At 59.7% G+C, this 57,671-nt stretch carries 50 protein-coding genes and 2 tRNA genes (1 of these 52 running past the window's edge); 14 read left to right on the top strand and 38 right to left on the bottom strand.

What is annotated here, in order from left to right:
- The 19 genes from hemZ to trkA form a co-directional block, all read right to left on the bottom strand.
- Positions 1-1,237: the 5' portion of a coproporphyrinogen dehydrogenase HemZ gene (gene hemZ / locus Q0K17_RS00260; protein WP_294538391.1), read on the bottom strand. Its footprint begins 257 nt before the window's first position; the window shows 1,237 of its 1,494 coding nt (coding positions 1-1,237); it begins with the start codon at positions 1,235-1,237; the stop codon falls past the left edge of the window.
- Positions 1,238-1,254: 17 nt separating this feature from the next.
- Positions 1,255-1,860 (bottom strand): MBL fold metallo-hydrolase, encoded by a 606-nt coding sequence (locus Q0K17_RS00255; protein ID WP_294538388.1) that lies wholly within the window; start codon positions 1,858-1,860, stop codon positions 1,255-1,257.
- A gap of 8 nt (positions 1,861-1,868) precedes the next feature.
- Positions 1,869-2,324, bottom strand: a complete 456-nt coding sequence (gene dtd, locus Q0K17_RS00250; RefSeq protein ID WP_294538385.1) for a D-aminoacyl-tRNA deacylase — start codon at positions 2,322-2,324, stop codon at positions 1,869-1,871.
- A gap of 27 nt (positions 2,325-2,351) precedes the next feature.
- Positions 2,352-4,079: a DUF6311 domain-containing protein gene (locus tag Q0K17_RS00245; RefSeq protein WP_294538382.1), complete on the bottom strand. Its 1,728-nt coding sequence runs from the start codon at positions 4,077-4,079 to the stop codon at positions 2,352-2,354.
- Positions 4,080-4,084: 5 nt separating this feature from the next.
- A complete protein-coding gene (locus Q0K17_RS00240; protein ID WP_294538379.1) occupies positions 4,085-6,253 on the bottom strand; it encodes a bifunctional (p)ppGpp synthetase/guanosine-3',5'-bis(diphosphate) 3'-pyrophosphohydrolase in 2,169 nt (722 codons plus the stop codon).
- Positions 6,254-6,307: 54 nt separating this feature from the next.
- The gene (gene recJ / locus Q0K17_RS00235) at positions 6,308-8,353 is read right to left on the bottom strand and encodes a single-stranded-DNA-specific exonuclease RecJ (RefSeq protein WP_294538376.1); all 2,046 of its coding nucleotides are present in this window, start codon (positions 8,351-8,353) and stop codon (positions 6,308-6,310) included.
- A gap of 27 nt (positions 8,354-8,380) precedes the next feature.
- Entirely contained in the window at positions 8,381-9,568 is a 1,188-nt protein-coding gene (locus Q0K17_RS00230; RefSeq protein ID WP_294538373.1) for a hypothetical protein, read from the bottom strand.
- Positions 9,569-9,606: 38 nt separating this feature from the next.
- Positions 9,607-11,205 carry an FAD-dependent oxidoreductase gene (locus Q0K17_RS00225; protein ID WP_294538370.1) on the bottom strand — a complete coding sequence of 533 codons (1,599 nt, stop codon included), beginning with the start codon at positions 11,203-11,205 and terminating at the stop codon, positions 9,607-9,609.
- A gap of 24 nt (positions 11,206-11,229) precedes the next feature.
- Positions 11,230-12,543 carry a CdaR family protein gene (locus tag Q0K17_RS00220; RefSeq protein ID WP_294538366.1) on the bottom strand — a complete coding sequence of 438 codons (1,314 nt, stop codon included), beginning with the start codon at positions 12,541-12,543 and terminating at the stop codon, positions 11,230-11,232.
- Positions 12,518-13,423 (bottom strand): diadenylate cyclase CdaA, encoded by a 906-nt coding sequence (gene cdaA, locus Q0K17_RS00215; RefSeq protein ID WP_294538364.1) that lies wholly within the window; start codon positions 13,421-13,423, stop codon positions 12,518-12,520. Before cdaA ends, Q0K17_RS00220 begins: the two co-directional genes overlap by 26 nt.
- A gap of 109 nt (positions 13,424-13,532) precedes the next feature.
- The gene (ispF, locus tag Q0K17_RS00210; protein WP_294538361.1) at positions 13,533-14,660 is read right to left on the bottom strand and encodes a 2-C-methyl-D-erythritol 2,4-cyclodiphosphate synthase; all 1,128 of its coding nucleotides are present in this window, start codon (positions 14,658-14,660) and stop codon (positions 13,533-13,535) included.
- A gap of 195 nt (positions 14,661-14,855) precedes the next feature.
- Positions 14,856-15,614 (bottom strand): sporulation transcription factor Spo0A, encoded by a 759-nt coding sequence (gene spo0A, locus Q0K17_RS00205; protein ID WP_294538358.1) that lies wholly within the window; start codon positions 15,612-15,614, stop codon positions 14,856-14,858.
- Between the two features lie 247 nt (positions 15,615-15,861).
- Complete coding sequence (gene spoIVB, locus Q0K17_RS00200) at positions 15,862-17,100, bottom strand: SpoIVB peptidase (protein ID WP_294538355.1); 1,239 nt, start codon at positions 17,098-17,100, stop codon at positions 15,862-15,864.
- 112 nt (positions 17,101-17,212) lie between these two features.
- Positions 17,213-18,073 (bottom strand): EamA family transporter, encoded by an 861-nt coding sequence (locus tag Q0K17_RS00195; RefSeq protein ID WP_294538352.1) that lies wholly within the window; start codon positions 18,071-18,073, stop codon positions 17,213-17,215.
- A 55-nt stretch (positions 18,074-18,128) separates the two neighbouring features.
- A complete protein-coding gene (locus Q0K17_RS00190) occupies positions 18,129-19,436 on the bottom strand; it encodes an alpha-amylase family glycosyl hydrolase (RefSeq protein ID WP_294538349.1) in 1,308 nt (435 codons plus the stop codon).
- A gap of 35 nt (positions 19,437-19,471) precedes the next feature.
- Complete coding sequence (locus Q0K17_RS00185; RefSeq protein ID WP_294538346.1) at positions 19,472-20,008, bottom strand: hypothetical protein; 537 nt, start codon at positions 20,006-20,008, stop codon at positions 19,472-19,474.
- A gap of 91 nt (positions 20,009-20,099) precedes the next feature.
- On the bottom strand, positions 20,100-20,894 hold the full coding sequence (locus tag Q0K17_RS00180; RefSeq protein ID WP_294538343.1) for a polysaccharide deacetylase family protein: 795 nt from the start codon (positions 20,892-20,894) through the stop codon (positions 20,100-20,102).
- 108 nt (positions 20,895-21,002) lie between these two features.
- Positions 21,003-22,475, bottom strand: coding sequence for a TrkH family potassium uptake protein (locus Q0K17_RS00175; RefSeq protein WP_294538340.1), 1,473 nt, complete (start codon positions 22,473-22,475; stop codon positions 21,003-21,005).
- Positions 22,476-22,486: 11 nt separating this feature from the next.
- Complete coding sequence (trkA, locus tag Q0K17_RS00170) at positions 22,487-23,848, bottom strand: Trk system potassium transporter TrkA (protein WP_294538337.1); 1,362 nt, start codon at positions 23,846-23,848, stop codon at positions 22,487-22,489.
- Positions 23,849-24,132: 284 nt separating this feature from the next.
- Here trkA and Q0K17_RS00165 point away from each other — a divergent pair.
- Positions 24,133-24,216 (top strand) — tRNA-Leu (locus Q0K17_RS00165).
- Positions 24,217-24,337: 121 nt separating this feature from the next.
- A complete protein-coding gene (locus Q0K17_RS00160) occupies positions 24,338-25,702 on the top strand; it encodes an MATE family efflux transporter (RefSeq protein WP_294538334.1) in 1,365 nt (454 codons plus the stop codon).
- A 47-nt stretch (positions 25,703-25,749) separates the two neighbouring features.
- Here the strand turns inward: Q0K17_RS00160 and Q0K17_RS00155 are convergent.
- The 9 genes from Q0K17_RS00155 to Q0K17_RS00115 all read right to left on the bottom strand — a co-directional run bounded on the left by Q0K17_RS00155 (position 25,750) and on the right by Q0K17_RS00115 (position 33,426).
- A tRNA-Leu gene (locus tag Q0K17_RS00155) sits at positions 25,750-25,833 on the bottom strand.
- Positions 25,834-25,870: 37 nt separating this feature from the next.
- On the bottom strand, positions 25,871-26,434 hold the full coding sequence (locus tag Q0K17_RS00150) for a Fe-S-containing hydro-lyase (RefSeq protein WP_294538331.1): 564 nt from the start codon (positions 26,432-26,434) through the stop codon (positions 25,871-25,873).
- A 6-nt stretch (positions 26,435-26,440) separates the two neighbouring features.
- A complete protein-coding gene (locus Q0K17_RS00145) occupies positions 26,441-26,641 on the bottom strand; it encodes a hypothetical protein (protein ID WP_294538329.1) in 201 nt (66 codons plus the stop codon).
- Positions 26,642-26,672: 31 nt separating this feature from the next.
- A complete protein-coding gene (locus Q0K17_RS00140) occupies positions 26,673-27,515 on the bottom strand; it encodes a fumarate hydratase (protein ID WP_294538426.1) in 843 nt (280 codons plus the stop codon).
- Positions 27,516-27,517: 2 nt separating this feature from the next.
- Positions 27,518-28,693 carry an NADP-dependent malic enzyme gene (locus Q0K17_RS00135; protein ID WP_294538326.1) on the bottom strand — a complete coding sequence of 392 codons (1,176 nt, stop codon included), beginning with the start codon at positions 28,691-28,693 and terminating at the stop codon, positions 27,518-27,520.
- A gap of 55 nt (positions 28,694-28,748) precedes the next feature.
- Positions 28,749-29,900, bottom strand: a complete 1,152-nt coding sequence (locus Q0K17_RS00130; protein WP_366776562.1) for a cation diffusion facilitator family transporter — start codon at positions 29,898-29,900, stop codon at positions 28,749-28,751.
- A 205-nt stretch (positions 29,901-30,105) separates the two neighbouring features.
- A complete protein-coding gene (locus tag Q0K17_RS00125; RefSeq protein ID WP_294538320.1) occupies positions 30,106-31,398 on the bottom strand; it encodes an adenylosuccinate synthase in 1,293 nt (430 codons plus the stop codon).
- A 173-nt stretch (positions 31,399-31,571) separates the two neighbouring features.
- Positions 31,572-33,215, bottom strand: a complete 1,644-nt coding sequence (locus tag Q0K17_RS00120; RefSeq protein ID WP_294538317.1) for a hypothetical protein — start codon at positions 33,213-33,215, stop codon at positions 31,572-31,574.
- On the bottom strand, positions 33,202-33,426 hold the full coding sequence (locus Q0K17_RS00115) for a DUF896 domain-containing protein (RefSeq protein WP_294538314.1): 225 nt from the start codon (positions 33,424-33,426) through the stop codon (positions 33,202-33,204). Before Q0K17_RS00115 ends, Q0K17_RS00120 begins: the two co-directional genes overlap by 14 nt.
- A gap of 147 nt (positions 33,427-33,573) precedes the next feature.
- Here Q0K17_RS00115 and Q0K17_RS00110 point away from each other — a divergent pair, with 147 nt between their 5' ends.
- From Q0K17_RS00110 to Q0K17_RS00090, 5 genes are all read left to right on the top strand, one after another.
- On the top strand, positions 33,574-34,737 hold the full coding sequence (locus Q0K17_RS00110) for a trigger factor (protein ID WP_294538311.1): 1,164 nt from the start codon (positions 33,574-33,576) through the stop codon (positions 34,735-34,737).
- 168 nt (positions 34,738-34,905) lie between these two features.
- Positions 34,906-35,187: an autorepressor SdpR family transcription factor gene (locus Q0K17_RS00105; protein WP_294538309.1), complete on the top strand. Its 282-nt coding sequence runs from the start codon at positions 34,906-34,908 to the stop codon at positions 35,185-35,187.
- Entirely contained in the window at positions 35,177-35,842 is a 666-nt protein-coding gene (locus tag Q0K17_RS00100) for an SdpI family protein (protein ID WP_294538307.1), read from the top strand. Before Q0K17_RS00105 ends, Q0K17_RS00100 begins: the two co-directional genes overlap by 11 nt.
- A gap of 10 nt (positions 35,843-35,852) precedes the next feature.
- On the top strand, positions 35,853-36,605 hold the full coding sequence (locus Q0K17_RS00095; protein WP_294538305.1) for an ABC transporter ATP-binding protein: 753 nt from the start codon (positions 35,853-35,855) through the stop codon (positions 36,603-36,605).
- Entirely contained in the window at positions 36,559-38,157 is a 1,599-nt protein-coding gene (locus tag Q0K17_RS00090; RefSeq protein WP_294538302.1) for a hypothetical protein, read from the top strand. The genes Q0K17_RS00095 and Q0K17_RS00090 overlap by 47 nt, the downstream gene beginning before the upstream one ends.
- A 78-nt stretch (positions 38,158-38,235) precedes the next feature.
- Here Q0K17_RS00090 and clpB read toward each other — a convergent pair whose 3' ends face one another.
- Positions 38,236-40,845: an ATP-dependent chaperone ClpB gene (gene clpB, locus Q0K17_RS00085; protein ID WP_294538300.1), complete on the bottom strand. Its 2,610-nt coding sequence runs from the start codon at positions 40,843-40,845 to the stop codon at positions 38,236-38,238.
- A 351-nt stretch (positions 40,846-41,196) separates the two neighbouring features.
- Here clpB and Q0K17_RS00080 point away from each other — a divergent pair, with 351 nt between their 5' ends.
- The 5 genes from Q0K17_RS00080 to Q0K17_RS00060 all read left to right on the top strand — a co-directional run bounded on the left by Q0K17_RS00080 (position 41,197) and on the right by Q0K17_RS00060 (position 47,052).
- Entirely contained in the window at positions 41,197-42,486 is a 1,290-nt protein-coding gene (locus tag Q0K17_RS00080) for an O-acetylhomoserine aminocarboxypropyltransferase/cysteine synthase family protein (protein WP_294538298.1), read from the top strand.
- 22 nt (positions 42,487-42,508) lie between these two features.
- On the top strand, positions 42,509-43,456 hold the full coding sequence (metA, locus tag Q0K17_RS00075) for a homoserine O-succinyltransferase (protein ID WP_294538296.1): 948 nt from the start codon (positions 42,509-42,511) through the stop codon (positions 43,454-43,456).
- Positions 43,453-44,250: a glycosyltransferase gene (locus Q0K17_RS00070; RefSeq protein WP_294538294.1), complete on the top strand. Its 798-nt coding sequence runs from the start codon at positions 43,453-43,455 to the stop codon at positions 44,248-44,250. Before metA ends, Q0K17_RS00070 begins: the two co-directional genes overlap by 4 nt.
- Positions 44,251-44,424: 174 nt before the next feature.
- On the top strand, positions 44,425-44,697 hold the full coding sequence (gene rpsO / locus Q0K17_RS00065) for a 30S ribosomal protein S15 (protein WP_113998887.1): 273 nt from the start codon (positions 44,425-44,427) through the stop codon (positions 44,695-44,697).
- Positions 44,698-44,904: 207 nt separating this feature from the next.
- On the top strand, positions 44,905-47,052 hold the full coding sequence (locus Q0K17_RS00060) for a polyribonucleotide nucleotidyltransferase (protein ID WP_294538291.1): 2,148 nt from the start codon (positions 44,905-44,907) through the stop codon (positions 47,050-47,052).
- A gap of 101 nt (positions 47,053-47,153) precedes the next feature.
- Here Q0K17_RS00060 and Q0K17_RS00055 read toward each other — a convergent pair whose 3' ends face one another.
- From Q0K17_RS00055 to Q0K17_RS00020, 8 genes are all read right to left on the bottom strand, one after another.
- Positions 47,154-47,993, bottom strand: a complete 840-nt coding sequence (locus tag Q0K17_RS00055; RefSeq protein WP_294538289.1) for an SH3 domain-containing C40 family peptidase — start codon at positions 47,991-47,993, stop codon at positions 47,154-47,156.
- A gap of 23 nt (positions 47,994-48,016) precedes the next feature.
- Positions 48,017-48,961, bottom strand: coding sequence for an ATP-binding cassette domain-containing protein (locus Q0K17_RS00050; RefSeq protein ID WP_294538287.1), 945 nt, complete (start codon positions 48,959-48,961; stop codon positions 48,017-48,019).
- A complete protein-coding gene (locus tag Q0K17_RS00045; protein WP_294538284.1) occupies positions 48,954-50,027 on the bottom strand; it encodes an ABC transporter ATP-binding protein in 1,074 nt (357 codons plus the stop codon). Before Q0K17_RS00045 ends, Q0K17_RS00050 begins: the two co-directional genes overlap by 8 nt.
- 13 nt (positions 50,028-50,040) lie before the next feature.
- Positions 50,041-51,069 carry an ABC transporter permease gene (locus Q0K17_RS00040; RefSeq protein ID WP_294538282.1) on the bottom strand — a complete coding sequence of 343 codons (1,029 nt, stop codon included), beginning with the start codon at positions 51,067-51,069 and terminating at the stop codon, positions 50,041-50,043.
- Positions 51,069-52,019: an ABC transporter permease gene (locus Q0K17_RS00035; protein WP_294538279.1), complete on the bottom strand. Its 951-nt coding sequence runs from the start codon at positions 52,017-52,019 to the stop codon at positions 51,069-51,071. Before Q0K17_RS00035 ends, Q0K17_RS00040 begins: the two co-directional genes overlap by 1 nt.
- Positions 52,020-52,193: 174 nt before the next feature.
- Positions 52,194-54,146, bottom strand: a complete 1,953-nt coding sequence (locus Q0K17_RS00030) for a peptide ABC transporter substrate-binding protein (RefSeq protein WP_294538275.1) — start codon at positions 54,144-54,146, stop codon at positions 52,194-52,196.
- Positions 54,147-54,520: 374 nt separating this feature from the next.
- On the bottom strand, positions 54,521-55,162 hold the full coding sequence (locus Q0K17_RS00025; protein WP_294538272.1) for a TlpA disulfide reductase family protein: 642 nt from the start codon (positions 55,160-55,162) through the stop codon (positions 54,521-54,523).
- Positions 55,163-55,175: 13 nt separating this feature from the next.
- Positions 55,176-55,838 (bottom strand): cytochrome c biogenesis protein CcdA, encoded by a 663-nt coding sequence (locus tag Q0K17_RS00020; protein ID WP_294538269.1) that lies wholly within the window; start codon positions 55,836-55,838, stop codon positions 55,176-55,178.
- Positions 55,839-55,924: 86 nt separating this feature from the next.
- Here Q0K17_RS00020 and Q0K17_RS00015 point away from each other — a divergent pair, with 86 nt between their 5' ends.
- Positions 55,925-56,587 carry a Crp/Fnr family transcriptional regulator gene (locus Q0K17_RS00015; protein WP_294538266.1) on the top strand — a complete coding sequence of 221 codons (663 nt, stop codon included), beginning with the start codon at positions 55,925-55,927 and terminating at the stop codon, positions 56,585-56,587.
- A 51-nt stretch (positions 56,588-56,638) separates the two neighbouring features.
- On the opposite strand, the gene trxA is transcribed toward Q0K17_RS00015, so the two are convergent.
- Positions 56,639-56,944, bottom strand: a complete 306-nt coding sequence (trxA, locus tag Q0K17_RS00010; protein ID WP_294538263.1) for a thioredoxin — start codon at positions 56,942-56,944, stop codon at positions 56,639-56,641.
- Positions 56,945-57,258: 314 nt separating this feature from the next.
- On the opposite strand from trxA, the gene Q0K17_RS00005 reads away from it, so the two are divergent.
- On the top strand, positions 57,259-57,671 hold a 413-nt coding region (locus tag Q0K17_RS00005), incomplete at its 3' end, for an IMP dehydrogenase (RefSeq protein ID WP_294538261.1).

Here is a 57,671-nt window from a genome sequence, read left to right as displayed (position 1 = left end):
TGCTCCATCCGATGTTTTCCAGATTCTGCAGGGTACCTTTCTGACGATAGAGATAGTACGGGCGGTAGCCGGCCTGATACAGCAGGTCGCAGCTCTGCAGCATGGCCGCCACATCAGCATATGCGGCAGCCCGGTGTTCCACCACCAGGTTGGATGCCCGTTTCAGGGTCAGGGTGTGTACGGTGATGTTCTCCGGGTCCAGAGAGATGGCCGTTTCCAGGCTGCGGCGGAAGCCTTCCACCGTGTCTCCGGGCAGGCCGGCAATCAGGTCCATATTGATGTTGTCGTGCCCCACGGCCCGGGCGGTGCGGTAACAGTCCAGGATATCCTGGGCGGTGTGCTGCCGGCCGATGTTGCGCAGCACCTCATCCGAGAAGGTCTGCGGGTTGATGGAGATGCGGGTGGCCCCGTATTCCTTCAGGATGCGCAGCTTCTCCTCATCGGTACAGTCGGGGCGTCCGGCCTCCACCGTGTACTCCTCCAATTGGGACAAAGGGAAGCTTTCGGCCATCTGTGCCATGAGCTTGCGCAGCTGGGGCGCCGTCAAGCTGGTGGGCGTGCCGCCGCCGATGTACAGAGTACGAACCCGCAGGCCGCATTCATCCACCACCCGACGGGTGGCGGTGAGTTCCCGGCAAAGACAATCCACATAGGGTTCCACCAGGGCCCGGGTGGACTTGTCCCCCACCGTGCGGGAGACAAAGCTGCAGTAGCTGCACCGGGTGGGGCAGAACGGAATGCCCGCATACACACTGCAGTCCATAGGCGCGGAGCCTTCCAGCACCGGGCGCTGCAGGTCTGCAATGGACAGAGCCATCTCATAACGCTTGGGGGTGCAGTCGTATTCCTCCAGAAAGCGCTGTCTGATCTGTTCCTCAGTGGCGCCGGCATCCCGCATATCATGGATGATGCGCACCGGGCGAACCCCGGTCATCATCCCCCAGGGCGGACGGATACCGGTGTGCTCGCAGGCAAGGGTGTACAGCAACCGGCACAGGGCATATTCCCGCTGTTTGGGAGGCATGTCCCGGTCCACCGTGGCGATCTTCCAGTACAGATCCCCGTTCTGGCGCAGATAAACGATCTGGGCCACTGCATGGTCCACAGCAGCAATCAGATCCAGACTGGGGTCATCCAGGGCGCAGTCGGCACCGGCCAGTACCCCATCCGGGAAAAACATACGGGCCACATGTTCGGCCTCGTAACCGGCCGACGGGCCGCGCAAAACAATTTGCATGGGGAGGACCTCCTGCATCAATACCATTCGCCCAGCAGATAGGGATTGCTGCGGCGTTCCTGGCCCAGAGTGGAGAAGCTTTCATGCCCGGGCAGGACCTTTGTCTCGTCCGGCAGGGGCAGATTGGCCACCAGCGAAAGGCTGCGGCGCATCTGTTCCGGGCTGCCGCCGGGAAGATCTACACGGCCGCAGGAAGAGGCAAACAGAGTGTCGCCGCTGAACAGGCATCCGCCGCAGGCCAGACAGACACTGCCCGGGCTGTGGCCCGGGGTATGCCACAGCTGGAAGGTCAGTTCATCCACTGTGACGGTGCCGCTTTCAGGCCAGGGTTCGTCGATGATATCCGGGGTCAGCGGGAACATCTGGCTGCCCTGGGCATCGGCCGGGTCCATCATCACTCTGGCACCGGTCTGTTCCTTCAGGGCGGCCACGGTCCCCACATGGTCATAGTGGCCGTGAGTCAGGAAGATATGGGTCAGGGTGGCACCGGCTTCCTTCAGCGGATCCAGATACCGCGCTGCATCGGCGGCCGGGTCGATGGCAATACCATGACCGGATTCGGTGATGATCAGAAAGGTGTTGGTGCACAGCGGCCAAGGGCCGGAAATATGCAGAAGTTTCATGGAGTACCTCACTTTTTCCATTCGTCGGTATCGATCATGATGGTCACAGGGCCATCATTGGTCAGGGATACCTGCATGTCGGCGCCGAACTCGCCATGCTGCAGTTCCTTCAAAGGCTGTTTGCCCAGTTCGGCAAGAAAAGCTTTGTACAGATTTTCGGCGGCTTCACCCTTGGCGGCCCGGATAAAACTGGGGCGGTTGCCGCGGGAGGTATCGCCGTACAGGGTGAAATTGGACACCACCAGGGCGGACAGACCCAGCTCCACCGCACTGCGGTTGAGCTTGCCCTGGTCGTCGGTAAAAATACGCAGGTTGGCGCATTTGGCGGCCAGTTTGGGAACGATGGCTGCGTCCTCACCATCGCAGACACCCAGCAGAATGACCAGACCGGGACCGATGGTGCGGGGCTCGCCGCCGTTGACGACCACCGATGCCCCGGATACACGTTGAATCACGGCGCGCATGAAGATGTTCTCCTTTTCAATTGACAATCACGGCTCCAGACAGAGCATGAAGTAGCAGGAATCCGCCACAAAGAAGGTCGGCTTGGAATCGTTGGCAAAAATCTGCTGCCACTGGTTCCACACCGACTCATCGGTGGTGACGTAGACCGCAGTGGGGTCGTACCGGCCGCTGAGCAGCAGGGCCGCGGTATCGGCACGGCTCTGAGCAGCCGCCTCATGAGCGCCGGACACCGCGATATCCAGGTTGGTGGGCAAACCTTCCTTGCCGGCCAGGATGGCCAGCAGCCGCAGACGGTCTTCCCGCACTTCCCCAGCCGCCAGCAGCGCACTGCGGCCGGTACCGATGCCCGCCGTCATGGGATGGCAGGCAACGTTTTCCGTGGGCTGTGCCGAAGCATCTGTAAAGTAGTTGTGCTTTTCAGCGGCCACAGCAGACAGATCCCACACCTGCACGGCCAGCAATACCGCCAGCAGCAAAGCAGGGAAAACCGTCGATCCGGACAGGCGGCGGCAGGCTGCCCGCAGGGTATATACGCCCCACACCACCAGGCAGGCGGCGGGCAGATAAAACATCCGGCCGCTGGCCCGGAAAATGCCGCACAGATCCAGCAGCCATCCGGGCAGAGGAATGGTGAAACCGTTATTTCCCCAGCTGATCCGGTTGCTTACCGCAAACAGGGTCAGAAGTCCGCAGCCCACCGCCGCTGGCCAGTTGCGCTTCCACCAGGTTTTGACCTCCTGGGGAAGGCGGAAGGCAGCGGCGACGGACAGAACCAGGGCCAAGGCCAACAGAGCCAGCACACCCAGCCCCAGATAATTGAACCCGTCATACTGATTGGTCTGCTGGGGCAATACCGGCAGCAGCCGGGACCAGGTATACTGTCCCCGGGAGTAGGGGTTGATGAGGGCGTTCAGGTTCATGGAAAACTCCCCGTAGCCGTTCCGGCTCAAGGAGCTTTCGGTTCCGATGGCCCCGCAGAGCACACCGCCCGCCAGGGCGGCCGCCAGAGCAGCCGCAAAGTCCGTCACGGCGCCGACCCGGCCACCGCCCAGCCGCACCCGGTCCACGCACCAGAGAAGTGCACAGACCATGACCGGCGGCAGGAAATAGGGGTGGATCCCCACGGCGGCAAAGGCCAGCACCACAAGCCACCACCGCCGTTTGGGAGCATGGCCGGTGCGGCGCAGGGCATCCCTGCTTTCCAGATACACATACAGTGCAAACAGGAACAGCCACTGGGACGCCAACGCCGTATGGCGGAAGGAACGCTCCCACAGAGTAGGCAGGCAGGCAAACAGGCCGCCTCCCAGCAGCCCGGTGACCGCCGCCTCTCCCCTGCCGGTCAGGCCGCGGGCGCACAGAAGACCGCCCGCCGCCCCCTGCAGCGCAAAACACCCCAGCACATACAGCCCGAACCACTGGAAAGTGGCAGGCAGGAACCCCCGCAGCAGTTTGAGACAGATACTGACCCAGGGAAGGCTGTCGGTGTAGGAGATGGCAGTACCGTCCGGCATGGCCACGGTGTCAGCCATCCCCAGCGGAAAGGTCCAATGGGAATTGCGGAACAGCAGCCATCCCGCATAATGCTGCTGGACATCCAGTTCATCGTATCCGCGCAGGATCCAGTTGTCCCAGCTCACATGCAGGGGGGCGGTACCATACACCCACAGGAACACCGCCACGCCGGCCGCCGCCCCCAGCAAAGCAGGGAGCAGCCGACGAAAAGCAGAAGATTTTTCAAGTTGATTTGTCATGGCTTTCAGATACGGGTCACCGACATCACATCCCGGACCTTCTGCAGGCGCAGGACCACATTGTTCAGATGTTCGGTATTATTGATGCCGATGGTCAGGGACATGCGGGCACGCCCCTGGTCCGCGGCGCGGGCATCCATGGAATAGATGGGCACACGCATATCGCCCAGCGCCAGCGCCACATCCGAAACCAGATTGGCACGGTCCATGCAGACCAGTTCCAGGGTAGCTTTGTAATCTTCCCGGACATTGTCTGCCCAATAGGCGCGCACCCAGCGGCCGGCATTTTCGGGGGATTTCATGCTCTCACGCACATTGCCGCAGTCTTTTTTATGGATGGACACGCCGAAGCCACGGGTAACAAAACCGATGATTTCGTCACCGGGCAGGGGCGAACAGCACTTGGCAAACTTGATGGGGCAGTTGTCGATGCCTTCCACCACCACCCCGGCAGTGGAGTGGACCTTTTTGACATCCACCGTAATGGGTTTGGGCTCGGAGGCTTTCAGACGGTTGTACTCGTCTTTCAGCTTGGGCAGCACACGGGCCATCTGCAGCCCGCCGTACCCGATGGTGGCGTACATCTCCTCCACCGTATTGCAGTGGTTGCGCTTGGCCAGCGATGCCATAAAGTCGTCGTACTGTTCCGCCGGGACGGTCATCAGGTTGCGGCGCATCTCCCGTTCCAGGGCTTCCTTGCCTTCGGCAATATTCTCTTCCCGGCGTTCTTTCTTGAACCAGTTCCGGATCTTGTTCTTGGCCTCGCTGGTCTTGACAATATTGAGCCAGTCGCGGGAAGGTCCGCGATTTTCCGGTCCGGTGATGATCTCGATGATCTCACCGGTGGCAACCTTATGGTCAATGGGCACAATGCGGTTGTTGACCTTGGCCCCGATCATCCGGTTTCCTACCGCCGAATGAATGGCGTAGGCAAAGTCGATGACGGTGGCTCCGGCAGGCAGATTGATCACATCTCCGCGAGGGGTAAAAGCAAAGACTTCTTCCGGCAGCAGGTCGGACTTGATATCACTGAGCAGATCGGTGGCATCTACGCTGGAGCGCTGGCTTTCCAGCAGACGGCGGACCCAGGCCAGACGTTCTTCCAGCTTTTCGTTGCTGGTGGAAATGCCCGCTTTGTACTTCCAGTGAGCGGCAATGCCGTACTCCGCCATGCGGTCCATGTCCCAGGTACGGATCTGCACCTCAAAGGGAATGGCTTCGTGACCGATCACGGTGGTGTGCAGACTCTGGTATCCGTTGGGCTTGGGCGTGGAGATGTAATCCTTGAACCGGTTGGGCAGCGGATGATACATATCATGGATCAGGCCCAGCGCCGTGTAGCATTCCGCCACCGTGTTGATGATGATACGCACCGCGTATACATCATAAATTTCCTCAAAGTCCTTATTCTGCATATACATCTTGCGGTAAATGCCGTAGATGCTCTTGACCCGGTGGCGGATGGTGGCGTTCTCGATTCCGTTATCCTCCAGGTGTTCCCGGATGGTCTGGCAGACATCCTCCAGAAAGGCGTCGCCGTGCTTGTTCAAAAGAGACCGGATGGTTTCATAACCAATAGGGTCCAGATAATGCAGGCTGCGGTCTTCCAGCTCTTCCTTGATGTTGGAAATTCCCAGACGGTGTGCAATGGGAGCGTACACCTCCATGGTTTCCAGCGCTTTGTCCCGGCGCTTCTGCTCCGGCCAGGCATCCCCGGTGCGCATATTGTGCAGGCGGTCACACAGCTTGATGATCATGACCCGCACGTCCTGACTCATGGCCAGCAGCATCTTGCGCAGGTTCTCTGCCTGACGGTCCTCCACATTGGAGAACTTGATCTGCGTCAGTTTGGTAACACCGTCCACCAGAAGCGCCACTTCATTGCCGAACTTGGAGCGGATCTCATCAATCCCCACGGCCGTATCCTCGGCCACATCGTGCATCAGGGCGGCGGCGATGCTCTCACTGTCCATCCCCAGTTCCACCAGGATCCGGGCCACCGAGAGCGGATGGCAGATATAGGGTTCGCCGCTGCGGCGCCGCTGTCCGCTGTGGGCCGAATTTGCCAGTTCATAGGCACGGTCAATCATCGCAAAGTCATATGGCCGTCCGCTTTCGGTCATATCCTGTTTGAGCTGCTCATAGGTAATGGGCATTTTGACTTCGTTTTCCATTTCGGTTCCTCCCCCTGGTTTTGGTTTATCGCTTGCGTGCTGCCGTCGGCAGGGTCACGTTCCCTCCGACCCTGCCGCCATAGCCCGCAGCTTTTGCAGGATAGGCGCATCATCCAGATTCTTTTTACCGGTGACAGCCGCCGGCATCCAGCGCCCGTTTTGCAGTTCCACCAGTCCGAGTTCATACAAGGCGGTCAGACTGGCCAGCGTTTTGCCGGTGTTCTGCGGCCCGGATGCCGCAAATACGGGCTGCAGGTCATCCGCCGGTACGCCTCCCGCCCGAATGCGACGGTACAGCGTGGCTGTATCATTGCGGTCCGGCAAAAACGCTGCGGCACGATCAGGCGGCAGCGAAGTGCCGCCGCAGACCGCATCAAAGGCCGCAGCCTGACGGGCCGGTTCGTTACCCAGCCCTGCCGGACGCATGGCCTTGCAGTGTGCCGACACCATCGGACCGTTTCTGCCCTGAAAGACACTGACTTCAATGGCGGCATCCACCACCGCCCCCGGCTGATAGACCAGCTCCTGCGGCGCGGTGCCGAAGACCGAGACAAAGCAGGCTGAATCGCCCTGACGCAGGCGCACCCGGGTGTGCCTGCCTTCACTGCCCAAAGGCCACAAGCCGTCCACCACGGCATTTTCCACCAGCAGAAGCGGCACCGGGTTTCCGCTTCCGAAGGGAGCCAGACGGGACAGTTCCCGCACCGAGGTCAGGTCCAGTTCTGCCAGATTCACGGCTGCGTCCAGTTTGAGAGAGCTGGGTTCCGGCACCGGATATTCCTTGGCGGCCCAGGCATTGACGGCCGCACGGAAAACACTGATTTTTTCTTCTTCCACCAGCAGACCGGCTGCCGCCGCATGGCCCCCGCTGCGGATAAGGCAGGCGGAGCAGGCTGCCAGCGCGGCATGAAGGTTAAAGCCCGCCGGTGCACGGCCGCTGCCGCGGCCTTCCCCGTTTTCGGTGGAGATGACGATAGCCGGACGGCCATACCGTTCCATCAGACGGCTGGCCACAATGCCGATAACGCCGGGATGCCAGCCCTCCCCCGATACCACCAGAACCCGGTCATGGGTGCGGGCAGGATCGGCCTGGATGGTTTCCAGCGCCGCCGCCAGGATCTGCTGCTCCGTCTGCTGGCGTTCCGCGTTGATTTCACTCAGGCGTGCCGCAATACCGGCCGCCTGTTCCTCATTCTCACACAGGAGCAACTTGAGTGCCACTGCGGCCGTATCCATCCGACCGGCAGCATTCAGCCGCGGGGCAAGGCCGTAACTGACCGTTTCCGCGGTGACAGGCTTGCCGGCATACCCGGCATTTTCCAGCAGCGCCTGCAGACCAGGCCGCATGGTCTCCTGCAGGACCGCCAGCCCTTCCCGCACCAGCGTGCGGTTTTCTCCGATCAGGGGCATTACATCCGCAATGGTCCCCAGGGCCGCCAGTTCCCCGAACATGTCCAACAATTCGGCGGGGTCGCAGCCTTCCAGAGCAGCACAAAGTTTGAATGCTACCCCGGCACCGCACAGGAATTTGAAGGGACTTTCGTCATCGGCCCGGTTGGGGTCCACCACGGCCACCGCCTCCGGCAGTTCCTCCCCCGGCAGATGGTGGTCGGTGATGACCAGATCTATGCCCAGCTCCTTTGCGCAGCGGGCTTCCTCCACAGCGGCAATGCCGTTGTCCACCGTCACCACCAGCGTGTATCCCTTTTCTGCCAATCGCTTGAGTATATCGGCATTCAGACCATATCCCCCGCCTTCCCGGCTGGGCAGTTTGCAGCGAACCTGCGCCCCCTGGTTGGACAGGCACTCAAACAGGATGGCCGTTGCCGAGACGCCGTCCACATCGTAGTCGCCAAAAATGACGATGGGCTCGCCTTCTTCCACCGCACGCTGGATGCGTTCCACCGCCTTGTCCATGTCCTTGAGCAAAAAGGGATCGGTCAGTTCATCCCGACCATCCAGAAGGTGATGCGCGGCTTCGGCCGTATGGACCCCGCGCGCCGCCAGCACACGGCTGAGCAGCACGCCGAAGCCTTCGGCGTGCAGGGCTTCGGCGTCCTGATCGGCAGCTTGATTCAACTGCCAGGCACGGTAGTTCATAGCGGTTCTCTCCTTATAAATTCACAATCATACAGTCTTGGTCCCGGTGCCGAAATCCTGCCCGAAATCATGGGTCAGGCCGTCCTGGCGCAGCATGGTTTCCAGGGTGTCGATCTCGGTGGAAACATCCAGGCTCACATCCTGCAACAGCGTTTCGTACAGCTTGGTGTAGGCCAGATTCAGGGTGTGCAGGATGCCGGTGATCTCGCCGCGGATCTTGTCAGCGGCAGCCGCATCCGTATCCCCCAGGCCCAGGGCTGTGTCCAGCAGCTTTCGGGTGGTGGGCAGATAGTATTCCCGGAACCGCCGCAGCCGGGGCTGCTGGTCCGGATGGTTATGGGCAAAGCCCAGAATGGCACCGCAGGTTTTCTGCATGGCGATGATCTCTTCATCGGCGGTCTCTCCCAGACGCCCCCGGCAGGCCCGCAGGTAGTTGAGAAAGTCCACGCCCTCCCGGCGCAGGCTGTCCGCCGGAACCGGTTCCGGCTTGTCCTGCGGCACCGGTTCCGGCTGGGGTGCCGGCGGAGTGTACAGGGCATCGTTCAGGTAAAGGGTCTTCCCGTCCGAAGAGACCAGCGCACCGGGAATTTTTCCGTCTGCGATGGCTTTTTGCAGTTCCTCCCGGACCCGGTCCTGTGGCTGCATGGTATCCCGGGCTATGGCAGAAATGTCCCAGGTCCAGTCCCGGACAGCCCGCAGATAGCCCCGCAGCCGATTGTACCGGCCCCACAGCCGGACACCGAAGACCCCCATAACGCTGAACCCGACCGCCATCGGGGCAAAGCAGGCCGCCAGCACGGGAAAAACCACATGTTCTTCGGGCAGCATGCCCATAGCCTGGGGGCCTACCATGGCCAGAATGAACATGACCAGCGCCGCGATGCCGAAGCCTCCGGCGAAGATCCAGCCTGCCACCGCCATGCCCAGATAGCCGTCCTGATCGCTGTTTTTCAATTTGCGGTCCATCCGCTGGCGCCAGGTTTCAAAAGGGACATTCTTGTTTTCCACGCCACGGCTGCGGATGGCATCTCCCACCGACTGGACCACGCCGGCCAGACCGTCCAACACGCCGGACCCGATCTGGGTGCCGGCCTGCACGATCTCACTGACCGCATCGTCCAGATCCGGAATACTTGTATAAGATCCCCGGGGAGAGGTATTTTCTTGCTCTTGGGCAGGGCCGTCCGGGTCCTGATAGGGATTTCTGGGAGGCATATCGTTTGATTCCTTTCCTTTTTGGCGGGTACGTTTTTTCAGCCGCGGGGCGGCGCGCTGCGTTCCATCAGGGCAGCGGCGCAGCGCAGGCCGTCCACGGCGGCGGTCATGATGCCGCCCGCATAGCCGGCGCCCTCACCGCAGGGGTATAATCCCGGCAGGGAGAGACACTGGAAATCCTGCCCCCGCACCAGCCGCAGCGGGCTGGAGGTACGGGTCTCCAGACCGGTGAGCACCGCGTCGGGGGCACGGTAAGCGGCCATCTTGCGGCCGAAAGCGGTCAGCCCCTGGCGCAGGGCGGAGGATAGTTCGTCGGGCAGAAGGCTGCCCAGATCACAGGGCACCACGCCCCGCGGGTAGGTGGGCTGCACGGCGCCCAGGTCCAGACGGCCTTTTCCCTGCAGGAAGCTAGCCACCGTCTCGGCGGGCGCAGCGTAGCTGCCGCCTCCCGCCCTGAAAGCGGCCTGTTCCAGCTGCCGCTGGAAAGCCACCGCCTTGGCGGGGTCGTTGTCAAAGTCCCGGCCGTCCACACTGACCACCACCGCCGCGTTGGCGTTGCGGCCATCCCGGGCATGCAGGCTCATGCCGTTGGTGACGACCCCGTCTTCCTCGCTGGCCGCGGCGCAGACGGTGCCTCCGGGGCACATGCAGAAGGTATATACGCAGCGGCCGCCATCCACATGCTGGCTGAGTTGATACTCGCCCCGGGGCAGCGCCGGATGTCCGGCTGCCCCATGATAGAGACTGCGCTCGATTTCGGTTTGCAGATGTTCCGCCCGGAAGCCCACCGAAAACGGCTTGCATTCCAGGGGCAGACCCATCCGGTCCAGCATGGTGAAGGTATCCCGGGCACTGTGCCCCACAGCCAGGATCAGCTGTTCACAGGCAAACTCTCCGGCCGTGGTCATCACCCCGCAGACAGAGCCGCCGCGGGTCTCGATCCCGGTGAGTTTTGTGTTGAAGAGGACCGTGCCGCCCAGGGATTCGATCTCCGACCGGATGGCCGCAATAACGCCCCGAAGCAGGTCCGTGCCCACATGAGGCTTCTGCCGCCAAGCAATGTCTTGCGGCGCGCCGTGTTTGAGGAAGGTCTCGGTGACATAGGCACACAGGGCATCGCCGGTGCGGGTGGTGAGTTTTCCGTCCGAAAAGGTACCGGCACCGCCTTCCCCGAACTGAATGTTGGCCTCCGGGTCCAGACGGCCGCCTGCTTCAAAGGCGTGCACCGCCTGCACCCGCTGTTCCAGGGCAGGGCCCCGTTCCAGCACCAGGGGGCGGTATCCGTGGCGTGCCAGCAGCAAGGCTGCGAACAGCCCCGCCGGTCCCAGGCCCACCACCACCGGACGGTGAGGCAGCGGATTTTTTCCTACCGGAAAATGAAATTCCGGCTTGCGTGTGAAACAGACACAGGGCGAGGCCCCGGCCAAAGCCGATTCCTCACCCTCGTCGTTGAGCGTGATGGCGACGGTGTAGACCAGAACGGGGGTTCCGTGTCGGGCATCCACCGAGAGTTTTGCGATGCCGCCGCCTGCTGCGTTTCCGGCAGGCAGACGGAGGATCCTGAGTGCCCGCCGCACGGCCTCTGCCTCCGGATCGGAGCAGGTCAGCGGCAAGCGGATATTGCGTACCAAGAGCACTTTCGGGTATTTTCTCCTTCTTTTTTACTGTGTGGTGATGGCACACTGCACCGTGTAGCTGCCCACCGCAAAAATACGGCTGGACGAGGGGATCTGGATGTTCACGGGCAGTGTCTGCTGACCGGCAGTGACCGAGATGCTCTGGCAGTCCACCTGTGCCATCACATTGTCCGCCGAAAGCTCGGCGATCTCATCCGCCGGACCATACAGGGTCACATTGCTGATACGGCTGGTCAGCACATCCACCTGGGCGTCGCTGGGCACATTGATGACCCGGATGTTGGAGACATTCAGGGTGGTGCTGGTCATATTGGTGGTGTCAAAGGTCAGCGTAACGGTGGTGATGCCATCCTGGGATACGATACCGTCTGGCAGTTCCACCGCCAGCTGGTAATCCCGGTCAAAGGCAAAGCTCTGGCTCAGGTCCAGACTGGCCACGCTGAGCTCATTCAGTTTGCTGATCGTCCGGGCCGGTCCCGCCACCCGCAGGGTACTGCGGTCCAAAGAATATTTCAGGCTGGATACATCAAACCCGCTGGGCAGGCCGATGAAATCCACGGTCAGCGGCAGTTCCCGCACCTGCAGTACATTCAGGGTGACGGCGGCAGAATCACTGTCCATGGTGGTATATTGCGGTGCCACCGCATTGCCGTTGGCATCCCGCATTTCCAGTCCGGCATCCAGGGTGATGGAATCATCCAGCTTTTCATCCGAAGCCACGGTGGCCACCACGGAATCGATCTGTTCCAGTTCAGTGGTGGGACCGGTCAGGGTGACTTCCGCAGGGACACAAGAGGCGCTGTTCAGAATAAATCCATCCGCAATGGCGATCTGGGAAGTGTCCGCGGTGACCCGTACCGTCTTTTCGCTCACATTGTCAAATACGACCGTGACGGTGGTCGGATTCTCCACCGTCAACTCAATGCCAAGGTTGTCATAATCCGAGGTGATGAACCGTGCTCCCAGTTCCAGGGTCACGGTTCCGGCACCGCGCACGGTGGAGTACTTGGGATAAACCATGATATCGCTTTCCCGGATGCCGCCGATAATGGTGCCGCTGCCTTTGATGCGTACGGTCACATTGGAGACGTCCGGAGTTTCCACGATATCCAGCCCCAGGCTGGTGTAGGTGCTGGACTGGTAGGTATAGGTGATGGAATTGATGGTAACAGTCTTATCGCTTTCCTGGTCAAAATACATGGTGACAATCAGCCAGGCCAGCACGGCACAGGCCAACGCCGCGCACCACAGAACCACCGGGTAATCCCAGATGGTGCGTTTTTCCCGCGCCTTGGGCGCCACAGCGGGCTGTTCAGTTTTCTTTTTGTTGAACGGCATGCTTCACGGCACCTCCTTTGCCAAACAGCCGGGACCACACAGGGGTCTTCTGTTCTTCCTCCGATTCGGGCGGAATGATCTCCTCCTGCAGCAGATTGAACAGGTTCTGGCGGTCCAGGCGACGGATCAGAACGCCGTTTTTGGCCAACGAGATGATTCCCGTCTCCTCACTGACCACGATGACCACCGCGTCGGAGTTTTCACTCATGCCCAGACCGGCGCGATGTCGGGTACCCATGTCCTTGCCCATCTCCAGGTTGTTGGAAAGGGGCAGCACACAGCCGGCCGCCACGATGCGCCCGTCCCGGATGACCACGGCACCGTCATGCAGCGGAGTTCCTTCATAAAAGATCGTGCCCAGCATCTCCGGAATAACATTGGCCGAGAGCGGCGTCCCGGTCCGGATGATCTCATCCAGGTTGTTGTTGCGTTCCAGCACCATCAAAGCGCCGGTGCGGGTATCGGACAGCTGTTCGGCGGCGTCGCAGATGGCCACCACCGCGCTCTGCCACACCGCCCGCAGGGAAGGGTCGGTGCGGCGGATGCTGAACAGGCGGCCTGTCCAGTTGGCGCTCTGGCCCAGGCGTTCCAGCGTGCGGCGCAGTTCCGGCTGAAACAGTACCACGGCGGCAATAAAGCCGACCTGCAGGAAATTGTTCAGCAGCCAGCGCACGGTCCGCAGCTCAAAGAGATAGGCCAGCGCAAAGCAGACCAGCGCCAGCATCAGACCGCGCACCAGCTGGCCCGCACGGGACTTGCGCGCGAAGAGGAACAATTCATAAAAGGCGAAGGATATGACCAGAATATCAACCAGGTCACGCACGCCGAACGTACGCAGGTTGCTGATCACACCGCTGAAAAAATCGTAAATGCCGAGCATGCCGGTCACAGCCTCCTTACAGCCGCCGGGCAAAGGGCGGAAGCGGTTTTCTTTTCTTCAAGTATCAATGCAACGGAAAAATGCGGCAGAATTCTGCCCGGGCACGGGATCATGCTTCCAGCAGCGTAACGGCATGGGCCGCAATCCCCTGCCCCTGGCCGGTAAATCCCAGATGTTCCTCAGTGGTGGCCTTCACACTGACCTTGTCCAAAGCAAGATTCAGTGCGCCGGCGATGTTGGCACGCATGGCGGGAATATGCGGCGCCAGCTTGGGGGCCTGACACAGGATGGTGGCATCAATATTACTCACCACGTAGCCGGCCTGGTTCACCAGCTTTCCCACCTCCTGCAAAAGCTGCAGGGAATCCGCCCCTTCATACCGGGGGTCCGTATCGGGGAAATGCTTGCCGATGTCTCCCAGCGCAGCCGCACCCAGCAGCGCATCCGAGATGGCATGCAGCAGCACATCTGCGTCGGAATGGCCCAGCAGGCCCTTTTCATACGGGATGGCCACCCCGCCCAAAATCAGGCGGCGGCCCTCGACCAGCCGGTGCACGTCATACCCATGTCCGATACGCATGGCGGTTTCCCCTTTCAGATCTTCTTTGGTGGTAATTTTCAGGTTGGCATAGTCTCCCGGTGTCAGAATCACCGGCAGCCCCGCCAGCTCAAACAGGCTGCAGTCATCGGTCACAAGATTCGCCTTTTCACCTGCTACTGCGGCCAACGCCTGAAAATACAATTCCCGGCGAAAGCACTGAGGCGTCTGCACCGCAAACAGCGTGCTGCGGTCAGGGGTGATCTGCACCCGGCCGTTTTCATCGGCCACCTTGACGGTATCCTTCACCGGGACAGCCGGGGCGGCAGCACCGCTCTTTTCGGCAGCTTCGATGGCAGCCGTGATGACATCCGGACTGACAAAGGGGCGCGCCGCATCATGGATGGCCACGATCTCTCCGGACGCAGCCGCCAGACCGGCACGGACACTCTCAGCCCGTGTGGCGCCTCCCTGTACCGCCCTGCATGGCTTTGCGCAGGCCGCAGCCAATTCCCGACAGGTTTCCATATTGGCCCCCGCCACCAGCACAATATCCTGCACCCGCGGATGAAGTTCAAAAGCCCGCAGGCTTGTCTGCAGCACCGTCAGCCCGTTCGGAAGCCGATGGCTGAGTTTGTCAAATCCCATACGCCGGGATGACCCTGCCGCCACCAGAATGGCAGTCACGGTTTGCGCCATATCCGGCGCCCCCTTTCCGTAGTAAACCTTGCACCGGGGCGGGACAGCGTACACACACCCCAGTTTGACCATGCTACCATTATACAAGTATCCAACGGAAAAATCTACCGCTTTGAGACAGATTGAAAAAGTTTTGAAATAAAAAAGCCTCCCGCCGGGGCGGGAGGTCATAATGGCAGGTATACTTTTGACAAATCAGGCACGGCGGCGCTTGTCCAGACGGATCTTGTCCGCGATCATGGCAATGAATTCGGAGTTGGTCGGTTTGCCGCGCAGGCTGTGTATGGTGTAACCGAAATACCCGTTGAGGGTATCCACATCCCCTCGGTCCCAGGCCACCTCGATGGCGTGACGGATGGCACGCTCCACACGGGATGCCGTGGTGCCGTTGCGTTTGGCGATTTCCGGATACAGACGTTTGGTCACGGCATTGATGTATTCATGATCCTCCACCGCCAGCAGGATCGCATCCCGCAGGAACTGATATCCCTTGATATGGGCCGGAACGCCTACCTGGTGCAGAATTTCGGTAACGGTGAGCTCGTCGCTGTCCTGGGAAAATGCCTGCGGACGCGCGGGTGTTCCCGCGGCCTTCAGCACCCGGCTGACCAGCACGGTCTCATCAAAGGGTTTGACAAAAAAGAACGAGAAACCGTTATCCAGCAGATCCTGTTCGATCTCTTCGCTCTGAAAGGCGCCTGTCACAAAAAAGGTGGTGTGGGTGCCGGTGGTATCCTGGGCTTCATACCGCTGCTTTACCGTGATGGCATCCAGATCGGGCATAAATGCATCCAGCAGCACCGCCTGCGGGTGGGTGTCCAGCAGCGCTTTCAGGGCCTTGCTGCCGTTTTTCTCACATACCGTCACCGCAACGCCCTTGTCCTCCAGCGCCTGGCGGCACAGCGCCGTGGTCTGCGCGCCGGTATCGGTCATCAAAAACTTGATTTTGTCCATTGTGATACACTCCTCATTCATCAGCGGCCAGCCGCCCAGCCGCGCAGGTTTTTCTCGACAATGGAAATATTACCATATTTTACCAATTCTGGCAATAGGAAGTTTTCGGGGCATTGTGACACCCTTCCCCACAATTCGACACCAAGTCCCCTTATCCGGCAGTTTTTTACCGGCTTTTTGCCGGTTTTGCCCTCTGGCAGCCCCTTTTCTCCCCACCCGGATCGCACCGGCTCTGGAAAAAGCTGGATCAGGCTCCCGCTGCATCCGCCCGTTCCAGCATGGTGGCAGCAAAGATACCATAGCCGCGGGTCGGGTCATTGACCAGGACATGGGTTACAGCCCCCACCAGGGTGCCGTTTTGCACCACCGGGCTGCCGGACATGCCCTGGACGATTCCTCCGGTAACGGACAGCAGCCGGTCATCCGTCACACGGATCAAAAGGTTGCGGTTGGGATCTCCTGCTGTCATATTGACCCGCTCTATGGTCACGTCATACCACTGGGGCGCTGTGCCGTCGATTGTGGTGAGGATTTGCGCCGGACCGGGAGCGACCTGCTGGATCTCGGCCACCGGCATAACCTGACCGGTCACGGCAGCCGCCGGATTCTGCAGTGTGCCGTACACGCCGGTTGCATCGTTGGCACTGACCGTGCCCAGCGCGGCCGCACCGGAAAACTCCCCTTGCAGTTCTCCCGGTGCACCGGCAGCTCCCTTTTGCACACCTATGATGGTCACAGGTACGATCTCACCGGAAAGCAGAGGAAAATCGGCACCGGTATCGCTGTCGCTGACCGCGTGCCCCAGCCCTGCAAAAGTCCCGTACTCCGTGTCCACAAAAGTCAGGGTCCCGATCCCCGCCGAGGAATCCCGTACCCACACCCCGGCCCGCCAGACGCCGCTGTCCCGGTCCCGCACAGGGGTAAGGGTACAGGTATGCTGCACCCCATCACGGGAAAAGACAACTTCAATGGGGTTCCCTTCCGCCGACGTAATGGCCATAGAGAGTTCCTCATTTCCATGAATGGCCTGCCCTGCCGCTGAGACGATCACATCTCCCAAACGCAGTCCCGCTTCCTTGGCCGGGTTCTCGGTGCCCAGGGCGGTGAGCTGATCGGAAAAAGCCACCACCAGCGCCCCGTCAGCAAACATCTTGACCCCGAAAGGAGCCCCGGATACAGTGACCGTGCGGGTAGCGGAAGCCACGGTCCGCACCGTCTTGACCGGCAGCATCCCGAACAGGCGCAGCGTCTGGTTGGCACTGCCGGTTTCGCTGCTGCCGCTGACGGCTGCCGTACTGCCCCTGGACGGTTCTCCTGCCCGCAGAAAGGGCATGGCCGCCAGGGTCAGGGTACCGCCCGGTTCTATATAAAACGTATCCGGCAGAGCTGCGCGCAGTCCCAGCAGAGCCGTTGCAAGCAGAGCACCGGTCAGTGCCAGTACTCCCAACATGCGGCGCACAAAGCGCCGCGCGGCATGTTCGGGCATGGGGGTCCCCTCCTTTTCCATACCTCAGTATGTGCAGGAAGGGTCGAAATATTGCAAGCAAAAACCGCCGCATGGGAAAAAGCCCACACGGCGGTTTCGTTCAGAAAAAAGGTTACAGCAGCATCATAAGAGTTCCCACCACATTCAGGAGCAGACCAAATACCGCCTTGCGGCTGAGCTTTTCACCAAATACCACGGCCGAAAATGCCACGGTGACCAGGATACTCAGCTTGTCCACCGGCGCCACCACACTGGCAGGACCATCCTGCAAAGCACGGTAATAACACAGCCAGGAAGCACCGGTGGCCAGCCCGGACAGGCACAGGAATCCCAGTTCCCTGCGAGGCACCAGAACCACCTGCCGCTGTTTGCCTTCCAGAAAGACCATTCCCCAGGCCATGACCAGCACCACAGTGGTGCGGATGGCGGTTCCCAGGTTGGAACCGATATCACTGACACCGATCTTGCCCAGGATGGAGGTCAGACTGGCAAAGAAAGCCGATCCGGCCGCATACCACAACCAGCCATGGCCGGCAGCAGAAGACGCCGTGCTCTGTTTCTTTTCGATCATCAGCCATGTGCCCGCCATGATCAGAACCATGGCCGCCGTCTTGATGGGAGTAACACCCTCCCCCAGAAAAATCAGCGCCAGCAAAATGGTGAGGACCGTGCTGGTCTTGTCCACCGGGACCACCCGGTTGACATCCCCGATCTGCAGAGCCCGGAAGTAGCACAGCCAGGACGCGCCGGTACACAGGCCGGACAGCACCAGAAACAGCATGGATTTGCCGGTGACATCCTGGATGCCGGCCCATTGCCCGGACACAGGTACCATGACCCAGGCCATGACCAGTACCACGCAGGTGCGCAGCGCGGTGGCAACGGTGGAATCAGTCTGCCGGATACCGCACTTGGCAAGGATGGCGGTGATACCGGCAAAAAACGCGGACGCGGCAGCAAACAGCAGCCACATGAAAGGGTCCCTCTTTTCCGCTCAAACGGAGATTTTCAGAATTCAGGCCGGCAGCTCATTCGGTCTTCCAGAATGCACAGGAATAAGGCGCCAGATCACTGCCGCCGCCAAAGTCGTGGGGCTTGCCGGTGATCAGGTCCACGGCGCAGCCCGCCTCGGCGTTGAAGTCGGCGTGGTAGGGCTGGCTGTCGGCATTGATGGCCACCAGGACCCGGTCCTCCCCGCTGCGGCGTTCAAAGATCAGCTGCTTGGGCTGCACCAGGATATTGCGGTAGCTGCCGTGGCACAAAGCCGGACTGGCGGCACGGGCTCCGGCCAGAGCGGCGATCCAGTCGGTCAGTTCGTTGTGTTCCGGCTTTTCGATGGCCGGACGCAGGGCGGGGTCTCCATCCTTCTTCTCCCCGGTAACACCCCACTCGCTGCCGTAGTAGACGGCGGGCGTACCGGGCATGCCGAACAGCAGACCGTACAGGGGTTCCAATTCTTTCTTGTCGGTGAGAATGCTGGCCACACGGGTAACGTCATGGTTGTCCGCAAAGCTGAGCAACTGACGGCCGGTGTACAGGCACCAGGGCTCGGAACCGAACTGGCGGTTCAGGCTGTAGGCGATCTCGTGCATATTGCCGGTATTGAAGCTGGAATACAGCCCCTTGTAGCATTCGTAATTGGTGACCGAGTGGCAGGCATGGTCGTTCATCCACCGGTTGTAGTCCCCGTGCAGGGTCTCCCCCACCAGAACGAAATCTTCCTTGAGGGAGGAGGTAAACTGGCGCAGCGCCCCCAGAAAATCCAGGTCCAGACAATAGGCCACATCCAGGCGCAGCCCGTCGATCCCGTAATCCCGCACCCAGGAGGAGATGGCGTCAAACAGATGTTCCCGCACAGCAGGATTGTGCAGGTTCAGCTTGACCAGCTCGTTGCAGCCCTCCCAGCTTTCATACCAGAAGCCGTCATTATAATTGGTGTTGCCGTCAAAATGAATGTTGAACCAGTCCTTGTACGGGCTGTCCCAGCGCTTTTCCTGCACATCCCGGAATGCCCAGAACCCCCGGCCCACATGATTGAAGACGCCGTCAAACATGACCTTGAGTCCGGCTGCATGCAAAGCCTGACAGACCCGACGCAGGTCCTCATTGGTGCCAAGGCGCACATCCACCTTTTGGTAGTCCCGGGTGTCGTACCCGTGGGCATCGCTCTCAAACAGAGGATTGAACAGTACACAGGTCGCCCCCAGGTCCCGGATATGGTCAACCCAGTCCAGTACCCGCAGCAGACGATGTTCGGGCACGCCGTCATTCTGCAAGGGTGCCCCGCACATTCCCAGCGGATAGATCTGGTAGACGACAGCATTTTGATACCACATGGTCGATCTTCCTTTCCTGAGCTTGTACGCCAAGCTCAAAAGCGTTTTTTCCAGTATCGGCGCAGACGCAGGCGGTAAACCAGGGTCAAAGCGGTCACGGCACGATCGCACAGAAGAAAAGCCACATTACACAAGACCACCAGCACCACGGCCAGAGCGGCGGTGGCAGGCATGGTTTCCATGATATCCGGCAAAAATATCAGCCGGAGCAGTGCATACATAACCACGGTGGCAAGATTGAACACCGCCAGTTTCGCGCCCCAGCGCACCGGTGCCGGATGCAGGCGGTCCAGCAGCGTTTTAAGCACTGGATAAGGTCCCAGCACCAGCGCATAGAACAGCGACAGCTCCGGGTCCGGCACAAGGAGAAGCCCCAGCACGGCCGCAGCCCCATACTGGGTCAGGGCAGCACGGGGGCCATATTCCACCAGAGTCGGGATGAGCAGGAATGAGGCCAGCATGGGCGCAGCATAGGTACCGATGCCCAGCGCAGTTCCCACCAGCAGGATCACAACTGTGAGCGCAGCCAGCACACCGCACAGCGCTATGCGCCGGCTTTGGGTATTTTTCATGTGCAAACTTCCTAGAATCCGGGCGTTATGCGCCTTTGATTTGTCCTTATTATACATGGTGTTCAGCGTCTTTGCAATTCCCTTTTGTAACTTACTCTTCCTTTGTCATGGTATACATTTGCTCAACTGTACAAAACTGATATCCCTGTTCAGAGAACCAGGCCAGTATATCCGGCAGCGCCTGCACGGTCTGTCCGGCGGCAGCGGTATCGTGCATCAAAACCACACACACCCGTTTTCCCGTCGCATCCTGCTGTATATTCTGCAGAATGGCAGCCGCGTTTGGATGCGCAGAAGTGGCATCTTCGGCACAGACGTTCCAGTCGATCCAGTGATACCCCTTTTCCTCCGCCTCCTCCACCAGTTTTTTCATGATATCCTTTCCGCCGTACCGGTGGCTGACCGTATTGGTGCTGCCGCCGGGAAAGCGCAGCCAATGAATCTGTTCCACATCCACCCAGGCGGACAGCGTCTGACGCAGTTGCTTGATGTCCAGCCAGAAATCCGTAGGGCTTTTGTAGATATCCGCATATCGATGGCTGGCACTGTGCAGGGCAATCTGATGTCCGCCTGCCTGGATCAGTGGCAGTTGATCAAAGTATGGTTCATTGATGGGCTGGGCTGTCACAAAAAAGGTGGCCGGAGCCTGATACCGGGCCAGCGCGTCCAGAATGGCAGCTGTATTTTCCGAAGGGCCGTCGTCAAACGTCAGGCAGACATACCGTCCATCCAGCGCGGCAGCCGCCTGCACCGCCAGCCGGTCATCGGGAACGGCGGTTTCTTCCTGCGCGGGATGCGGCATATAGTCCGCCAGAAAGAACGCAGCAAGGCATAACAGAAGCAGCGCCGCCAGACACCAGCGGACGGTCTTGACAGAAACACCCATGGGACCTCTCCCCCTCTTCGGCATGGTTCTGACTCATATGTATGCCGGCTTTCCCGGCTGCATACAAAAAAGCCCGGACCACACAGCCGGTCCGGGCTTTTGACATCATCAGAAACGCAGGGCCACCTTGCCGCGGCGGCGGCGACGGCGCCAGGTGGACGGCGCAAACAGCGCCAGCATGGGGAACAGTTCCAGCCGGCCGGCCAGCATGTTGAAGCTGAGCAGCCATTTGCACCAGGGAGAAAAATCTGCAAAGGACCCCATGGGCCCCACAATCTCCAGACCGGGTCCCACATTGTTGATGCAGGTGGCCACGGCGGTGAAGCTGGTGATCAGATCAAAACCATCCAGCGAAATAAGCAGGATGGAACCCACAAAGAGGGACAGATACACACTCAGGTACACGCTGGCGCCGCGGACGGTCTTGTCATCCAGGGGACGGCCTTCAAAGCGGATGGTGGTCACCGCATGGGGATGCAGCATGTGCTGGACTTCCCGCACGCTGGACTTGGCCAGAATAATCACACGGGAAACCTTCAGGCCGCCGGCGGTGGAGCCGGCACAAGCGCCCAGGAACATCAGCATAACCAACACCGTCCGGCTGAAAGAAGGCCACATATTGAAATCGGTGGTGGCATAGCCGGTGGTGGTAATGATGGACGACACCTGGAAAAAGGACAGACGCAGCGCCTCGGCAAAATTCTGGCACATATGGCTCAGATTGACCGCAATGGCCAGGGTGGACGCAGCCACCACACCCAGGTAGGTCAGCAGCTCTTCAGACAGGAATGCCTGCCGGAAATGCCGCAGCAATATGTAATAGTACAGATTGAAGTTGATGCCGAAGAGCAGCATAAAGACGGCAATGACCATCTCGATATACACGCTGTTGTACGCCCCCACACTGAGGGCCTTGCAGCTGAAACCACCGGTGCCGGCTGTCCCGAAGGAGTGGATGAGCGCATCATACAGCGGCATGCCCCCCGCCAGAAGCAGCACAACTTCCACGGCCGTCATCACCAGGTAGATGCGGTAAAGAATTTTGGCCGTATCCTGCAGTTTGCTGGACAGCTTGCCCACAGTGGGGCCGGGGACCTCCGCCCGCATCAGGTGCATGGCACGGCCGTCGGTCATGGGAACCACCGCCATGACAAAGACCAGAACGCCCATGCCGCCCACCCAGTGGGACAGGCTGCGCCAGAAAAGACAGCCCCGGCTCATAGCCTCCACATCCTTGAGGATGCTGGAGCCGGTGGTGGTAAAGCCGGACACCATCTCAAAGAAAGCATCGGTATAATCCGGGATATCCCCCGAAAGCAGAAAAGGCAGCGCGCCGAAAGCGCTCATGAGAACCCAGGCCAGAGCGACGACCACCAGACCGTCTCTGGCATAGATGACCGTATCTTTGGGCTTGCGCAAGCCGAACAGGCACCCGAGCGCCATCAGCAGCAGGATGGGAATGAGAAATGCAAAGATGGTGTTTTCCCCATAAATCAGGGCACAGGCCATGGGCAGGACAAGCAAAGCAGCCTCCGCCATGAAAATGCGGCCGAGAACAAAAGCAATCATTCGATAATTCATTGGCTCGCCTCTTACTCCACGACCTCACGAAGGTCGGTAATGGGCGTACCGGTGGTCACGATGACCACGTCGTCCCCGCGGCGCAAGCTGTCGGAACCGGACGGGATCAGGGTCTGGCCGTTGGCACGCACGATGCCTGCAATCAGCATCCCCTTTTTCAGCGTCAGGTCTTTCAGCGGTGTGCCCACAAAAGGAATGTCCGGCCCCACATTGAATTCCAGGATCTCCACACGACCACTCACTGCACGGTGCAGGGTCCGGATGTTGGACCCGAAGGAGTTCTGCATCCCTCGCACATACTGCAGGATAGTCTCGGCGGTGACATCGCCGGTGGACACCACACTGTCCACCATGCCGTTTGCGGTGGCCAGATCCGCAAAGGAACTGCGGTTGATCTTGGCTACCACCTTGCAGGAATTGAGCTGGGCCGCATACATGGAAAGGATGATGTTCGTCTCATCCAGGCCGGTCAGAGCCACAAAGGCATCCATCTCCGCCAGACCTTCCTCATTGAGCAGTTCACTGTCCGCAGCGTCCCCCTGAATGACCAGGACTCCGGGCAGGCGTTCGCTCATGTCACGGCAGCGGGCCGGGTCGTTGTCAATGAGGGTGATGTGCATGTGCATATCCCGCAGCTCCTTGAGCAGGTAATACGCCATGCGGCTGGCCCCCACCACCATGACGTTGGACGCACGGCCCTTGAACAGCCCCAAACGGCGGAAAAAGTTCTCCAGTTCCTGGGGAGAGGCAGTCAGATAAACCTTGTCCCCTTCTTCCAGCACGAAATTGCCGTCGGGGATGGTGATATCTTTTCCACGGGCCACGGCACACACCAACAGCTTGACATGCATATTGCTGTACAGGTCAGACAGCTGCAGGCCGCACAGAGGGTTGCCGGGATTGATGCGGTATTCAATCAGTTCAAACCGGCCCCGGCAGAACTGTTCCAGCTTGATGGCATTGGGAAAACGCAGCACCCGGGAAATCTCACGGGCCGTGGCCTTTTCCGGATTGACAAACATGGAAAGGCCCAGCTCCTGGCGCATGAACCGCAGCTGTTTTTCGTATTCCGGGTTGCGGATACGGGCAATGGTATGGCGGGTCCCGATCTTCTTGGCAACCAGACAAGCCAGAATGTTGATCTCGTCGCTGGAAGTGGTGGCCACCAGCAGGTCGGCACCGTTTTCAAAGGCTTCGCTCTGAATTTCATAGCACCCGCCATTGCCCGGTACGCCGCGCACGTCAAAGACATTGACGATGCTCTCCACGCGGTCAGGGTTGATATCAATACCGACGATATCATGCCCTTCGGCAGTCAGCTGCTCGGTCAAAGCACGGCCGACCTTGCCCAAACCGACGATCACGATTTTCATACTGCACCTCTGTACACGAAATAAACGCGCAAAGCCTTTCGGATTTGCGCAAAATTTCCATTCTATTTTTGGCTATTATACGAGAGCCCGCGACAAAATTCAACTGTTTCTTTGCTGTATCTTAATTCTGTGTTCCTTTTCTTAGCCGATTCTTTGCCTGTCAAGGTTGATTTTTCCCAATGCCCCGTCCCGCAGCGGCCCCCTGAAAAAAAGGCTTGCATTTTACTGGTAGGTATGATAGAATAGCCATTGCAGCGCTGGTGGTTGATCCGGTGGTGCAATATGCGGAAGTGCTGGAATCGGCAGACAGGCACGTTTGAGGTGCGTGTGTCCATGACGTGTGGGTTCAAGTCCCATCTTCCGCACCAACCCAGCGGGTTTGGCCCCGCCCAAAAGCCCCGGCTCTGTGCCGGGGCTTTTGGTTTGTCCGGATTTTTTTGCAAAGAAAGACCTCACCGCAGGGCATTCGTTCGCCCGAGGAGTCCATTTATGGCTATCAAACACGATACCGCCCTGACCACCGGGCCCATCACCAAAAGTCTGATCCTGTTTGCGCTGCCCATGATGGCCGGCAATCTGCTGCAGCAGCTGTACAATGTGGCGGACACCATCATCGTAGGCCGCTTTCTGGGAGCCGATACCCTCGCGGCGGTCGGCTCCGCTTACACCCTGATGACCTTTCTGACTTCCATCCTGCTGGGGTTGTGCATGGGCAGCGGCGCGCTTTTTTCCATCCGTTGGGGAGAGGGTGACCGCAGCGGACTGAAAAGCGGGATCTTCCACGCCTTTGTATTTATCGCGTCAGTGACCATAGTCCTGAACATAGCCGTCTTTCTGCTGCTGGACCCCATCCTGGTCCTGCTTCAGGTCCCCCACGGCATCATTCCCCTCATGCACACCTATCTGTGGTGTATCTTCTGGGGCATCCCCGCTGTGTTCCTGTACAACTACTTTGCTGCCCTGCTGCGGGCAGTGGGCAACTCGGTAGTGCCCTTGGTGTTTCTGGGAATATCGGCCATTCTGAACATTGTGCTGGACCTGACTTTTGTGCTGATCTGCGGCTGGGGTGTGGCCGGTGCGGCCATTGCCACCGTCATCGCCCAGTATGTATCCGGCATCGGCATTGCGGTGTATACCTTGATCCGCCTGCCCATGCTGGTACCCGCAAAAGAGGATTGCCGTTGGAGCCGGAGTGTATTGGGTGAGATCGTTTCCTTTTCCCTGCTGACCTGTGTACAGCAGAGCATCATGAACTTTGGCATCCTGATGGTGCAGGGGCTGGTGAACAGCTTCGGGGAAGTGGTCATGGCAGCCTTTGCCGCCGCCGTCAAGATTGATTCCTTTGCCTACATGCCGGTACAGGATTTCGGCAACGCCTTTTCCACTTTCATTGCCCAGAACTACGGCGCCCGCAGCCAGGAACGCATCCGCAAAGGGACCCGCAGTGCGGTAATCTGTGCCGCCGTTTTCTGTGTGGCGGTAAGTGCGGTCGTATGTCTGTTTGCCGCACCGCTTATGGGCATTTTTGTGGATCCCACCGATCCGGCCGTGGCCCAGATCACCGCCGTGGGTGTTCAGTATCTTTGGATCGAAGGCGCCTGCTACTGCGGCATCGGCATCCTGTTCTTGCTGTATGGATTCTACCGGGCAGTGCGCCGTCCAGCCATGTCGGTGGTGCTGACTGTCTTCTCCCTGGGCACCCGGGTGGCCCTGGCCTACGCTCTGGCGCCGCAGGTGGGCGTGTGGGGCATCTGGATCTCGGTCCCCATCGGCTGGGCACTGGCCGACCTGGTGGGGGCGGTGTACTATTTCCGCCGCCGTGCCGCTCTGCTGCCGGAATCATCTTCTTTTTGAAAATATGTATGAAAAAAGCCCCGGCTGGTAAAACAGCCGGGGCTTTTTGGTGCGGATAACAGGAATCGAACCTGCACGTCATGGACACTGGACCCTAAAACCAGCGCGTCTGCCAGTTCCGCCATATCCGCTCAACACACACCAGTGTACCAAGCGACGGACATTTTGTCAATCGGCAGACAAGCTGTTCAGGTAGGCGGCAGGGCCGCTTTCGTACAGATCTCCCCCATGAGCGTCCAGCAGAACGGTCAGCGGCATCTTCTCCACCGTGAGGCGGCGCACCGCCTCGCAGCCCAGATCCGGCCAGGCGATGACCTCACAGCTGCAGATGCTGGCGGCCATCAGGGCACCGGCCCCGCCCAAAGCGGCCAGATAGACCGCCCCGTTGCTGACCACGGAAGCCTTGACGGCGGCATCCCGTTTGCCCTTGCCGATCATGCAGGCAAGCCCCAGGTCCAGAAGACGGGGGGTGAACTTGTCCATACGGCCGGCGGTGGTGGGTCCGGCAGCGCCAATGACCTGGCCGGGACGTTCCGGGGTGGGGCCCACATAATAAACAGCGGCACCGCGGATATCAAAAGGCAGCGGTTTGCCGGCATCCAGCAGCTCCATCATCCGGCCATGGGCCGCATCCCGGGCGGTATAGACCGTGCCGGACAGAAGCACGGTATCCCCCGCTCTGAGCTGTGCAAGGGCTTCTTTTGTCAAAGGCGTGTGAAGCTCATACTGCATACCTGTTTACCTCCCCTGCCGCGCACGGCGGTGCAGTTCCTTTACCTCCTCATGGTGACGGTTGACCATATCTTCCAGCTTGGGGTCGGCAATGCCGCCGGAAGCACGGGAGGAGGAGAGTGGAATATCAATGTCAGAAGTACGCGGAGCACGGCGCCCCACGCCTTCCAGCGGGATATCAATATTGGGTTGACGTTTGGCTGGCATAACTCTTTCTCACTTCCTGACAGGTTTGTGGTTACAATTCAGCAGTGGCACGGCGGGTTACATGGCAGCCGATATTGACGGCCACCGGCAGGCACGCCACATGGGTGGGAGCCTGTTCGATGGCAACGCCCAGGCAGGTGGTGGCACCGCCAAAGCCCTGCGGCCCGATGCCCATGGCATTGATAGCCTCACACAATTCCCTTTCCAGAGCCGCATAATAGGGGTCCGGGTTGGGGCAGTCCAGCGGCCGCAGCAGAGCATGCTTGGCCAGCAGAGCACATTTGTCGAAACTGCCGCCCACGCCAACGCCCAGAATAATGGGCGGGCAGGGATTGGAACCGGCCAGCCGGACCGTTTCCAGCACGAAATCTTTCACGCCCTGTACGCCGTCGGCGGGCTTGAGCATGGCCAGACGGCTCATGTTCTCGCTGCCGGCCCCTTTGGGTGCCACCGTAATGCGGCAGCCGTCCCCGGGGACCAGCTCCACCGTGAGGAAAGCAGGGGTGTTGTCCTCGGTATTCTGGCGTTTCAGCGGGTCGCCGGTGATGCTTTTGCGCAGATAGCCTTTGGTATAACCACGGCGCACGCCTTCATCCACCGCATCCCGCAGAGTGCCGCCGGTGATATGAACGTCCTGCCCCAGCTCCACAAAGACACAGGCCATGCCGGTATCCTGGCAGATGGGCAGTTCCTTCTCCGCTGCGGCGTCCAGGTTGGAGCGCAGCAGTTCCAGGGTGGTCCGGGCCAGCGGCCAGGGTTCAGCCGCGATGGCCTTCTCTTCCGCGGTGCGGATATCCTCCGGCAAAAAGCGGTTTGCCTGGATGCACAGCTGTTCTACCGCGTCGGTGATGGCTGCGGCCTGAATTTCCCGAATGCTCATGCGCGGGCCACACCGCTTTCCCGCGCAGCTTGCGCCACAGCGTCGGCCACGGCCGGAGCCACACGGGGGTCAAAGGCCTTGGGCAGGATATTCTCTTCATTGAGTTCCTCATCAGGGATCAGGGAGGCGATGGCGCGGGCAGCGGCCAGCTTCATGGAAGCATTGATGTCCCGGGCACGCACGGACAAGGCGCCCTTGAAGATGCCGGGGAAGGCCAGAACGTTGTTGACCTGGTTGGGGAAGTCACTGCGGCCGGTACCGATGATGCGCACACCGGCTGCCTTGGCGGCGTCGGGCATGATCTCCGGGGTGGGATTGGCCATGGCAAAAACAATGGCATCCGGTGCCATGGTGGTAGCCATCTCCGGGGTCAGTGCTCCGGCCACAGAAGTGCCGATGAACAGGTCGGCGCCGCGGATGGCATCTGCCAGACCGCCGGTGACCCGGCGGGGGTTGGTGGATTCAGCCAGAGCCGCCTTGTGGCCCACAAAGCCGGCGGGACGGCCGGGTACCAGGATGCCGTGTTCATCCACAGCGATGATGTCCTTGGCACCGGCGGTCTGCAGCATCTTGATGATGGCGGTGCCAGCAGCGCCGGGACCGTTCTGGACAATACGGATATCCTCGATGCGTTTGCCCACCACTTTCAGGGCGTTGAGCACGCCTGCCAGCACGATGATGGCGGTGCCATGCTGGTCGTCATGGAAAACAGGGATATCCAGGTCCCGCTCCAGTTCGGCTTCGATGTCAAAGCATTCGGGGCTGCGGATATCCTCCAGGTTGATGCCGCCGAAGGTGGGCGCGATGGCTTTGACCGCCGCCACGACCTCCTCTTTGGTCTTGGCGTTCAGGCAGATGGGGAAGGCGTCCACCCCGCCGAACTCCTTGAACAGGACACATTTGCCCTCCATGACCGGCAGACCCGCTTCGGGACCAATATTGCCCAGGCCCAGCACGGCGGTGCCGTTGGTGACCACGGCCACCGTGCGGCCCTTGAGGGTGTAGGTGTAGACATCATCCGGGTTTTCCTTGATTTTGCGGCAGGGTTCGGCCACACCGGGGGTGTAGGCGGTGGAAAGAGCATCCTTGTCCCGCACTTCCACCAGGCTGTTGACGGTCAGTTTGCCATGGTGGGCTTTGTGCATGGCAAGAGCGGCGGCATTGTAATCCATGGGTCGACTTCCTTTCTGAGACGGTTCTTTCCCCGCCGGCAAAGCGGGAAACGGGTCAATGTTTGTGATCGGGTTCCAGCTGGGCGGCGCCGTAGTTGGATTCCAGACGGATAACACAGAAATGGTCGGGCCAGCGTTCCTTCACCGCATCCCGCAGGGCGGTTGTCAGCTTGGTTCCGCGATGGTCCCGGGCGGTAAGATATTCCGGCGGCACAGCACAGTCAAACACCACATTGGTATGGCTGTTGCCGGATACAATGCGCAGATCATGGATGGCAGCGGCAGGTTCCAGTTCGGCCGCCTTGCTGCGGACAAATTCCCGCAGTTCCCGGGCATGGGGATCATCCACCACCACCGGATCATAGTGGATGGTGGCAGTAAGGCCATCATCCCGGGCCAGATCCCGTTCGATATTGTCGATGACGTCATGGCTGGCCAGCACATCGGCCGCCGCGGACATCTCCACATGGAAGCTGACCAGACGATTGCCGGGGCCGTAGTCGTGAAGCATCAGGTCATGAATGCCCAGCACGCCGGGATAGGTCATGACCTTTTCCTCAATATGGCGGATCAGGGCCGGGTCGGGAGCAGCGCCCAGAATAGGGTCCAGGGTATCCCGGACCAGGCCGAAGCCGCTGTACAGGATAAAGGCCGCCACCGCCAGACCGGCCAGACCATCCAGACGGTTGATGCCGGTAATGGACGCTGCCAGACTGGCCACCAGGACTGCGGAGGTGGACACCACGTCGTTGCGGGCATCGGCTGCGGTGGCGATCAGGGTTTCGGACCCGATGAGGGTACCGATCCTGCGATTGAAGGCGGAGATCCACACCTTGATCAGGATGGATGCCACCAGGACCGCGCCGGTGAGCAGGCCGAATTCCACCACCGAAGGATGAATCAGCTTGGCCACGCTCTCCTTGAGCAGCTCAATGCCAATGACCAGAATCATCACCGATACAGCCAGACCGGCCAGATACTCGTATCGGGCATGGCCGAAGGGATGTTTGTCGTCCGCCGGACGGGCCCCCAGGCGGAAGCCCACCAGACTGACCACACTGGAACCGGCATCGGACAGGTTGTTCACGCCATCGGCAGCGATGGCCACGCTGCCGAACAGGGTGCCGACGGTGAATTTGCCGGCAAACAGAAGCAGATTGCAGAAAATACCGGCCACGCAGGCCAGATTGCCGTACGCAGCACGCACGGAAGGTTTTGAAGTGTCTTCGCTGTCTTTGATGAAAAGACGGATGAGCCAACGGGTCACGCCCCGGTCTCCCCTTTCTTGTTGGACGGATACACAATATATCCCGGCTGAAAAAGCAGCGGAGCCGCGCAAAGGCGAGTCCGCTGTGTAAAGTGTTTTCGGTTTATGCCCCGCTTGCCAAACAGCAGGGCAGGTTCAGAGGCAATCAGTCCCGCACGATGCAGGCATCGCGCTCGGGGCCGACGGAGATATACTTGATACGGCAACCCACAGCCTGTTCCAGGTATTCCACATAAGCGCGGGCCTCAGCAGGCAGATCCTCATACTTGCGGACACCGGTGATGTCGCAGTGCCAGCCCTTCATCTCCTTGATGACCGGCTGGGCGTCGTCCAGAGTTTTGCCGGTGGGGAAACGGCCGGTCACGGTGCCGTCGGACAGACGGTAGGATTCCACCACGGGAATGGTTTCCATATAATCCAGCACGTCCAGCAGGGTCAGGGCCAGTTCATCACAGCCCTGGCACTGCACGCCGTAACGGCTGGCAACCACGTCGAAGGGACCCACACGGCGGGGACGGCCGGTGGCAGCACCATATTCATGGCCGTGTTCACGCAGCACGTCCTTGTCGGCTTCGCTCATGGCCAGTTCGGCGGTGAAGGGTCCTTCGCCCACGCAGGAGGAATAGGCCTTCATGATGCCCACGGACAGGGTCAGCTTGCGGCCCGGAATGCCGGCGCCGATGGGTGCGTAGGCACTGATGGTGTTGGAGCTGGAAGTATAGGGATAGATACCGTAGTCGATATCACGCAGAGCGCCCAGCTGGGCCTCAAACATGATCTTCTTGCCGGCGTCATCCGCCTGGGCCAGATATTCGCCCACATCGCAGATATAATCCTTGAAGGCAGCAGAGTAATGTTCGCACCAGGCCCACATCTCATCCACACTGACGGGCTTCTGGTCATAGATGTTGACCATGGTCAGGTTCTTGGATTCCACAATGGTTTCCAGGCGCTTGCGCACACCGGCGTCCATATGGACCAGATCCCCCATGCGCAGGGTCTTCTTCATGAACTTGTCGCCATAGGTATAGGCGATGCCGCGCTTGGTGGAGCCGAACTGTGCACCGGTCTTGGACAGACGGGCCTCTTCCAGGCCGTCCTGATCCACATGGAAAGGCATGGTGATGGTGGCACGGTCAGAAATCTTCAGGTTGGCGGGGCTGATCTCAACGCCCTGCTCCCGCAAGGCCGCGATCTCCTTTTCCAGATGGACAGGGTCAATGACCATGCCGCCGCCCATGACGCAGACCACGTCGGGACGCAGGATGCCGGAGGGGATCAGGTTCAGCACGAACTTGCCGCGCTCGTTCTTGACGGTATGGCCGGCGTTGTCACCACCCTGGTACCGTGCGACGATGTCGTAATCCTGGCTGAGAAGGTCGACCATACGGCCCTTTCCTTCGTCGCCCCAGTTGATGCCGGTAATTGCAGTAAGCATGTTTTGCAACCTCTCTTTTGGTTCAATGTACAGCCTTTTCCGCCCGACCCCACAAGGGGCCGATTTGTTCAAACCGGGATACGCCGCCGGATATGATTATACCAGAGATTGTCCAAAAATACAAGGCGCGCCCCGCAGGTTCGAACAAAACTTGCGGAGCGCAGCAAAGATTTTTACTGGGCGGCACGGGCCTGCGCCACCGCGTCGATGAGCGGCTGGGCTTCCGGTGCCGTCAGGATATGGAATCCGTGATCGTCCTCGTACACCACATCCACCAGATCCCGGTAAGGCAGTTCGTCAACGCGCACACTGGGATCCGCGATCAGGAACACCTCCCCTTCCGGCGGGTTGATATGGGACTTTGTCTGCAGCCATCCGTGCAGATCCATCCGGCTCAGGTCCGTAACATCCCACATTTCCAGGGTTCCGTCGGAAAGCTCGGTCATCACATTGGCAAACCAGAAGGTGGCGTACCCCTGGGTGTATCCGTTGTCCACCAGCCAGTCGCAGATGGTTTCCAGGTGCGGCTCGCCCCGGGGCGGCACTTCCACAAACCGAAGGGTGGTCGAGGTGCTGACTCCCAGAAACGCCACCGCAAAAGCAACGGCCAGCCCCCGCCGGGGCAGGCCCCGGCGCAGCGGGAAGGTCTCCCCTTCGATTCCCAGAACCGCAAACGCCAGCGGTACCACCGGCAGCCAGTAGCTTCCGTTGATGCCGATCATTTCATTCATAAAGGCAAAGGCGATGCTGTCCACCAGCAGGCAGGACAGGAAGACGGTCAGCACCGCCATCCGGACAAAGGACAGCTCCCGGCGGCGCATGAGCAGATGCACCACCGAAGCGATCAGCACACCGGCAATCACAAGTCCCAGTGCCCCCAGCAATCCCTGCAGACTGAACAGAGGGATGGGATCCCCGAAGCTCAGGGTGCCGCTGTCGCCGGGATATCCGAAGAGGGTCAGGAAATCGGCCCACACCCTTGTCAGATATTCAAAACTCAGGGCCGTCCAGCTTCGCTGTCCCTGGTCCGAAAAGGTATGGTTGGCGGCCAGGACTTTGGCGTTCACAACATAGCCCGCCAGCGAAACAACCGCCGCCCCCCATGCCGCTGCGGCAAACCGGACCTGGGGCACCGTCCGGGGGCGTTCCAGCGGTGCCTGGTTCCAGCGCCAGCCCAACAGTACCAGGGCTGCCGCGGCAAGGGGCACGTACAGGTTCATCAGGATGCGGATCCCGTTAAGTCCCGCCGCAAAGGCCAGTCCGGCCAGCAGCACAGCGCGGACCGCCGTACGGCGGGCAGAGTCCATTGCGGTGGTAATGCGCAGCACAAGGCCCATGCTGAGCATGACAAAAATCATATGTACATAATAAAATCCGCCGAAAACGCAGTGGAACATCTGCCAGAATCCAAAAGGACACAGCAAAGCTCCCACCAGCCAGGGTGCACTTTTACGCAGCGACGCGCCATACAGAAAATACAACCCGGACACTGCCACCAGCGCAGACAGGATTGCCTGGGCCAGGGTGCGGGCTGCGTGCCAGTTCTGCGGAAAGACCGCCAGCCCCAGTTTGAAGAGGAGCTGTTCGCAGAACACCCGCAGTTCGGTGGAATAATACCAGGCGGTGGAAAGGAACCCGCCTTCTTTATTCAGCTGGGCGGCCAGGACCATCTCCGAGGCCATGTCGCTGTCCAGCAGGGAACGCCCGTACACCACCATGAAGATCACGCCGAACAGCCAGGCTCCGAAAAGCCACAGCCACGGCACCACGGCCCACAGCGTCTCAGCAGCCGTCTTTTTTGTCTTAACTGCGGGCACCGCGCACACCCTCCTTTTTCAGCAGCGGGTGACGGGTACCGTCCGGTTCCTGCACGATGGTATGTTCCAGCTGTTCCTGCACCGCAGCGCGAATGTCCGCAAGATAGCGGCGGCGCAGGTCGGCACGCTCGGCGATTTCGGCCTCGGTCAGGCCCACCGTCTTCGCTTTGTGTGCCAATTCATTGATACGGTCAATTTCGTGTCTTTTCATGGTTTCCCCCTGTAAAATTCCGGCCGAACCGGAAACATTCCTGTTCAGTATACCACGTTCCAAAGCAAATTGGAATGTTGTGCTGTACATTTTCGAAAAATGATGTATAATGATAAGGTATCACTTCACAAAAGACAGGAGAAGCCCATGAAACTGATGAACATGACCCGCCCGGTGGCTGTGCTGACCGCCGCCGCGCTGACTCTGGGGCTGGCCGCCTGCGGCAAGCAGGAATCCGAAGCCGCCAGTTCCCCCGAAACCGCCACGCCGGAGACCTCCACCGAGGAAAGCGCCGCCGATCCCTATGCGTATCTGGCAGATTTCGATTACAGCTCGGTTTTTGACGAGAATGGCTATGTGACCGGCGTGACCGCCTCCGATTACATCACCCTTCCCGATGACCTGGGGCTGAGCCTTTCGGACGAGGCCAACACGGTGACCGATGAGGACGTCGCCAACTACATCAATGACAATATCCTGGTCAACTACACCACCACCAATCAGGTGACCGACCGCGCTGCAGCCGACGGAGACACCGTGAACATCGACTTTGTCGGCTCCGTGGACGGCGAGGAATTTGACGGCGGCTCTGCCGAAGGGTACGACCTGACCCTGGGCAGTGGTTCCTTCATTGACGATTTTGAGGACCAGATCGTGGGTCACATGCCCGGTGAGACCTTTGATGTGAACGTCACCTTCCCCGACGACTTCCAGGCCACCGATCTGGCCGGCAAGGACGCGGTGTTCTCCACCACCCTGAACTACATTTCCGAGACTGTGACCCCCGAACTGACCGACAATTTCGTGAAGGAAAACCTGAGCGAGAATCTGGGCCTGAACGACGTAGCCACCCTGAACAGCTACATCTCCGACATGCTGCTGTTCAGCCAGCAGACCAACGAGCTGTATTCCCAGCTGAGCAGCACCCTGAGCGTGCAGGGAGATGCCCCCGCCGCCCTGACCAAGTACTTTGAGGACTACTATCTGGAAAGCCCGTATCTGTACGCCCAGATGTACGGCATGTCCCTGGACGAGTTCCTGCAGGCCAATGGCTATGACAGTGCTGCCGCCTACCTGGAAACCTCCCGCCAGTATATTGACGGTGCCATCCAGCAAACCCTGATCATGCAGGCTCTGGCCGAAAAGTACGGCATCACCTGCCCCACCGAGACCCTGGAAAGCCAGTTCCAGGAATACTTCGGCAGCAGCGACACCAGCAGCTATGTGAACTATTATGGCGAAAACTACCTGAAGATGAGCATCCTGAATGACCTGGTGATGGAACACCTGGTGGATGAGGTCAACGCCTGATCTTTCTGGTTTTCATAGCATTTTCGACCGCCCCGGAACATGGCTTCCGGGGCGGTTTTTTCGTTGCATTTTATTGCTTGACAGCCTCCGGACCGCATGCTATACTGTGGCCAAATCAAGCATTTAGATATTTTTCTAAATATCTCATATCATAAGGAGGTGCCGCAGATGGGTGATGCATTCAAAGCTTTGGCCGACCCGACCAGGCGGAAAATTCTGGAACTGCTTGCCGGCGGGGAGATGACCGCCGGGGAAATTGCCGCTCATTTTTCCATGGCCAAACCATCGGTCAGTCATCATCTGAACATTCTGAAATCCGCCGGCCTGGTGATCGATGAGCGCCGGGGGCAGAACATCGTATACTGCCTGAACCTGACGGTATTTCAGGAACTCATGAAGTGGTTCTATGATTTTGGGTTCATGAAGGAGGATACCGATCATGAAGAATAACAAGCTGTACTGGATCCTGGGAGCCGTGTGCATGGTGAACCTGCTGGGTCACGCCCTGTGCCTGCCCATGATGCCGGAGCAGGTGCCCGTCCACTGGAACTGGGCCGGCGTAGCCGATGGGTTCGGTCCCAAATGGAGTGCTCTGGCCACGGGTCTGCTGCCGCTGGGACTGCTGCTGTTGTTCCGGGTTCTGCCCTCCATTGACCCCAAGGGCGAAAACTTTGCCAAGTTCCGGCCCATCTGGAACGGAATGGTTCTGGGCACGATCCTGTTCGGCTGCGCCGTCAGCTGGCTGAGCGAACTGGCCGTGTTCGGCATCCTGAAGGACGGAAGCAGTGCCACCGGACTGCTGGTGGGTGGCGGCATTGGCCTGCTGTTCATTCTGCTGGGCAACTACATGCCACGCATCAAACAAAATTACACCTTCGGCTGCCGCACTCCCTGGGCGCTGGCAGACGAACACAACTGGAACCGCACCCAGCGCATGGGTGGGTTTGTCTTTATCCTCATCGGAGCCTCTACCCTGCTTTCCGGCGTGTTCGCGGGAGCCCTTGGTTTTTCCGGCACTCTGATCGTGCTGCTGGGAACCACCCTGTTGGGCTGCGTGTGGATTTACCTGTATTCCTTCCTTGTATTCAAGGGATGGATGAAGTGAGGAACGGATCATGCTGACCATCGAACATCTGACCAAGATTTACCCGGGCGGCAAGACCGCCGTGCAGGACCTGAATCTGCATGTAGCCCCCGGGGACATATACGGTTTCATCGGTCACAACGGCGCCGGTAAAACCACCACCATCAAAGCGGCTGTCGGACTTCTGCCATTCGAACAAGGCGACATCCGTATTGACGGGGTTTCCATCCGCCAGGACCCGCTTGCCTGCAAGCGAGCCTTTGCCTATCTGTCGGACGATCCCCTGCTGTACCCGTATCTTACCGGACAGCAGTACCTGAACTTTGTCGCAGATGTATTTGAAGTTTCCCGTGCTGACCGTATCCGGCGCACGGAGGAACTGGCATCCACCTTCGGGATTTCCGATGTGCTGGGGGAACTGACCTCCGCTTATTCCCACGGAATGAAACAGAAGCTGGCCATTCTTGGCGCCCTGATCCACGAACCGCGGCTCCTGATTCTGGACGAGCCTTTTGTGGGGTTGGACCCGGAAGCGGTGGTGACGCTGAAAGGCCTTATGCACACCTTGTGCAGACAGGGCGGCGCCGTCTTCTTTTCCACCCATGTGCTGGATGTGGCGGAACGGCTGTGCAACAAGGTAGCCATCATCCGGCAGGGACATCTGGTGGCTGCCGGAGAGACCGCCGTTCTTACCGGCGGCAAGACTCTGGAAGAAACCTTTATGGAGGTGGTACGCCATGGCGAAACCGACACTGCGGGGTCTGGCCCTGCTGCTGAAGCTTGATTTGTACCGCCTGGGCGGCTGGAATGAGTTTGCGCACACCCGGGATTCCAAAGAAAAGCGCCGTTGGCTGATCAACGCTTTTGTATGGGGGCTGTTGGCCATAATGGCCGTGGGGTATCTGCTCTTCCTGGCCTGGGGAATGCTCCTTCTTGGGTTCGGGGAAGCCCTTCCCGGCTTTCTGTACACCATGGCCTCCGCCCTGACGCTGCTGCTGGGAGTTCTGAACATCGGCAACTTCTTGTTCAGCCACACTTTTCATGACCAGATCTCCACCCTTCCCATCCCGCACAGAGCACTGCCGCTGAGCCGGCTGCTGGCACTGTATCTGGTATATCTGGCGCTGTGCGCTCTTTGTCTGGTTCCGGGAATGGTGGTATACGCCATGGCCGTACAGCCGGATATCCTTTTCTGGGCTGCTTTTCTGTGGGGGCTCCTGCTGGCACCGCTCCCCTGCCTGACAGTTGCCTGTATTCCCAGTGTTTTATCCGCCCTCTTTGTGCGGCGCCTGCGATACAAACCGCTCATAGCCACCCTGATCCTGGTGTTGTATCTGGTGGTGGCCATGAGCCTGTCCTTCCAATTCGACAGCACATCAATGACCCCCAACGATCCCACAGCACTGCTCCTGACTATGAAACCCCTTCTCACGGCATCCGCCTCCCGTTATCCGCCTGCTGCCTGGTTCAGTCAGATCCTCTCCGGCGGTTCCGGCTCCGGTTCCGCCCTGCTGCGGCTGAGTTTGACCGCCCTGCTGCCCGCCGGACTGGCTGTCGCCATCATCGTCCGGCGATATGACGCCCTTTGCAACGCCCTGAACGCCGCTGCCGGCAGGCGGCGCGCAAACCGGAAGACCTCGGTTCATACACCTCTCACTGCCCTGTATCTGCGGGAAGTACGCCGCTACACCACCTGTATGACCTGGTTTTCCAACACGGCCATCGGGTACTGCCTGATGGCAGCCATTCCCCTGATGCTTCTGTTGAGCGGTGACCAATTCGGCCGTACCATGGGACTGACCTCCGCCGTCATCATCCGGTATCTTCCCCTTGTGCTGGGACTGCTGGCCATTTTAATGCCGGTGACCTCCTGTGCCATCTCCCTGGAAGGAGCGCAATGGCCGCTGATCCGCACGTTGCCGGTGCGTACCCGTGACCTTCTGCTTGCCAAAGTTCTGCTGAATCTGACCGTGGCGTTTCCCTGCTGGCTTATTGCAGTTATCGGCGGGACGCTGGCCCTGCATCCGCAAGGCCCCGATCTGCTCTGGCTGACTCTTGTCCCCGCCGTCTACTGCGTATACGGTGCCGTGGCAGCCCTGCGAATTGACCTGGCTTTCCCGAAACTGCAGGCCAAAAACGAGACCGAGGTCGTCAAGCAGAGCACCGCCACCTTGCTGTCCCTGCTGAACGGGCTGATCTCCGCCGGCATCCCCTGGTTATTGCTGGTGATATTTCCCCATTCTGTCGTCTATACCGGTTTATGCCTGCTTGCGGCATTGCTCACCCTGTTTCTGTGGCGTCAATGCCTGCATACAGACCTGCAAAAGATCCAATGAAAAAGCCCCCGGCCTGCCATCAATCGGCAAGCCAGGGGCTTGTGTTTATGATTCAGCTGTCAGGCGTCAAGGGGGCGATCAGCGCAGTACCAGGTTGCCGTTTTCGGCATCCACGGTGAGGGTATCGCCGGCCTGATTGGCACCGCCGATGATCTGTTTGGCCAGCATGGTCTCCACATGGGACTGGATATACCGCTTCAGGGGACGGGCGCCGTAGATCGGGTCGTAGCCGCCGTCGATGATGGCATCCTTGGCCGCATCGGTGACCTTCAGGTTCAGCTGCTTGTCGGCCAGACGCTTGCGCAGGTCGTTGAGCATCAGGTCCACGATGCCGCCGATCTCCTGCTTGGTCAGGCTCTTGTAGATGACCGTGTCGTCCAGACGGTTGAGGAACTCGGGACGGAACTGCCGCTTGAGCAAAGCGTCAATCTTCTCCCGGGCTTCGGCGGAAATCTCGTTGCGGCCCTGGGCACGACCCTCTTCCAGGTCTTCCAGGATGATATCGGAGCCCAGGTTGGAGGTCAGGATCAGGATGGTGTTCTTGAAGTCCACGGTGCGGCCCTGGCTGTCGGTGATACGGCCGTCATCCAGCACCTGCAGCAGGATGTTGAACACATCCGGGTGGGCCTTTTCCACCTCATCAAACAGCACCACGCTGTAGGGATGGCGGCGGACGGCCTCGGTCAGCTGACCGCCTTCTTCATAGCCCACATATCCCGGAGGAGCACCGATCAGACGGGACACGCTGAACTTCTCCATATATTCGGTCATGTCGATACGGATGAGGTTCTTCTCATCATCGAACAGGGCCTGTGCCAGCGCCTTGGCCAGCTCGGTCTTGCCCACGCCCGTGGGGCCCAGGAAGAGGAAGCTGCCGATGGGACGGCCCGGGTTGGCAATGCCGGCACGGGAACGCAGGATAGCGTCCGAAACCTTCTGCACCGCTTCATCCTGGCCGATGACCCGCTGATGGAGCACTTCGGGCAGACGCAGCAGCTTCTCCCGCTCGCCTTCCACCAGTTTTTCTACCGGGATGCCGGTCCAGCGGGCCACGATGCGGGCGATCTCCTCGTCGGTGACACGATCCCGCAGCAGGCTCTGTTCCTTCTTCTCGGCGGCGATCTTCTCTTCGCTTTCCAGGTCACGCTGCAGCTGAGGCAGTTTGCCGTACTGCAGCTCACCGGCTTTGGCGTAGTCACCCTGACGGGTAGCCTTCTCGATGTCGGCCTTCACAGACTCCACCTCGGCACGCAGACTCTGCACCTTGTTGATGGCGTTCTTCTCGTTCTCCCACTGGGCTTTCTTGGAGTTGAAGCTGTCACGCAGTTCGGCCAGTTCCTTTTCCAGGGCATCCAGACGCTGGTGGGACAGTTCGTCGGTCTCCTTCTTCAGGCTGGCCTCCTCGATCTGCAGCTGGGTGATGTGGTGCTGCAGGTCGTCCAGTTCCGCCGGCATGGAATCCAGCTCGGTCTTGACCATGGCACAGGCTTCATCCACCAGGTCGATGGCCTTATCGGGCAGGAAACGGTCGCTGATGTAACGGTCGGACAGGGTGGCGGCCGCGATGAGGGCAGCGTCCTGGATCTTGACGCCGTGGTACACCTCATACCGTTCCTTCAGGCCACGCAGGATGGAGATGGTATCCTCCACGGTGGGTTCTTCCACCATGACAGGCTGGAAACGGCGTTCCAGGGCGGGGTCCTTCTCGATATATTCCCGGTATTCATCCAGGGTCGTGGCACCGATGCAGTGCAGCTCGCCCCGGGCCAGCATGGGCTTGAGCAGGTTGCCCGCGTCCATGGCACCGTCGGTCTTGCCGGCACCCACAATGGTGTGCAGCTCATCAATGAACAGGATGATCTTGCCTTCGGACTTCTTGACTTCGTTCAGAACGCTCTTCAGACGTTCCTCAAACTCGCCGCGGTACTTGGCACCGGCCACCAGCGCACCCATATCCAGGCTGAAAATGGTACGGTCCTTCAGGTTTTCGGGCACATCACCGCGCACGATCCGCTGGGCCAGACCCTCGGCAATGGCGGTCTTGCCCACGCCGGCTTCACCGATCAGTACAGGGTTGTTCTTGCGCTTACGGGACAGAATCCGGATCACGTTGCGGATCTCGGTATCACGGCCGATGACCGGGTCCAGCTTGTTCTTGCGGGCCATGTCCACCAGGTCCTGGCCGTACTTCTGCAGGGCGTTGTAGGTAGCTTCGGGATCATCGCTGGTGACCCGCTGGTTGCCACGGACGGTGGACAGCTGGGTCATGAACTTCTCCTGGGTGATGCCGAACTGCCGGAACAGTTCCGACGCGGCACGGCCCGGGCGCTGGAGGATACCCAGGAAGATATGCTCCACGCTGATGTATTCATCCTTCATCTGTTTGGCCTGGTCTTCCGCCGCGTTGAAGGCGCGGTCCAGGTCATTGGAAATATATACCTTTTCGGGGTCACGGCCGCTGCCGGTCACATGGGGCAGGGCGGCGACCTTCTCGGTGGCGGCAGCCAGGAAATTGCCCGGTTCCACCCCCATCTTGGTCAGAAGCTGAGGGATCAGGCCGTCATCCTGCTGGCACAAAGCGGCAAGCAGATGCTCCTGCTCGATGGCCTGATTCTGATATTCCACCGCCAGACGCTGTGCGGCCTGGATGGCCTGAATGGTCTTTTGGGTACATTGATTCATGTTCATACGGCAAACCTCCTTCACAGCTTGCTTGTATCTATATTAGCAAACGACAGTTCTGAGTGCTGTCCGTTCCGACCCGACAGGGCTGCGGTTGCTTTTTCGCCATACTTTCCCCGGTGGAATCCACCCGTCAGGTCAGCGCCAGCTTTTTATTAGCACTCTCAACCATCGACTGCTAATATTGTAGCACATCCTGTTGGATTGTCAACGGGGTAAATTGAAAATTATTTGTGAACACCTCTTTTTGTCGATTTGATCCCAAACCTTGCAAAACAAGGCACAACACGGTACAATAAAAAGCAAAGAATTTGTACAGCGCCACAAAGCGCCGGCATAGAGGGAGGCTACCTTATTATGGAAAAGGAAAAACGTTCCATCAATACCATCTGTGTGCAGGGCGGTTACACACCGGGCAACGGTGAACCCCGCCAGATCCCCATCATCCAGAGCACTACCTTTAAATACGACACCTCGGACGAGATGGGCAAGCTGTTCGACCTGGAGGCCAGCGGCTACTTCTATTCCCGCCTGCAGAACCCCACCTGCGACCATGTGGCCGCCAAGATCGCCGAACTGGAAGGCGGCACCGCTGCCATGCTGACCAGCTCCGGTCAGGCCGCCAACTTCTTTGCGCTGTTCAACATCTGCAACGCCGGAGATCACATCGTGGCTTCCAGCTCCATCTACGGCGGCACCTTCAACCTGATCTCGGTCACCATGGCCAAGATGGGCATTGAAGCCACCTTCGTGGATCCGGACTGCACCGACGAGGAACTGGAAGCAGCCTTCCGTCCCAACACCAAGGCCGTCTTCGGCGAAACCATCGCCAACCCTGCCCTGACTGTGCTGGACATTGAGCGCTTTGCCAAGGCGGCCCACGCCCACGGCGTGCCCCTGATCGTGGACAACACCTTCCCCACCCCCGTCAACTGCCGTCCCATCGAGTGGGGCGCCGACATCGTCACCCACTCCACCACCAAGTACATGGACGGTCACGGCGGCTGCGTGGGCGGTGCCGTGGTGGACAGCGGCAACTTCGACTGGATGTCCCACGCCGACAAGTTCCCCGGCCTGACCACCCCCGACGAGAGCTATCACGGCATCACCTATGCCGAGCGCTTCGGCAAGGAAGGTGCCTTCATCACCAAGGCCACTGCCCAGCTCATGCGTGACTTCGGCTGTGTGCAGAGCCCCATCAACGCCTACATGCTCAACCTGGGCCTGGAGAGCCTGCATGTGCGCATGGCCCGCCATTGCGAGAACGGTCAGGCTGTGGCCGAGTTCCTGGCCAGCCATCCGAAGGTGGCCTATGTGGATTACTGCGGCCTGCCCGGAAACAAATACTACGAGCGTGCCCAGAAATACCTGCCCAACGGTTCCTGCGGCGTGGTCAGCTTCGGCATCAAGGGCGGCCGCGACGCTGCCGCCGCCTTCATGGGCCATCTGAAGATTGCTGCCATCGAGACCCATGTGGCCGACGCCCGCACCTGCTGCCTGCATCCCGCGAGCACCACCCACCGCCAGATGAACGACGAACAGCTGGCCGCCGCCGGCGTGCGCCCCGACCTGGTGCGTATGAGCTGCGGCCTGGAGGACAAGGCCGATCTGATTGCCGACATTGCCCAGGCGCTGGATAAAATCTGATTGTTAAAGGGAGTTTGGCCCCATGCCGCTTATCATTCCCCGTGACCTGCCCGCCTACACGGAACTTTCCCGGGAGAACGTCTTTGTGATGCACAAGGAACGGGCCCGCGGGCAGGACATCCGTCCTCTGCGCATCCTGATCCTGAATCTGATGCCTACCAAGATCGTCACCGAGACCCAGCTGGCCCGCCTGCTGGCCAACAGCCCCCTGCAGGTCCAGCTGACCTTTTTGCAGACGGCCACCCACAATCCCACCCACACCCCGCAGGAGCACATGCAGGCCTTTTACAAGACCTTTGATGAGATCCAGGACCAGCGCTTTGACGGACTGATCATCACCGGTGCACCTTTGGAGGATATGGACTATACCCAGGTGGACTACTGGGACGAGCTGTGCCGGATCATGGATTACAGCAAGGAAAACGTCTTTTCCACCATCCATCTGTGCTGGGGTGCTCTGGCCGGGTTGTATTATCATTTCGGGGTGCGCAAGGTGCATCTGCCCGAAAAGATGTTTGGTGTGTTCGAACACCATGTGACCCGGCCTTCCAACCCGCTGGTGCGCGGCTTTGACGAGGTGTTCTATGCCCCTCACAGCCGCTGGGCCGGACTGAACCGGGCGGACATTGACGCCTGCCCCGACCTGCGCATCCTGGCGGAGAGCGACGTGGCCGGACCTATGCTGCTTTCCACCGAGTCGGGACGGCAGATCTTTGTGATCGGCCATCCGGAATACGACAAGTACACCCTGGACGCCGAGTATCGCCGGGATGTGGCCGCCGGACGGGATATCCATGTGCCGGTGAACTACTATCCGGACGACGATCCCAGCCGGGACCCCATCTTCCGCTGGCGGGCCCACGGGTACCTTTTGTACACCAACTGGCTGAACTACTATGTGTACCAGAACACCCCCTATGATCTGGGCAACCTGGAGGCGCTGGGTGACCACCGGGCGGACCACCCATGAGCGGGCCGAAGATCAGCGCCTGCATTGTGGCGTATTGTGATTATGAAGAAGTCTGCGCCGCTGTGCGCAGCGTTCTGGCCCACACCGCTTCCCCGGATTTCCGGCTGTTTGTGGTGGATAACGCCAGCCCTGACGGCTGCGGCGGGAAACTGGCCGAGGAGGACTTCGGGGATGAACGGGTGACCGTGCGCTGCTTGCCCAAAAACGTTGGATTCGGCCGGGGGCACAATTCGGTGATGGAGGACCTGAACAGTGAAGTTCATTTCATCCTGAACCCGGACGTACTCTTGCAGGACGATGTTCTCACCGGCATGGCTGTCTGGCTGCTGGACCACCCCGGAGTGGTCATGGCAACGCCTCAGCTGTATTTTCCCGACGGGCGCATCCAGAACCTGCCCCGGCGCAAACCCACCCCCTGGCTGCTGCTGGCCCGCCAGCTGGCCGACCGGATGCCCGACAGTGTTTTCGCCAAAGCCAACGAACATTACACCATGCAGGATGAGGACCTGAGTGTGGCCCGCCCCATTGAATTCTGCACCGGCAGTTTTGCCGCCCTGCGCACCGATATATTCAAAAAAATCGGCGGGTTTGACCCGGAGTACTTCATGTATGTGGAGGACGCCGACCTGACCCAGAAAGCCCTGCAGTGCGGACAGGTCTATCTGCTGCCCCAGTTCAAAGCGGTGCACGCCTGGCATCGGGCCCCCATGCGGGATGCCGGCAAGTTCAAGATGCAGCTGGTGAGCATGGGCCGGTATTTCCGCAAATGGGGCTGCAGACACGGCAAGGTGTGAAAAGATTTTTCTTTTGCCCTGCGGCAGCCCAAAAAGCGCTTGCCAAGACTGGCGCTGTATGGTATAATTACTACCGTTACCGCGGTTCGGTTCCGGGTGTATGCCCCAGATTGGGGACGCCTTGTTGCCCGCTGCTGTGCCGACGGCCAATTATTGAAAGAGAGGTATTTTCCCATGAGCCAGAAGTCTGCCATTGAAAAGCAGCCCATCATCGCCAAAGCCGCCATCCACGAGGGTGACACCGGTTCTCCGGAAGTCCAGGTCGCGCTGCTGACTGCGCGCATCAACCACCTGACTGAGCACCTGAAGACCAACAAGAACGACAACCATAGCCGTCGTGGTCTGTTCAAGATGGTCGGCCGCCGCCGTAACCTGCTGGCCTATCTGCAGAAGAAGGACATCAACCGTTACCGCGCCCTGATCGCTGAACTGGGCCTGCGCAAGTAATTCTTGGCAAAACGGGCAGGGCGCACCAACATGCGCCTTGCCTTTTTTTATTATTTTTTACTCCTATCCCCTTTTCGTTTCCCCCAGGACTTTGGCACACCGTGGTTTGTGCAGTAAATCGAACGCCGCGCCCCCGGCGGAGCGGCACTGGATTTATTGCTCAAAGCACAGGCGCCTTGGAAATATATCCATGAAGGAGAAAACACTATGGCACTGGAATTTTCTTCCCGCAAAGAAACCTTCCCCAACTACCGCAAGTTCGAGACCACCTTTGCGGGACGTCCGTTCGTGGTCGAGACCGGCAAGCTGTGCGGTCTGGCCAACGGCAGCGCAATGATCCGCTACGGTGAGACCTGCGTGCTGTGCAACGTCACCATGAGCGAAAAGCCCCGGGATGGCATCGACTTCTTCCCCCTGAGTGTGGAGTTTGAAGAGAAGCTGTACGCCGCCGGCCGCATTCCCGGCAGCTTCATGCGCCGCGAGGGCCGCCCCGGTGAACACGCCATTCTGTCCAGCCGTGTGGTGGACCGTCCCATCCGCCCTCTCTTCCCCAAAGAGATGCGCAACGACGTCTGCGTGACCATGACCGTCATGAGCCTGGATCCGGACAACTCCGCCGAGATCGCCGGCATGAACGGTGCCTCTCTGGCCATCGCCATGTCCGATATTCCCTGGAAGGGCCCCATCGCCGGTGTAGCCGTGGGTCTGGTGGATGGCGAAATCGTGCTGAACCCCACCAAGGCCCAGCGTGAAGTCAGCGACCTGTCCCTGACCCTGGCCGCCAGCATGGACAAGATCGTCATGATCGAGGCCGGCGCCAACGAGGTGGACGAAGCCACCATGATGGAAGCCATCAAGACCGGCCATGCCGAGATCAAGAAGATGCTGACCTTCATCAACAGCATCGTGGCCGAGATCGGCAAGCCGAAGATCGAATTCACCCCCGTGGAGCTGGACTACGATCTGCTGAAGGAGATCAGTGCCGCTCATCTGGACGAGTTCAAGGCCGCCATGGATACCGACGACAAGAACGTCCGCGACGCCGCCCTGCTGCCCATCATGGACAAGATTGCCGAGGAACATCCCGACCTGGATGCTTCCACCCTGGACCTCATCAGCTACAAGATGCAGAAGTATGTGGTCCGCCGCTGGCTGCTGGATGAAGGCAAGCGTGTGGATGGCCGCGGCATTAACGAGATCCGCCCCCTGGCTGCCGAAGTGGGCATCCTGCCCCGCGTGCATGGCTCCGGCCTGTTCACCCGCGGCCAGACCCAGAGCCTGACCATCTGCACCCTGGGCTCCACCCGGGATGCCCAGACCATGGACGACCTGGGCGACACCCCCACCAAGCGCTACATCCATCACTACAACATGCCGCCGTACTCTACCGGTGAGGCCCGCGCTCCCCGCAGCCCCGGCCGCCGTGAGATCGGCCACGGCGCTCTGGCGGAACGGGCTCTGATTCCGGTTCTGCCCTCCATGGAGGAGTTCCCCTACACCATCCGCTGCGTGTCCGAGATCATGTCCTCCAACGGTTCTACCTCTCAGGCTTCCATCTGTGGTTCCACTCTGGCCCTGATGGATGCCGGTGTGCCCATCAAGGCCCCCGTGGCCGGCATCTCCTGCGGCCTGATCACCGAGGGCGACCGCTGGATGACCATGCTGGACATCCAGGGCGTGGAAGACTTCCACGGCGACATGGACTTCAAGGTGGGCGGCACCCGCCGGGGCATCACCGCCATCCAGATGGACATCAAGATCGACGGCCTGACCTATGAGATCGTGGAGGAAGCGCTGGAGAAGTGCCGCAAGGGCCGTCTGTACATCCTGGACGAGATCATCAAGCCCTGCATTGCCGAGCCCCGCAAGGAACTGTCCAAGTATGCTCCCAAGATGTTCAGCATGCAGATCCCCGTGGACAAGATCAAGGACGTCATCGGCAAGGGCGGCAAGGTCATTCAGGAAATGTGCGCCAACTTCAACTGCAAGATCGACATTGAGGAGGACGGCCACGTCTTCATCTCCGCTGTGGATCTGGACGACGCCAAGCGCGCCATTGCCACCATCAAGACCATTGTGGAAGACCCCGAGGTGGGTGCCATCTACAAGGGCCGTGTGACCCGCCTGATGAACTTCGGCGCTTTCGTAGAGATTGCTCCGGGCAAGGAAGGCCTGGTCCACATCTCCAAGCTGGACGATCACCGCGTGGAGCACGTGGAGGATGTTGTGGCCGTGGGCGATCCCATCTATGTCATGGTCACCGACATTGACCAGCAGGGCCGCATCAACCTGTCCCGCAAGGACGCTGTGGCTGCCATCGCCAAGAAGCGTGCCGAACAGCAGAAGCAGCAGTAATCTGGCCAAAAACCGCCACTGAATAAAGAAAAACCACCCCCGACAGCATCCTGGCTGTTCGGGGGTGATTTCTTTTATAGAGGTCTATGAAGGGGCATTGCTCAGAAGTAGCTGCCCACGGCGGTGATCTGGTCCGGCAGGTCGGCCCGGTAATTGGGCGCCTCCGGATACAGGCTGTTGATGGTCACACCATTGTCCCCTGCCCGACCGGTGGAGTGGATGTATTCCCCGCCGCCCAGGTACATGGCCACATGGCCCGGGAAGTAGAGCAGGTCCCCGGCACGGATCTCCGAAAGCGGGATCTCATGGATGGGATAGCCTTCCTTGATCTGGGCATCCCGCCAGATGACGATGCCGCACAGCAGATACGCCATGCTGCAAAGTCCCGAGCAGTCAATGCCCAAGGGGCTTTTGCCGCCCCAGCGGTACTGGGTTCCGGCATACAGGCGGGCAGCGGCGGTCAGGGCTTTGCGCAGTTCCCGGTGGGTATCGGCGCAGGGGCTCTGCCACAGGGTATCCAGCGCACTGGCACACACATACCCCTGGCGGCCGTCGGGCAACTGGACCTTCTGCCAGCCATCCTCCGGTTCTCCGCACAGGGCCAGCCGTCCGCCCCGGGGAATACCGGTCATCACATAGGCGCCCTGCACCTTGGGCTGGGAAAGAACGTCCACAAAATTCTTGTGCAGCACGATCTTCTGCGGCAGCGCCAGGAACGCCTCGGCGGCCTGCCCCTGGGTCAGCGCATCCGCATCCACCCGTCCGGTGTATCCGTAGAAGGTCTTGATGGGCAGACGGCCCAAATCGTCCGCTTCCCCGGTGATTTCCACCGGCATCCCCAGCAGGGCTTCGTCGGTGACACAGGCTTCCTGCGGGGCAGCGGCACAGGTGTCTGCCTCTTCATACAGAGGGCAGAGGGCACGGTTGATAATGGCTTTCATAGCACGCTCCTTGTCTGAAAAGGTCAGTGGGCCTTGGCCAGGGATTCCCGGTAGCCGTCCAGTTCCTTCTGGTTGCCCAACACAAAATGGCCGGGTTCGATCTCACACCAGACCGGCTTGTCCTGGGTGTAGTCATGGCAGGCCGGGTCATACACCAGCAATTTCTTGCTGCGTTCCGCAATAGGGTCCGGCTGGGGAATAGCCGACAGCAGGGCCCGGGTGTAGGGGTGCAGCGGATGGGCAAAGAGCTGCTCACTCTCGGCCAGTTCCACAATATCGCCTTTGTGGATAACAGCAATGCGGTCGCAGATGAACCGCACCACCGACAGATCATGGGCGATGAACAGATAGGTCAGGCCGCGCTCCTTCTGCAAGGCAGACAGCAGGTTGAGCACTTGGGCCCGGATGGACATATCCAGGGCAGAGATGGGCTCATCGGCCACAATGAACCGGGGCTCCATGATGAGAGCCCGGGCAATACCGATGCGCTGGCGCTGGCCGCCGGAGAATTCGTGGGGGAACCGGGAGGCAAACTCCGGCAGCAAGCCCACGTCCGAAAGGGCCTTGGCCACCTTCTCCCGGCGCTGGTCCTCGGTGAGGTGATGGCCGGGAGCATACAGGCCTTCGGCCACGATGTACCCCACCTTGGCTCTCTCGTTCAAGGAGCTCATGGGGTCCTGGAAGATCATCTGGATATCCCGGGTGACCTGACGGTCCTCCTGGGCCGACAGTTTGCCGGAAATACGGCGTCCGTCAAAGCGGATCTCCCCGGCTGCCACCGGATTGGCCCGGATGATGGCCCGACCGATGGTGGTCTTGCCGGAACCGGACTCCCCTACCAGGCCGAAGGTCTCGCCCTGGTAGATGTCAAAGGAAACATCCTTCACCGCCACAAAAGGACGGCGCTTTTTGCCGAACTGGACCCGTACATGGTCCAGTTCCAGCAGTTTTTTCCGTGTATCAGGCATTGGCGGTCCCCTCCCCGGTGAGTTTCAGTGCACGGCCCTTTTCCCGCAGGACCCGGATGTGCTCCGGCGGCTCCACCTTAGGAGCCCGGGGGTCCAGCAGCCAGGTGCGGGCCGAATGGGTGGGACTGACCGCAAACATGGGCGGACGCTTGACGAAGTCGATCTTCAGGGCCTGGGGGTTGCGGGGGGCAAAGGCATCGCCACGGACCTCGTGGAAGAGGTTGGGCGGGGTGCCCTCGATGGAATAGAGGGGTTCGCCCTTCACACCCAGCTGGGGCAGGCTGGAGAGCAATGCCCAGGTGTAGGGGTGACGGGGATCGTAAAAGACTTCGGCGCAGCTGCCTACTTCCACAATGTCACCGGCATACATGACCGCAATACGGTCGGCCACATTGGCCACCACACCCAGGTCATGGGTGATGTAGATGGTGGTCAGGTCATACTTCTTCTGCATCTGCTTGATGAGCCCCAGAATCTGGGCCTGAATGGTCACATCCAGGGCAGTGGTGGGCTCGTCGCAGATGAGGATCTTGGGACGGCAGGCCATGGCGATGGCGATGACCACCCGCTGACGCATGCCGCCGGAAAATTCATGGGGGTACTGTTTGGCCCGACGCTGCGGGTCAGGGATGCCCACTTCCGCCAGCAGCTCACATACCGCCGCATCTGCTGCGGCGCCGTGCAGGTTCTGGTGCAGTTCCAGGGCTTCCTTGATCTGCCAGCCGATGGTTTTCAGCGGGTTCAGGCTGGTCATGGGGTCCTGCAGGACCATGGCGATTTCCCGGCCGCGGATGGCCTGCCACTGTTTGTCGGTGGTGAAGGTTGCCAGGTCCTGGCCGTTGTACAGGATCTTGCCGCTCTCGATGTAGCCGTTCTGGTCGTTCAGCCCCATGAGGGTCTTGACCAGCACGCTCTTGCCGGAGCCGGACTCCCCTACAATGGCCAGACTCTCGCCCTTGTACACATCCAGGGAGATGCCCCGGATGGCGTGAAGCACCTGCCCGCGCAGGGTGAACTTGAAGTTGAGGTCCTGGATGGAAAGAAGGACCGAATCATTTTTTTCCATGTTCGCGTCCTCCTTACACATGGTTTTTGGGATCGGCGGCATCTGCAAAGGCGTTGCCCACCACATACAGGCTGATGGTGATGATGGCCAGTACCGCCGTGGGGAACAGAAGCTGATACCGCAGACTGGGCTGGCTCATGAGCAGACGGCCCGCCTGGACCAGGTTGCCCAGAGAAGGGATATCGGTGGGCAGGCCGATGCCGATGTAGGTGACAAAGACCTCATTGCCGATGGCCGAAGGGATGGCCAGAGACATGCGCAGGGCAATGACCGACACCAGGTACGGCAGCAGGTTCTTGGTGACAATGCGGCCGGTGGTGGTGCCCAGGCACCGGGAAGCCAGGTTGTAGTCCCGGTCACGGATGATGACGATCTGGTTGCGGATGAACCGGGCCATGTCCAGCCAGCCGGTCAGGCACAGCGCAAAGATGATGGTGCCCACGCCGGGGTTCATGATGTAAGAAACCAGGATCAGCACCAGGGTCTGGGGGATGTTGTCGAAGATATTATAGAGTTCCGTAAAGAAGGTATCCAGCTTGCGCACATACCCCCACAGAACACCGATGAGGGTGCCGAAAAGCGCCTCAAAGCAGGCGACGGCCAGCCCGATGCCCAGAGAGGTGCGGGTGCCAGCCCAAGTACGGGCCCACAGGTCCTGCCCGATGGAGTTGGTGCCGAACCAGAACTCCGAATCCGGGGCGCGGTTGATGATCTGCACGCCGGTGAGAGGGTCGTTGTTGATGGTTTTGGGATCGTGCTGGTTGGGCAGCAGCGGCTGGATAAAAGTGAACAGCAGCACCACCGCAATAACACAGAGGAAAAATACAGCCACCTTGTTCTTGAAGAAGGAACGCAGGGTGGCGCCCCAGTAGGAGTAGTTGGAGTAACCGCCGCGTTCGGCGCGGGAATGATCGAAATCGGCGGGGGTGAAGAGTTCGTCCTCCGGCAGGTCCGCGTAGGCGGCGGTGGGGTCGGTCTGCTTTGCCAGATCCTTGTTCAGCGCTGTTTCCAGCTGTTCGGCTTTCATTCTGCGGAATGTCATCAGCGTGCCCCCTCCTTTCCGGTGAAACTGATCCGAGGATCAACCAGGGCCATTAAGATATCACCGAAGAGCAGCCCCAGCACCGACACGGCGGCGTAGATCAGGACCAGCGCCTGCACCATGGTGTTGTCCTGCAGCTTGATGACCTGCACCAGCAGACCGCCCATGCCCGGAATGGAGTACAGGCTTTCTACATACAGGGAGCCCATAAGGGTGAACAGGATGGAGTTGGGGATGTACTGCACCAGCGGCACTACCGCGTTGCGGAAAACATGATTGCGGCTGATGCGGGCCGCCGGTACACCCTTGGCCCGGGCCAGACGGATATAGTCCTTGTTGGATTCATCCACCATATACCGGCGCAGCCACATGGCGTAATAGGCAATGTTGCCGATGGAAAGGGAGAAGATGGGCAGGATCCAGGTTTCCAGATTGCGGGTGTTGAACAGCATGGAAACGCCCAGCATTTCACTGCCGTACAGCTGGATGAGCAGGTGGTAGACTGCCGAGGGCACTGCCTGCACAACCACGATGAGCACGGTACCGATCTTGTCCCACACCTTGAAGCGGGTACGGGTGGACCGGGCCATGAGAATGCCCAACGGCATGCCCACCACCAGCGAGACCACAAAGCTGATCAGGCCGATCTCAATGGAGATGGGAGCTTTCTGGGCAATGATCTTGGCGATGGAGTAGCCCTCCCGGTATTTGTTGGAGATTCCCAGATTGCCCTGCAGGATCTGCACAAAATAATTCAGCACCTGCTTGGGCAGCGGCTGGGTCAGCCCCAGCTGCTGCAGTCCGGCTTTGATCTGGGCGTCGCTGAGTTTGTCGAAATTGTTGAAGTAGCCCTCAATCGGCATCTGGCGCAGCAGCACAAAGACGATGACGATGACAATACACAAAGTCACCAGCGCGTGCAGCACACGCTTGAGCATGTACTTGGCCAATGGGTCCTTCCCCTTTCCCTTTGTAAATTATCCTTATACCCGGCGTTTTACGGCCTTGCGGCGGGGTCCGTGCCGGAACACGGGCCCCGCCGCAAAACCGCACGCGCCGCGCCGGCACAAACTGCACCGGCGCGGCGGGTATGGCGGTTTTGAAATCTTTTGGGTACTGCCTGCTTATTCTTCCGAGGTGGCAATGGCCTGGGCGCGGGCTTCTTCCCACTCTTTGTAAGCGGTCTCGAACTCGTCCATGCTCATGGAAGTGTCATACAGGTGCTGGTACTTGTAACGCTGCAGGGCCACACCGTAGGGAGCGTACTCCCCTTCCATGGGGTTCAGGTCGCAGATGACGTACCCGTCGCCGGAAGAAACGCTGAAGGGAATGGCGATGGCATGGTCGATCAGCATGGCCTCGGCTTCGGCAAAGGCGGTGTAGCGGGCGGCATCGTCATCATAGATGGCCTCGGCCTCTTCCACCTTGGCGCTGTATGCGGCGAACAGAGCCTGGGTCTCGGGGTCTTCGCTCAGATCCCAGAAGCCGTAGCTGTTGTCGGCCACAAAGGGCTCGGTCCAGGTCTGGGGATCGGCGTAGTCGGCGCCCCAGTTGCACTTCATCAGGGCGTAGTCGCCGCCGCGGCGCACTGCGGACAGGAAACCGGTCTCGGGGCCGGCCTGCACGATGATGTCAATGAAGTCGGACCCCAGAACGCCTTCGATCTGCTGCTCCACGACCTGGCATTCCTTGTCCCAGTTGGTGGTGCTGGGGTTGTAGGGCATGAGGACCTTGATGGGGAAGGTGGCGCCTTCGGCGGTCAGCTCCGCCTTGGCGGCGTCACGGTATTCAATAGCCTTGGCTTCGTCGAAGCTGTCACCCTGGGTGTAAGACAGCAGCGCATCATACTGGGTGAAATCCTTGCCGCCGCCCACAGCAAAGTTGGCGGGGGTGATGGTGTTGTTCATCAGGTCGGAGGGATTGTAGGGCTCGCTGACAGTCAGGGCCTTGACACGGTCCAGCGCCGCCATGACGGCCTTGCGGAAGTTTTCGTTGTTGACGGCCAGCTTCCAGTTCTCCGGCTCATACTGTTCGTCAAACTGCGGGTCAAAGTTGAAGCTGTAGAAGTAGCTGAAGGAAACGTCCGGACGGGAGCCATGGACCAGGTTGGCGGTGCTCTCATCGGCCAGCATGGCGTCCAGCAGATCGGAAGGCACGGCAGCGTAGTCGCTCTCATCCGCCTGATACATGGACACGCTGACGTTGATGGCTTCGGCGTTGTAGGTCTGGCGGATCTCGTCAATGAAGACATTGTCCTTGTCCCAGTAAGACTGGTTCTTGGTCAGCACGCGCTCCTGCTGGGGCAGGTAGCTGGACAGGATGTAGGCACCGTTGTACAACAGGTTTTCGTTGTCCAGGCCGAACTGGTCGCCGCACTCTTCCAGGAAAGGTCCGTACACCGGCATGTAGGAGGTATAGGACAGGACGCTGAGGAAGAAGGGGCAGGGCTGGTCCAGCGTGTAAACCAGGGTGTAGTCATCCACAGCCTTGACACCGATGCTGTCGGCCTCCACCGGGTCCACCACTTCGATGGGATCGCCGGCATCGTCCACGGCATTTTCGCCGGTGGCCAGCCCCAGGGTCTCCAGGGTCAGCAGGTAGGCGGTGTAGTCGTAGTAAGCCTGGGCGTTGTGCACCACCGCACCGGTGGAGTACATGTACTGGTTATCAGCGGCGTTGCGGGCATCGTTGACATACTGTGCGGTGGATACCCAGTCGTTGGCGGTCACATCGGCCACCTCGTTGCCGTCCTTGTCCACCCACTTGACGCCCTGCCGGATGTGGAAGGTCCACTCGGTCATATCGTCGTTGCTCTCCCAGCTTTCGGCCAGAGAGGGAATGATGTTGCCGTAGGAGTCATACTCCACCAGGCAGTCCACCACGTTGGCGCCGATGGCGTACTCATTGGTCTGGCTGGTGGTCAGGTAATTCAGGGTGGTCACTTCGCTGGAGTACAGCTCCCGGTAAACGGCCGCCCCCTCAGCGGTGGTGCTGGTGCCGTTGCCGCCGCAGGCTGCCAGCGACACGCACATGGCACCAGACAGCGCCAGACTGATCAGCTTCTTCGTCGTGTTCATAGGGCTCACTCACTTTCCTTCTCTCGGTCCTTTCGGGCCGTAATGACGGGCAGACAGGGTATTCCGCCCGATTTTCCCCAAATAAGACAAAAAGCAAACAAGCCCACACCAATGTGGACACTGTTTGCCCTTGAAAAACGCCTCGGGCCCGTCGATCCTCGGCGCGTCTTTGCGGAAAATTGATTGGCCCTAGTATAACAAAAAGGTAGATGAATGTCAAGATTTCGGCCCCTGCCGTAATGTTTATTTTGCATAAAAATACAGAATATTGCTGCTGTTTTGCCGATTTTTTCCATGCAGGTCCTCCAGATACAAAAAAGCACCCGGAAACAGACGAAGTGTTTCCGGGCGTATTCACTGATTGGTCCAGCGGGTCATTCGGCGGCCGTCTGGGCAGGATAGATCATGTCAATGCCGGTCTGCAGGGTCTCCCGATTGATGGCCCCCACCGCCCGGGCCACCACATTGCCCTCCGCGTCAATGAGGTAGGTGGAGGGCAGCGAGTAGACCGAATAGGTCAGGGCGGCATCCTGGTCGGTGTCAAAGTACACCGGGAAGGTATAGCCTTTTTCGGCCACAAAGTCTCCGGCGGTGCTTACCGTTTCCCGGGAGCCGTCGGTCATGTTGACCATGAGGAACTGCACGTCCTCTCCCAGCTCATCGTATGCCTGCTGGAAGTCGTCCATCTCACTCTGGCAGGGGCCGCACCAGCTGGCCCAGAAGTTGACCACCACCGGCTTGCCTGCAAAGTCAGAAAGCTTTACAGCGTTGCCTTCCGCATCATAGACGGTGAAGTCCGGAGCCGCCTGGGAGGCCGCCTCTTCCCCGTCTTCAGTATCGGAAGCTGCCTGTTCGGAGGTTGCTTCCGGGTTTTCCGCCGGGACCGGAGTCGCCTGACTGACCAGAAGATCATCCGGGGTCCGGCCATTGCTCAGATCCTTATATAACAGAGAGGCCCCCGTGATCAGCAAAGCGAAGGCGGCAACTCCCACCAGCAGAATGATTTTTTTGTTCATCTGTTCTCCCCTTTCAGCTCAGAAGCGCCAGCATGCGGCCCAGCAGTCCGGTGGCCATGAGCAGGCCCACCAGCACCAGGAACCCGCCGCTGATGCGGTTGATGACGGTATAATGGCGTTTGATCCAGTCAAAGGCAGATTTGAGTTCGTCAATGAGAAGGGCGCTGGCCACAAAGGGCACGCCCAGCCCCAGGGAGTAGGTCAGCAGCAGCAAAACGCCCGTCCAGACGCTCCCCTGCTGGGAAGCCAGCAGCAGGGCCGAGCCCAGGAAAGCCCCCACGCAGGGCGTCCATCCCAGAGAGAAGATCAGCCCAAAGAGCACCGAGGAGAAAAAGCCCGGGGTGCGCACAGAGGTACCGCCGGCCATCCCGCCCCGGAACAGCTGCACCCGCAGCACCCCCAGGAAATTCAGACCGAAGAGGATGACCACCACACCGGAGACCAGGTTGACGGCAGTCTGGTGGGACTTGAGGAAGCCGCCCACCGTGCCGGCCAGGGCCCCCATGGCCACAAAGACCATGGTGAAGCCCAGCACAAAGCCAAGGGCGCCGGTGAGAGTCTTGCGCATGCTGCGCTGACCTCCGGCAAAGTAGGATACGTAGATGGGAAGCATGGGCAGAAGGCAGGGAGAAACAAAGGTGATGATGCCTTCCAGGAAAGAGATGAGGTATTGCATCGGAAAGGTTCCTTTCTGTGCAGAAATGAGATTTGACGGGGCTGTGGTTTTTGGCTATACTGGCAGGTAGTAAGGAGGTGACGGCATTGCCGTTTGAAACCTTGTTCCCGGTATGGGATCAGCTGACCCCTGCCCAGCAGCAGACCCTGCGCGGGGCTGCCGTGCTGCGCAAAGCCCCCCAGGGCACCATCGTGCACGACGGCGCGGCGGACTGTCTGGGATATCTGGTGGTGCGCAGCGGCCAGCTGCGGGCGTACTATCTTTCGGAAGAAGGGCGGGAGATCACTCTCTACCGCCTGTTTGAGCGGGATGCCTGCCTGCTGGCGGCTTCCTGCATGATGCCCAGCATCCAGTTTGATGTGACCATCGAGGCGGAAAAGGACAGCGAGATGTACATCATTCCCCCCGACGTGTATAAATCGGTGATGAAGGAATCGGCCGCCGTGGCCAACTACACCAACGAGATCATGAGCACCCGGCTTTCGGATGTGATGTGGCTGATGGAGCAGGTCATGTTCCGCAGTTTCGACCGGCGGCTGGCCGGATTCCTGCTGGAGGAAAGCGAACTGGACGGCACCACCGCGCTGAAGCTCACCCACGAGAAGATCGCCAATCACCTGGGCACCGCCCGGGAGGTGGTCACCCGGATGCTGCGGTATTTCCAGAGCGAAGGCATGGTGAAGCTGTCCCGCGGGACGGTGGAACTGACCGACACGGACAAGCTGCGGGCGCTGCGGGGGGACGACTGAAAACACAGAAAGCACGCCCCGCCGAAGCGGAACGTGCTTTTGCGGGCTTGATTACAGCAGAGCGAGGATGCGGGCCTTGGGCATGGCGCCCACGGACCGGTTGACCTCCTGGCCATTCTTGACGACAACCAGGGTGGGGATGCTCATGACGCCGAACTGCGAGGCCAGAGCCGGCTGTTCGTCCACGTTGATCTTGCAGACCTTGATGTCGCTGCGCTCGGCGGCGATCTCATCCAGGATGGGGCCCACCATACGGCAGGGACCGCACCAGCTGGCCCAGAAGTCCAGCAGGACGGGCTTGTCGCTGTGCAGCACTTCGTTTTCAAAAGTAGCGGTCGTGATATGAAGAACAGACATGGTCAATAACCTCCGTTTTTTGTGTGGTGTTTGGGTTTCCCCTTTCAGTATGGTACTATCATACCCCCATTTTTTCAATTCTTCCGTAACTATGTCACCAAAGAAGAAAGTCATACCTTGGCATTTGTATCCCCGGCATATTTCACAACTTTTTATTCGGGGCGTCCAAAAAGATTTTTGCCGCAAAATTTTGTATTTTGTCCACAGATGTGGTACAATCGAGGGTAAGCATAGACCCGCCCGTCACCGGGCCCCGGGCACGGCGGCGGGACCGAAAGTATATTGGTTTTTGTGAACTGTTAAGGAGAGTGTTTATGGCGTACTATTTTTCTGAACCGTCCCGCACGTTTGGTGAATATCTGCTGGTGCCGGGGTATTCCTCTTCCGAATGTGTGCCCAATGCGGTGAGCCTGCGCACCCCGCTGGTCAAGTACCGCAAAGGCGAGGAAGAATGCCCGCTGGAAATGAACATCCCGATGGTTTCCGCCATCATGCAGTCTGTCTCCGGTGAAAAGCTGGCCATCGCGCTGGCCAAGCAGGGCGGTGTTTCCTTCATCTACGGTTCCCAGACCATCCAGGAGGAAGCCGATATGGTGCGCCGGGTCAAGGCCTACAAGAAGGGCTTTGTGACCAGCGACTCCAATCTGCCTCCCGAAGCCACCCTGGCCGACGTGCTGGACCTGAAGACCCGCACCGGCCATTCCACCGTGGCCATCACCGCCGACGG

It is taken from the genome of uncultured Gemmiger sp. (assembly GCA_944388105.1).
Classification (GTDB): Bacteria; Bacillota; Clostridia; order Oscillospirales; family Ruminococcaceae; genus Gemmiger.
This window is presented reverse-complemented; position numbering and strand designations above follow the sequence as displayed.

Excerpts from the sequence above, each read along its gene's own strand:
- Q0K17_RS00255 (WP_294538388.1), bottom strand. The coding sequence starts at position 1,860 with ATGAAACTTCTGCATATTTCCGGCCCTTGGCCGCTGTGCACCAACACC.
- dtd (WP_294538385.1), bottom strand. The coding sequence starts at position 2,324 with ATGCGCGCCGTGATTCAACGTGTATCCGGGGCATCGGTGGTCGTCAAC.
- Q0K17_RS00245 (WP_294538382.1), bottom strand. The coding sequence starts at position 4,079 with ATGACAAATCAACTTGAAAAATCTTCTGCTTTTCGTCGGCTGCTCCCT.
- Q0K17_RS00240 (WP_294538379.1), bottom strand. The coding sequence starts at position 6,253 with ATGGAAAACGAAGTCAAAATGCCCATTACCTATGAGCAGCTCAAACAG.
- recJ (WP_294538376.1), bottom strand. The coding sequence starts at position 8,353 with ATGAACTACCGTGCCTGGCAGTTGAATCAAGCTGCCGATCAGGACGCC.
- Q0K17_RS00230 (WP_294538373.1), bottom strand. The coding sequence starts at position 9,568 with ATGCCTCCCAGAAATCCCTATCAGGACCCGGACGGCCCTGCCCAAGAG.
- Q0K17_RS00220 (WP_294538366.1), bottom strand. The coding sequence starts at position 12,543 with ATGCCGTTCAACAAAAAGAAAACTGAACAGCCCGCTGTGGCGCCCAAG.
- cdaA (WP_294538364.1), bottom strand. The coding sequence starts at position 13,423 with ATGCTCGGCATTTACGATTTTTTCAGCGGTGTGATCAGCAACCTGCGT.
- ispF (WP_294538361.1), bottom strand. The coding sequence starts at position 14,660 with ATGGCGCAAACCGTGACTGCCATTCTGGTGGCGGCAGGGTCATCCCGG.
- spo0A (WP_294538358.1), bottom strand. The coding sequence starts at position 15,614 with ATGGACAAAATCAAGTTTTTGATGACCGATACCGGCGCGCAGACCACG.
- spoIVB (WP_294538355.1), bottom strand. The coding sequence starts at position 17,100 with ATGCCCGAACATGCCGCGCGGCGCTTTGTGCGCCGCATGTTGGGAGTA.
- Q0K17_RS00195 (WP_294538352.1), bottom strand. The coding sequence starts at position 18,073 with ATGTGGCTGCTGTTTGCTGCCGCGTCCGCGTTTTTTGCCGGTATCACC.
- Q0K17_RS00190 (WP_294538349.1), bottom strand. The coding sequence starts at position 19,436 with ATGTGGTATCAAAATGCTGTCGTCTACCAGATCTATCCGCTGGGAATG.
- Q0K17_RS00185 (WP_294538346.1), bottom strand. The coding sequence starts at position 20,008 with ATGAAAAATACCCAAAGCCGGCGCATAGCGCTGTGCGGTGTGCTGGCT.
- Q0K17_RS00180 (WP_294538343.1), bottom strand. The coding sequence starts at position 20,894 with ATGGGTGTTTCTGTCAAGACCGTCCGCTGGTGTCTGGCGGCGCTGCTT.
- Q0K17_RS00175 (WP_294538340.1), bottom strand. The coding sequence starts at position 22,475 with ATGAATTATCGAATGATTGCTTTTGTTCTCGGCCGCATTTTCATGGCG.
- trkA (WP_294538337.1), bottom strand. The coding sequence starts at position 23,848 with ATGAAAATCGTGATCGTCGGTTTGGGCAAGGTCGGCCGTGCTTTGACC.
- Q0K17_RS00160 (WP_294538334.1), top strand. The coding sequence starts at position 24,338 with ATGGCTATCAAACACGATACCGCCCTGACCACCGGGCCCATCACCAAA.
- Q0K17_RS00150 (WP_294538331.1), bottom strand. The coding sequence starts at position 26,434 with ATGCAGTATGAGCTTCACACGCCTTTGACAAAAGAAGCCCTTGCACAG.
- Q0K17_RS00145 (WP_294538329.1), bottom strand. The coding sequence starts at position 26,641 with ATGCCAGCCAAACGTCAACCCAATATTGATATCCCGCTGGAAGGCGTG.
- Q0K17_RS00135 (WP_294538326.1), bottom strand. The coding sequence starts at position 28,693 with ATGGATTACAATGCCGCCGCTCTTGCCATGCACAAAGCCCACCATGGC.
- Q0K17_RS00125 (WP_294538320.1), bottom strand. The coding sequence starts at position 31,398 with ATGCTTACTGCAATTACCGGCATCAACTGGGGCGACGAAGGAAAGGGC.
- Q0K17_RS00115 (WP_294538314.1), bottom strand. The coding sequence starts at position 33,426 with ATGAAAAGACACGAAATTGACCGTATCAATGAATTGGCACACAAAGCG.
- Q0K17_RS00110 (WP_294538311.1), top strand. The coding sequence starts at position 33,574 with ATGAAACTGATGAACATGACCCGCCCGGTGGCTGTGCTGACCGCCGCC.
- Q0K17_RS00105 (WP_294538309.1), top strand. The coding sequence starts at position 34,906 with ATGGGTGATGCATTCAAAGCTTTGGCCGACCCGACCAGGCGGAAAATT.
- Q0K17_RS00100 (WP_294538307.1), top strand. The coding sequence starts at position 35,177 with ATGAAGAATAACAAGCTGTACTGGATCCTGGGAGCCGTGTGCATGGTG.
- Q0K17_RS00095 (WP_294538305.1), top strand. The coding sequence starts at position 35,853 with ATGCTGACCATCGAACATCTGACCAAGATTTACCCGGGCGGCAAGACC.
- Q0K17_RS00090 (WP_294538302.1), top strand. The coding sequence starts at position 36,559 with ATGGCGAAACCGACACTGCGGGGTCTGGCCCTGCTGCTGAAGCTTGAT.
- clpB (WP_294538300.1), bottom strand. The coding sequence starts at position 40,845 with ATGAACATGAATCAATGTACCCAAAAGACCATTCAGGCCATCCAGGCC.
- Q0K17_RS00080 (WP_294538298.1), top strand. The coding sequence starts at position 41,197 with ATGGAAAAGGAAAAACGTTCCATCAATACCATCTGTGTGCAGGGCGGT.
- metA (WP_294538296.1), top strand. The coding sequence starts at position 42,509 with ATGCCGCTTATCATTCCCCGTGACCTGCCCGCCTACACGGAACTTTCC.
- Q0K17_RS00070 (WP_294538294.1), top strand. The coding sequence starts at position 43,453 with ATGAGCGGGCCGAAGATCAGCGCCTGCATTGTGGCGTATTGTGATTAT.
- rpsO (WP_113998887.1), top strand. The coding sequence starts at position 44,425 with ATGAGCCAGAAGTCTGCCATTGAAAAGCAGCCCATCATCGCCAAAGCC.
- Q0K17_RS00060 (WP_294538291.1), top strand. The coding sequence starts at position 44,905 with ATGGCACTGGAATTTTCTTCCCGCAAAGAAACCTTCCCCAACTACCGC.
- Q0K17_RS00055 (WP_294538289.1), bottom strand. The coding sequence starts at position 47,993 with ATGAAAGCCATTATCAACCGTGCCCTCTGCCCTCTGTATGAAGAGGCA.
- Q0K17_RS00050 (WP_294538287.1), bottom strand. The coding sequence starts at position 48,961 with ATGCCTGATACACGGAAAAAACTGCTGGAACTGGACCATGTACGGGTC.
- Q0K17_RS00045 (WP_294538284.1), bottom strand. The coding sequence starts at position 50,027 with ATGGAAAAAAATGATTCGGTCCTTCTTTCCATCCAGGACCTCAACTTC.
- Q0K17_RS00040 (WP_294538282.1), bottom strand. The coding sequence starts at position 51,069 with ATGACATTCCGCAGAATGAAAGCCGAACAGCTGGAAACAGCGCTGAAC.
- Q0K17_RS00030 (WP_294538275.1), bottom strand. The coding sequence starts at position 54,146 with ATGAACACGACGAAGAAGCTGATCAGTCTGGCGCTGTCTGGTGCCATG.
- Q0K17_RS00025 (WP_294538272.1), bottom strand. The coding sequence starts at position 55,162 with ATGAACAAAAAAATCATTCTGCTGGTGGGAGTTGCCGCCTTCGCTTTG.
- Q0K17_RS00020 (WP_294538269.1), bottom strand. The coding sequence starts at position 55,838 with ATGCAATACCTCATCTCTTTCCTGGAAGGCATCATCACCTTTGTTTCT.
- trxA (WP_294538263.1), bottom strand. The coding sequence starts at position 56,944 with ATGTCTGTTCTTCATATCACGACCGCTACTTTTGAAAACGAAGTGCTG.